Genomic DNA, 57,671 nt, shown 5'->3' with positions numbered 1-57,671 from the left:
GCCAATACGAGGCCAGCGGCACAAGGCTGCCGTTGGTGAACGGCGACACGGAAACCGCGAAAGCACTGTCGGGACACAAGCTTTGGGCACGGTTGTTCCGCTTTTATTAGGGACTAGCCCGGTTCCTAGTTAGTACGTCAGTCCGCTCATCATGGCCCCGCACTCTTGGAGCAACACCCCTGGTCCCTGCTAGCAGGCCCGGCGCTGGGAATTTCTGACGACGCCGCGTCACATGAAGGCCCTAAAGACGCGCCTATCCCACGGTGTCATTTTTTTCTTTCCTCAGGGGAGGTAAACCCAAGACTTGGAGACGCGCCTCGGCGGGTACGAATGGTTTGCTAGTTGGAGTAGCTGATGAAACCGGTTCTGCAAGATGCGGTGGTGAATCCACATCAAAGCCTTATACCTGTGCACGATGCGGAGGTGAATCCGCCACTGGCCTTCCGCTGCGCAAAAAGCGGAAGTGCGGAGAAGGCTTGCATGCGCGCAAGATGCGGGTGCACCCATTACTGCAAAAGGTGAGAGGAGGCGCAGCTAGAAAGTTCACGATGCCTGAAAGTCATCTCTCCCTCGCCTCTAACCGCAAGAGGGAAAGAGAGGGGACTCCCTCAGCCTTGCCTTCATTGAAGTAGACACCATTTTGGACGTGTAGCGGCTAGGCATCACTCCGTACCGGGCCCGCGGGACGCGGGCGGTCCATTCCATGGGGGGCTACCTGTGCAGGAAAAAATCTCGATGGGTAAAGCTGCCGACGATGTTGCCGCATTGCCCGAATGAGAATGATGAGCACCCGGAGTCCTGTGTTGGCAGAATAATCCCATGGATACCCTTCCCGCCCTGCACCCTGCGATTGCGCTCATTGGAATGCGCTCCAACGCTGGCCCTCTGGACAACATTGCGATCGGATTTGACTCAGGAGTGACCGCCCTTTATGGACAAAACGGTGCCGGGAAGACATGGATTCTCAACTCCTTGAGGCATGCCCTGAAAGGGCGCGCGATAGGCCTTACTCAATTGATATGCGACTTCGAACCTGGTTCTGCAGGGTCCGAGTGGGTTCTCAAAGAGCTGGCGGAACTGGCACGTGAAACGCGTTACGAAGCGAAGCCTGAGCATGATCAGAAATGGCTTCGCAGTGCCATCGAGAAGTGGTTTGCTCAAGGCGGCCGGTATTTCAGGCCATCGGATGAGGACGATGGTGGCCTTCCGTCCGCCTTGGTCGACGAACTAATTCCTGCAACCACCTTCGCGCTCGTCCCCACAGGCCATCTTGCCCCGGAGTGGGACGTCTGGTTGTGTCTGCCCCGGGATAGGGAACGCTTCCCAGCTTGGCATCGCCTTATGGATGAAACCATCTCTCTTAGAGAAGAAGCCACGCGTCTGTCTGAAGACTATTGGCGAAAGATCCAGGCAGTGGAGTCCGGGGATATTGAATGTTCCGATGACGAATACGAAGCCATGGAACGTCGTTACGACGAGAAGATCGAACCGCTGTTGTACGACCCCTTATTCGAACCATTGGCTGGTCTGATTTGGGAGTATTCGTATTCGCCGGATCTCAATGCCCTTGATCGCAGGCTATTTCCCATGCTGGCAGACGACCTGCCTATTCCCGTCGTCAAGCTTTTTGAGTCGCGAAGCATCCCACTTGTGCTTGAAGATGACGAGGACGTTGCAGACATAGATGCTGCAACCAGCGAGGCTTTCGCCAAGGTATTCCAGAAGAACCTTGGGGCCGCTGCAGTTTCCCTGGCCATCACCGACAACATGAACCGATGGGTCGCACACATCAATGAGATGGCCAACTCTACTTATGCTGCACTGTTGCAAGATGCACCCCAGCTCTCGCTGGAAGTACGGAAGTTGGGCCGATGGGCTGTCGAAGGTGCACTTCACTGGTATGTCGCGTACGGCGAGTATGAATTCAACAGAGTCCCCCTCGCGGGGCTATCTCGGGCAGAAAGCCGGTGGGCGTATATCGCAATTCGTCGAGCACTAGATTTGTCCGGTTCGGCTACCGTCCTAGTCATTGATGAGCCTGAGGCTGCTCTGCATCGCGTCGCTGAGCGGCATATGGCCCGTGGACTCGGGGGCTTGTCGATGTTCGGCCCACAGGTGGTGGTAGCTACCCATTCTCCAGAAGTTTTGAACGCGGAAGGCGTGTGGTCAACGCATGTCGCGAAGGACAACGGCCGAACTAGAGCGGGTCAAATGCCTCTTTTGGCCCTCGAGACCCTGTCAGAGCTTGGCCTTTCGCCGTCAGACCTACTTGGCCTTTACCGCATCTTCCTTCTTGTAGAGGGAGAGCACGACGAAATTGTGGTTACAAGTCTCTGTCGTGATTTCCTTGATGCCGCTCGCGTGAAAATTGTTCCCCTGCGCGGGGGAAGCAAGCTTCCAAGAACGGTGGACAGCCAAGTGCTCTTCGACCTCAGTGATGCTCATGTCGTGGCTGTTCTCGACAACGTCGTCATCGAAGAAATAAGCGCTGCCTGGACAGAGGCGCAGACGCGCTACCTCTCAGGAAGCGCTGAGGAAGCGATTGACTTTCTGTCACGCGCCTTGAAGACGAACAAGAAAGGGGACGAGACTGACTGGATCATGGGTTGGTTGGGTCGGGCGCTTAAAAAAGGTGTTCACGCCCGTATGAGCCCGTACGGTCTGGCCGCTCGTGACATCATCGAGTACCTCCCAGTCGAGATACTCGTTCCAAGAGCCTGCAAGTCCTGGAACGAGCTTCGACGCGAACACGAAGCTGCGATGTCATCTCTGGACAAAAGCAAGGGCCTGCATGATTTCAAGACCTGGCTCACACGGACCTACGGGGCGGATATATCAGTCGCCAACGTAAGGCGGGCTACTGACTCGATGAAAGAAATCCCTGAGGAATTCCGGAAGCTCGGTTATCACCTTCGCGAAATCAGTGCCCGATCACGTGGGCATTGACGTGGTGTAGTTCCCGTCACCGACAACGACAGCCTTGCTGGCTGGGGCGGCGCTGATTTCGCGGGGACCGACCTCGTTACGATCTGCAGCTGGCATCTACTCCGCTACAGGTGGACGAAACTGCAGGGCGACAACGACTCGGCACCGAAAATCGAACCCGACAAAGCGACTAGCGACTTCTGCGGGAAACGCGCAGACGTTCTTGCCCGGCCCGCGGTTCCAGGACCCGGCCGGCATGCTCCAGCGGGAGGCCTATGCCAATCCCGATGGGGCAGCGCAAGCTCTTGCCCTGCTCGAGCCGATTTGCTATCTGTACCCGTGCTGTCGTGCTCAACAAAGAAATAGGAAGAAGAACCAGCAATAAAGCTGACGTGACCTCACCTGATTGAGACGCAGTAACCCTGTCCGAACCACTCAGGTTTTCTCGAGACACGGCACTCGCCCGTCTCGCAGGACCAGCCCGGCCCTGAGTATATTGACCGCCGCATTCACGTCGGCGTCGTCCCGGTGCCCGCACAAAAGGCAAAGGAAGTCCTTGCCGTTTCGGTTGGCCGCCTCCCGGTGTCCGCATTCACTGCAGGCCTGGGACGTGTAGGCGGGGCTAACCAGGATGAGTTCCCGCCCGGCGCTTTCAGCCTTGGCGCTTATCATGCCCAGAAGTATTCCCCATCCTGCATCGAGTATGGACCGGTTGAGTCCGGTCTTTGCGCTCCCTCCGTTGGGTTCGTAGCCCCCGGCGCCGGCGAGCCGGGGTCGGGGTGCCGCACGACGGGTCATGCCGGCGACTAAGAGTTCCTCGGCGACGATGACGTCATAGTCTGCTACCAGCTGGTGCGCCACCTTGTGGAGGTAGTCGTGCCGCTGGTTACGGACCTTCCGGTGCACCGCCGCGACACGGCCCTGGGCCTTGCGGTTGCGGTTGGATCCCCGCTTCGTGCGCCCTACAGCCTGCTGGGCGGCAGCAAGCTTTTCGAGAGAGGCCTTGCCATAGGCCGGGTTACCGATCCGTCCCCCCAGGGAGGTATAGGCCAGTCCGTTGGAGCCTGTGGCGAGGTCGAGTCCGACCACGGCGCCGGTCTTCGGCAACGGGGCCGGCAGGTCCTGTTGGACGGCCAGTACGACGGACCAGTGCTTTCCCTCGCGTTTTACGGAAACTGTTTTGACCCGGCCGATGACCGCGCGGTGCTGCTTGACCCTGACGTGGCCGATGCCTTGGAAGTAGACCCTGGCCTGCGTCAGATGCGGCACCGAATTCCATTTGGTGCCGTCACCATTGCGGTGCACCACCGTACTGAAGCGGCCAGCCCTCTTCCAGCGCGGGTAGCCCGGCGTCTGGCCTGCCCCTACCCGCCGAAAGAACGCTTGGAATGCCCGGTCGAGCCGCCGGAGGGTCGCCATCTCGCTGGTAAAGGACCAGCGGGCGTAGTCCGGGTCGTTCGCCCGGATATCGGTGAGTTGGGCGGTCTGTCCGTAGTACTTAATTCCGATCCGAGCTCGCTTCCACGCTTCTCTTCGCTCCTGCAAAGCGGCGTTGTAGAGAAACCGATGATCGTCCAGCATCGTCCGGAGCAGGTCTTCCTGCTTCGATGTCGGATACAAGCGGAACTTGTACGACCGGATCATGGCATCCAGGGGTGAAGTCCCATAGTCCGCACCGCCAGTCTCTGTCGTGACGCACCTTGAAAGTGCATGTACCACTAGTAGAGCAGACAAACAGAACATTGTCAGTTGGCATTAAGTCATGCCCACCCGCCCACACCAGTCCTCCAAGGAGCAAACGCTACGGTGGGCGGAACGCCGGGCCCTCGTCGGAGCAAGAATTCGCGAGCTTCGGCTTCAGGAGGGACTGTCTCAGGAGTCCCTGGCTCTGGAATCCGGCCTAAGCCGCAACATGATTATTGGTATTGAGTGGGGAAGAAAGAGCGTCGCCTACGAGCGACTGTGGGATATCGCCGACGTACTCGAAGTTCCAGTGACCGAGCTACTCCTTCCGGCGGAAGCGTCAGCAAAGAACACGCCATACCGGGGCGGCCGACAGCGTATGGGGCAGTAGCCCTGCGATAAACGGCTATTCCAGCCGGTACCTCACCTCACAACTGAGTCCGACGCGGTCGCCTGGCTTCTGGAGGACGCGCAGCGCTGATGTAGTTGCGCTTTCTTCGGGACGTTGGTCATCGTAAGTAGGCTGTTCCAGTGATCGACGAACAACAACAGCACCGCTTCCTGACGCCTACCCAGGCAGCGGACGAGCTGAACGTGAAGCCAAACCAGATTCACGCGCTAATCAAGGCTGGCGAGCTGCGTGCCCTCCAGATCGGAGGTCGCGGCATGTGGCGTATCGGACGGCAGGACCTTGAGGACTTCATCGCCGATGCCTACCGCCGCACCGCCGAACGCATAGCAGCCGGCGAGATCAACGACGACGGAAACGGAAACGCTGTTGAGGGAGACTAGCCATTACCCGGCAATGTTGAAGGCCGGCGGCCACTTCATGGAATGCGCCGGTCTTCTCGAGTAGTACCAGTGATCCAACGGGCGCACCGCCCTGTCATGCTCTGGGCGCACATTGGCCGTCGCGTGAAGGGCTGGACACGATGCAACGTCGAGCTGCCGGCGTCTCGTCAATGGGATCCGCTAAGTGTCTGGAGGGCCGGCCTCTTTGGTCTCGTAGATCATCGCCCTGCAGCCAATCTACGCATTTATCCGACGTGAAATGGGGACTGAAGGCGGAGTCACAAAATTATGTGGAAAAAACGGCTAAGCGCATCGCGACCACGCCCCCATGCGGCTCCGCAATCTTCCGTACCAACGAAAATCAGCAGAAGACTTACACCAGCCAGTAGGCCACATCCACACAAAATCGAAAATGGCAGCAGCTACCCACCAACTTCGGGTCTCAGTGATCCTCACCTATCAAATGGTGAGCATCACGAAGAAGACTTATCATCCGTCAAAAAGCCCGGCACCAGATATTCAACTGGAATAATCAAAGCTTGCAAATGCCCGGCAGCGTCGTGCGACACCCAACCGAGTTCTCCAAAAGGCGTATGTTTCCCACCCAAGACCCAGGCGTCTCTAAGTCTCTCCAGACTTATTTTTTCATCAATTGAGCTATCTTTTGTACCAAAATATACGCGGTATAGTCCGTCATGTACAGAAAAGTCAGGAAAAATACGGTCACGCATACCCGCGGGAAGGTTGCAAATTGTCACCTGAAGGATATGTTCATCTTTATCAAAGTAGATCCGAGCGGCGCGCTTGTTCCCTCGAGAGAGTTCGGCCACAGTCGTAATGGTTATATCCGCTCCCTTAGGAACAAGAGTTACCGTTACATTATTACCGTCTTCGTTATCGAGATCTATGCGTGAAATTGGAACATCGGCTAGCTCTGTCGGGTTGTTATCAACCCCAAGGGTTCCACTATGATCCAGGACAGAGGCACTGCGACCAATATTTGGACCGGAAAAAAAGGCGTCCACCACGCCTCGCTTCAGGCGTACCAACCTTCCCGTCTCATAGAGAACCCACGCATTTCCACCTCTGTCTAGGAAATACAGACGTACAAGCGCAAGCTCGTTGTTAGTTAGAGAACGAGAAAGGGGAAAATCTATGCTTCGCTCGGGGCCGATAGTAGGCACGGTGAAAAGCTGTGCGTTGAGGTCCCAGTTGATGTCCTCCGGGTTTTTTTGGTCAGGCTGTGCCACAAGCGCCGCAACTTTCTCAATTCGATCAAGCGATGAGTTCCGTACTCTCATCACGTAACCACCGCGAGGGCGTGCGTCAATCCATGCGGTAACTTTCAACGCTTGCTCTCGTCTCTTTTCCGCACGTCGTCGGAAATAAATAAGGAGCGCTGACGCGGCGCTCACCAGACCGCTTATGAACCACGGCAATATGTCACCCAAAGTGCCAGGTTGATCCCACCGAAGCACCCAGTCCACAAGCTGCTGGAACCAATCGGCCATCTTGAGCCCTCAAATATCTGTAAGCCGGTACGAGCTCCGTCATATGTTATCGGCGATCGTAGAGCAGCCGAAGCTACAAAGACAAGCATTTCTATGGTCCGACTCCTAGGCGGTTGCCCACCTACGGGCTAGCACATTCAGCCGAACGATCCAACGTCACATTAGAGCCTAAGGGGGAGGCCGTCGACCATACGCTGTTGGGTACATCGCGGCTTCCGCAGCACTGAAGCGGCAATGCAAGCAATGCAATTCCCCTCCAAAAACGACCGTTTCTGACTGGTCAGCGGCCAGCCTCCGAAAATGTCTGTGACTGTTGGCGCTAAATGTCGGGCTTTTTGCGGCGCTAAATGTCGCCCTGCTGGTCGGCAAGCGCTCGTGACCGCCTGTAGAACGTCGCTCGGGACATACCGAGATCCCGGGCAACCTGCGCCGCGGGCTCGCCACCTTTGACCAAGCGAACAGCGCTTCTGATCTGACTATCAGTGACCCTGCGGGGTCGGCCGCCAAGTCCTTGCCAGCTTCTCTTCGCTTGATTATGGAATGAGTGACGCGTTCGCGCTTGATCTCGTGTTCCATTTGCGCGAGGGCGGCCATGATTGTGAACAACATAGCGCCCATCGGTGTTGCTGTGTCGACGTCGCCTCCGCCCAGGTTCAGGACGCGCAGGCCGGCGCCTCTGCTGCGGAGGTCGTCGGCGAAGGCAATCATGTTTTGAGTGGATCGCCCGAGCCGGTCCAAAGTCGTGATGACGAGGGTGTTACCCTCCACGAGCGCGTCGAGTGCTCGATCGAATTGCACAGCTCGCGGTCCTGCACGAAACATCGACAGGGCTAGATGGGCCGGTCACACTTTGATTGTGGAAGTTATAGATTTTTGGATGGCCGCAGTATTTCACTGGGTTGATGCTTTGGACTCGCCAATGGCTCCTTTCGTGCAAGACGTAGTGCTGATATACGTGATAATTTGGGGCTTGAGTCTGCTCCTCATTTTCATCCAGATCCCGGTCGCCGGCTTCGTCGATGACTTGGTTGAGTCACTCATTCCCCGACTCGCGCGGAAGTTTCCGTTCGAGCACGCTTATGGGAGTAGGCAGATGGCCACAAGGGTCCTGATGGCTCCTTGGGGATTCTCATTGGCTGTTTCTATACACGCGGCTCAGCAGCGTTTCAATAGGATTTGGACCACCTTCCTCGTTCGGTTTGGACGGCTGCCCGTGTCCGCATGGTCCCTTTTCGTGGCGCTCGTTGCAGTATCTATAGCCCACCTATCCAAAACGATTCCCGACTCAGCCGGGCTCTTGGCGGCTGCGTTCACGGCCCTCGGTAGTCCTACACAAGTAGCGATTACAGGCCTCGCAGGGCTTACGGTCAGCCTTGTACCCTGGGTGATTCTCTTGTTCTTGGTACTTTCGCCCACTGGGCGACGAGCTGCCTTTCGTAACAACACTCAGCTCGTTACCGAGGCGACTCGAGCGCTTTCGAAGCTAGCTTCAGCACTGGTTGTCTTAGCTGATACGGCTTACAAAAACCGCCGCGACCTTACCAACGGTAGGGACCTCCGCATCATGGATGCGATACGTGCGGCATCGAATGGCCGAATTTTCTGGCGTGACGGGTTACAGCCTAAACTGCGCGATAGGTCCTTGTATTCACGAAGCAATTTTCTCAATTCTTGTCAAGAGGCCGCCCGAGAAACAAGAAACGAAGAACTGGCCTCATCTTTATCGAAGGCCGCTGGTGCTTTAGACAGAATTATGGAGTCCATTGAGGAAGACGGACTTGGAGTAATCTGTGCAAAAGTGTGTGACACCGTTTCTGTAGGCACTCTTCCCGCCCTGGGTGGTTACGGTGATTGGAACTTCAGGCCGGGGTCCCCAGCCCCTTCACTTCGGCTCACAGCAATCATGGATGCCCAGAATCACGTCACTGCGATTATGACAAGGCTCGAGTCTGACGTTGCACGCGCCCTAGAGTCAGAATCGGATGAAGACGTGATGGAAACGGTAGAGCGCATCATCAAAGCCAGTGGCAGTGAGATGGATCGGTGCGTCCTTCAGCACCGCCTTGTGGAGAGCGAGTTGTGGGCTATGGGGCAGTTTCTCCATCGCCACGTCCTGGGGGGGCGCATAGATCAAATAAAGAAGTGACGGTCTCCAGTCAGGTTCTCGCGGAACTTGACGTAGCCTGCGCAACCTCCGAAGGACGAGGAACCCTTTACGTTGTGGGTTCTTCGTTTCTGGGATGCCTGTAGAGCTGCTATCTCCGGAAGAGACAGGTACGTATAGTCATCGGTCTCGCGTAGCTTTAGCAGCCGTTCGCGCATGCCTGTGCCGGCGGCAAGCCAGAGTGCGTCCCGCTCGCCAAGCAGGTATTGCAACTCGATCCAACGGATCTTGACGAACCGGGTTTTGGGCCGTTGCTTAGCCGCTTACCGCAGCCTCATCAACCAGTAGGGTTCAGTAGATTCAATTTCAAGCTCGACCATGCCACAAGCGTAGATTGGGGCGGCGGAGATTGACCGGCGCCCGGAAAACCTTGAGGAAAAAATGCGGTCTTCCTTGCTGTTAGCCCGGGGGCCCATTGACGCTCGGGTACTCTTGTGAACACATCTGCAGTATTCAGGGGGCGGAATGTATTCGATGACACCAAATAGGGTGCGCGCAACTGATGTTTTCGGCGTCAGCCGCGAACTACCAATGAACTACGTCACGCGGCCAGCCGTTGACGATGAGTTTGTCGCGAGCTTAACGCGCGACAAGCACGTCATCGTCTACGGGAGCTCTAAGCAGGGCAAGACGAGTCTTCGAAAGTACCATCTCAAGCCGCACGAGTATCAAGTTGTGACGTGCTCAAACAAGCAGAATCTCGCCCAGCTACACACTGCAATTCTAAAACAGGCGGGGTTTCAAATTGAGATGAGCCGCACTCGCACAGAGACTGGAAATGCCAAAATCACGGCCAAGGCGACTGTGAAGGCAACCCTCTTCGGAAAAGGTGTCGAAGGAGGCGTGGAAGCCTCAGGGGACAAGGGCCGCTCCAATAGCGTGGCCTCGAAGCCGCTGGAGCTGGACCCATCCGATGTGAATGAAGTCATTGACGCTTTGGGGAGCGTGGGTTTCGACAAGTGGATCGTGCTCGAGGACTTCCACTATCTTCCGGAGGCGACGCAACGAGATTTCGCCATCGCACTGAAGGCATTCCATGAAAACTCGTCTTTGGTTTTCATCATTGTGGGTGTCTGGCTGCAGCAGAATCGACTGGTGCAGTTCAACGGAGACCTGGCGGGTCGGGTGGCGACGGTCAACGCAGATGCCTGGACGCGTGAAGAACTTCAAGAAGCAATCGAGAGAGGAGAGCAGCACCTAAATGTTCGATTCGCCGACTCGTTTGTGTCGGCTCTACTCGACGGCAGCCACGACAGTATTCACGTCGTGCAGGAGAGTTGTCTCCACGCGTGTGAAGCAATCGGCGTCAACCTGCGCACGGAAGGTACGCCTCCCCTAATTCAAGGCGATGCGCAGCAGATTCTCCGAGGTGTCGTCGACGCTCAATCGGGTAGGTACAGCGAATTTCTTTCAAATTTCGCTGGAGGGTTCGGCGAAACAGAATTTGAGATGTACAAATGGCTGTTGCTGCCCGTAATTATGGCAACGCCGAATCAACTGGAGCGTGGTCTGTCTTACCGCTGGCTTCGTAAGCGTATTGGCCGCCACCACCCGCGAAAGCCAGTGAACGCAGGAAGCGTCTCGCAGGCACTCAAGAGTGTCGCTTCACTGCAGGTGAAGCATGGCATCACACCCTTGGTCCTTGACTATGACTCGGCGCTGAAGAAGCTGAACGTAGTTGACCGTTCCTTCCTGATCTGGCTTAGGCAACAGGACAAAGAAGAACTCCTTGAAGGAATCGAACTATCTGCCGCCATAATCGACGAGTGGGAGCAGGCAGAGTCCGAAGAAGAGGAGTGACCACCAGCCGCTGCGACCCTCTCCACCGAGACACCTGCGCCGTTGTCACCCCCAAGCGTCCGGTGAGGAAATCCCTCGGGAGCTGGAGGGTGGACAAATAGCGCTGTGAAAAGGCCGCCATCTATCGCTGCCAGTCACAGAAAAATGTCGGAAAAGTACTCTTATCGTTGGTCAAACTGGTTCTCGAAATGAAACCTAGTCAAAACCTGAAGTGGAGGCTATTTGACGTGTCTGGCAACGTGATTGGTTACGCGAGGGGTTAGCACTCGAGGACAATCTTTGGATTCTCAAGTTGACGCGCTTGTAGTTGCAGGGGCCATGCGCGTCTTTCAGGAGTACGCATCCGGCGCCACGCAGGCGAGGACGCGTTGGAAGGAATGCCTGGACTACCTGCAGCCGGGGAATGTTCTGACAGTTGCTGACCTGAGCAGACTCGGCCGCAGCCCTGCAGACTAGGCTGACATTGTGACGGTGCTGGGACAGCGGGGGATAGGGTTCCGTTCCATAGCCGAACCTTGGCTGGATACCACGAGCGCGCACGGCAAGCTGATCTTTGACCTGTTCGCATCCCTAGCTGAGTACGAACGGTCCCGGCTGTCTGAACGGACGAAGGCCGGCCTTGCGGCGGCGAAAGCACGTGGCCGGCTCGGCGGCCGCCCTCGAACCATGACCCCGTCCAAACAGAGGCCGCCCGGCAGCTGCGCAGCCAGGGAAAGACCTTGAAGGAGACAGCCCAGATACTCAGCGTCAGCGTTTCCTCACCGACTCGGGCTCTTACGCAATGACGTCTGAGAAGTCGCATCTGCGGCCGCATAGCGGACCTCGATTTTTGGCACAGCTTCTGGGACGCGCAGATTACGGAAGCCGGCATATGAGGGGGTATTCGGCGTCTTGCTAGCTCATGAGGCGTGCCAGGGCTACTGCTTTGTCGGCCCGACGTTCGAGCAGACTGTCGGCTTATGCCGTTGCAGGGAAGGTGCTATTCGGTCCTAAAGTGGTTGTCGGACGCTCTTGTATTGTCCTAGCAGTTGATCTACAGTGTTCTATACGTCGCTAGGCAGTGGTAGAAAAACTACTAGAACCATGAAAGATGGACGATCATGAACGAGTACACCGCGGATGACCTCAGCCGAGCACTTGCCGCTGCTGCCAAAGCGTTCCTCAATACGATTCGCGGCGACGAGGAAGAGGACTTCAACTCGGTGACCCGAACCGAGGACGTTACATGGGCACCCGCGGCAGCCGAGCCGATCTTGTTTGACCCTCTGACCGACCCGCTCCCGATGAAGGCCACACCCGACCGAGAGGCGGACCAGAAGTTTCAGGACATGTGCTCGCTGGTCTTTATCGGCAGCATTGGTCGGTACTACGCCGAGACGGGCGAGGGCGCCGGCGCCGAAGAAATCCGCCGCTTCGCCCTAAAGGCTGGATACAGGAACGGTCGTGCCGTGAACGGTTGGAGTTCACGACCCGGCAGCATCCGTGCGGTGGAAGTGATAGACGGAAAGCGATATATAAATCAGACCGCCGCGAACTGGCTTCTCAAGCTGGAACGCGCGCTCGGCGTCAAGGTCAAGGGCGACACCCGTTGGGTCGAGGTCGACGATAAAGGGGAAGTGTCCTTTTCGTAGTTCCCGACCGCGTACAGCCCGGGCTTCTGCCGCAGGGCCTCTCGTCACCCTTAGGGAGGCCCGTGCAGCGGTTCCAGCTGATCGCCGGACTGGGCCGACACTTCTGATGTCCCGCTGGGGGACACCCCTGGAAAGTATTGGGGAGCCCCGTTAATCGACGCCTATCGGGCAGATTGAGGGGGCAGCGGGGTCTCGGAGAAGAGGCTAGCTCCCTCCCGCAGTCCGTGGATGAATCCGGCAACGGCTGCTCGTTCCCGGACAGGCATTGCCTCTACCGATGAGAGAATCCAAGCCACGTCTGGCGACATGGCCTCGCCATTGGGTCGTATGGTCGCATCGGCGGAAATGGGTCGCGTCACGGGTTCAGGGCAGGCGAAGGAAGTCAGCAGTTCTTCGCCCCCTCCCATATCGCCCTCCTTTGGAACCGACCGCAGTTCGATCTGGAGTGCCGCCGGCCACGGATCCACAGGGTCGCGGAGGCCCATCTGGACTTTATAGCCAATCTGCCAGGCGTCGCCCAGTAAGCGCCTTAGGATTTTGCAGATCTCTTCTGAAAACACAAAGGACTCCAGCGGAGGGACATACCTGTCATCGTCAAGAGCCGCTCCCTCCCCATCCCACTCTTTAGCCCACTCTGCAGCTTGTTGCTGTTCAATTTGCGTCTGAGGACTTGCCTGAAGCTCTTGCCACCATCGGCGAACCGGAGGCCCCTCGGCCCTATCCTCCTCAATCATCCCCAGCAAGGCCCACCAGAGTTCGAGCAGGGCATCGGCATCGAGTTCTAGCGCATCTGCGTAACCGCGAACCGCCGCCTCGGTCTTGGGTGGACGGTTCCCGCTCTCGGCCATGGAGACAGCAGCGACGGACAGCTTGGGATTGAAAGAGGCGGCGACATCGGCTTGGTTCTTCGGCAAACGTTTTCGGGCAGCCTGCAACACGCTACCGAAGGCTACTGCCGAACTAGTCCCAGACTTCACTTCACAAAACTCCTGTAAATCGTGTATCTTCGATTTCACAACACAAATAGTCTGTGTAATTTACCACGGAGCGGCCTCTCGATTTTCCGAGTCCCCACGCTTCCATAAGAGAAAGAGAATGACAATGAAGCGAGACTCCCTAGATGACATCGTTACAGCCGCCGAAGTTCTGGCAGATAAAACCGAGCAGATGGCTGCTGCGGCGGACCGCATGAAGGTGGCCGTGAACTCAATTGTTGGTAACGCCAAGACCATCTACGGCGTCGTGACCCCGCTCCTTGGCTTTTTCAAGTCGAAGTAGCACGTTGGGGCGGCGGGCAGTGAAGGTGTCACTACCAAAGGAATTGCAACAACCCGCTGTACTTCACTTCAATGGAAACTGCGGCTGCCACATCGGTCGTGTGTGGGATTCTCCGTCCAGCCTGGTTTTAGGTTTCGGAGCTCAAGGCCTGATCTTCCAGTTGCTGGAAGGTGCGCCCATCCGCGGTCTTCCAAGTGATCCGTCCATTGATGTTGCCGCCAACGACGATGGCGCCAGCCGTGCTGGGGCTGCTGAACAGGTGATCTCTGACAAAGACATACTCCTCACCGCGAACCTCAGCAACGCCCTGTTCAACCAAAGCCACACGACGGCGGGCCAACGAGGCTGAGAGGGAGGGGCGGGCTATTGCTTTACCGACAGAGCCGGCGAGGACGAGCACACCTTCTGTGGTCGGCCTGGCACGGGCGTCAGTGCCGCCTTCCCTAAAGAACAAGGTTTCAGCAGCACCTCCTTCACCGGGAGTACCAGCAAGACTGATCTCGCGCACAGGCTCCAGGAGAGGGTATCCCAGAGTGGTCAGGAGAACGGAAATGGTTTCCAGATACTCCCGGCAATCGGATTCGAGTGGCGGCGGCGTATGCGGGTTCGATGCCCCGTTGCCGTTGTGCAGCTCGTACCGCCCCGTTTGAGTGGCAGCCTGGATAGCCTGCCACTCCATGTATCCCGTGTGCGTATTCGTCCAGCGTTTGTCAACGAGACGGCAACCAGGGCACGGTCCCAGAAGTCCTTCTTGTCCGAGTGCTGCTTTAGCCTGACACCAACGCTGCCGGTCTGCCCGGTATAGCAGGATGGCAGCTCTGACGACGATGATCCGAACAGGAAGTAGACAGCCACCTGTTTGGATTCCGGCATATCCCGGAAGTCCCTCAACAGCGGCCGTGGTACCTCGAAAACCCTCACCGTACGCGTGGTGATCTCGGCAATCCGGATGCCGGCTGGATCACCCTGGGGAAGGTAAATCTGGATGGTCTGGGGCAGCGGCGATCTCGGAGACATGCTTGAATGCTAATAAGCGCAGGGGAAGAAATGACATGTGGCGCGGCGCCAGACCATGGAATCCTTCGCTTGCGGTCCTTCCCGCCGAGCACGCGCCGGTGTGACATAAAGCGATCCTGTAGAAGTCAGGGAGCAGACAACGCTTTTGTCATGGCCGCTGAGAACATATGCCATACCCTTCTGCGCAAGGGCGGCCAGTAAGGCTGTCCGGTGATGGCGAACAGGGAGAGTCATTTGGCAGAACTAGCTTGGTACGAATCGCTGCGGGCGACATGGCGTCCGGAACACGTGCGACTTTTGCTCATCGGGGAGTCAGCGCCGGAAGCCGGCGAAGGGGAGCCGAGATTCTTTTACGCTCCGACTCTGTCGGCTCACGACAACCTCTTTTGTGGTGTCGTCCACGCGCTCTACGATGAAAAGGACCTTGAACCCGGAACTGAAAAAGAGCCTTGGCTGGAAAGACTTCGTGACGATGGAGTCTTCGTAATCGATCTTGTCCCGCACCCAATCAACAAAAGTAATAGGAGCCTGAGGAGACGGATGTGGAGACAGTATGCCGATAGTTGCGTGGCCGAAGCACTGGACCTCCGCCCGGACGGGGTCGTCGTTTGCCTGTCCGGCATTTTCAAAGTCTTAGAGAACCCACTCCGGCAGGCAAATCTTCCGCTGCTGCATTCACAACCAATTCCATTTCCTGTTCGTTGGTGGCGTCAGCAGTTTGTTGCAGCAGTAAGGACTGCAGTAGGCGATATCACCAAGGCAAAGTAGATCTGATTAGGGAAACCAGCAGACGGCAGCGTCCTTATGGGTGCAGACAGTCACCTGGAGTAGATCAGGGCTTCCGCCGGGGAAGTCTTCACTACGGCGGTTCTCCTCCAGGATGCGCTAATAGGTCGTGAACTGGGGGGGGCGTCTTCAGGAACAGGGACGTTCAGACTTATGCGTGCTGGTTGCACATATGCAATATTGAGGCATGGGAAAGACCACGGCATACTTGGTCGTCCTGGCCGAGCGTGAAGCCATTCTCTGGGTACTCCAAAATGAGCTAATGGCGTTTCCAGCTAGGCCTCGGCGTGAGGTATCGGCATTGCAGCCAGGGGACGAGCTCGTCCTGCTTACGACTCGAGGCGCGTATCACAATCCGACTAGGGACCGGACCAGGGTCATTGGTACCGCAATAGTTCATAGCAAAGTCGCCCCGTTTGAACCCGAAGTGGAAATTGTGGGACGTACATTCGCCAGCGGCTGCCAGATCAGGTTGGAGACTTTGGCGCCTTACTCGGCCGGCCCCGAAATAGGACCACTTGCTCCTCAGATTCAGGCACTGCACGGAGAAAAGAACTGGGGATGGCTGCTCCGCAAGCCGCTTGTGCTTCTCGATGAATCAGACGTCGCCCTCCTGAAGCACGAGCTGCAGAGTCACCTGCGTGAATTGAACGAGTCTTTACTGACCTACCGCAACAGCATCAAGGCGCCGACCTAGAGCACGCTGGCCGGCACGAGTGAGGTGCTACAGCGGCCTCTGGAAGTGGAAAGTTTCGATGTTGGCTGTGGGAACGCCTCCTTTTCAAAAAGTGGGACGGTCGACCCTACAGTGAGTGAGGCGGGCCGTGGAGGAAGAGAGGCGCGGTAGCCTTTGCGCATAAAGGCATTAGGGAGGACCGCAAAGTTGAGGAATACCGTGGATGAGATCTGCCAGGCTTTGGCAACTCGCTTCCCTGACGGGGCACCGGCTGACGGGCTTGTGCGTTCGCAAGGTTTTGATTACCTCCCTCGTCATTGGACGGATAGATGGCCGAACCATCTCCCGATCCCTAAAACCCTTGGCGGTTCGAAGAGACGGCATGTCAGCCGTTCAGAACTCTTCGCTATGGCGAGGGAAGTCTCATCTGCCGAGTCGGTCCTGAATCTGTATGTAGCCGTATGTGCATGGGGAACAGGGACAAAAGCGCAAAGGGTGGCAAGGGTTATAAAGCCACTCCATGAGTATGGTGCTCTCGATGCCTTGCAACGTTCGTTCTACTCAGCTCGATCAAGTGACCCTGTTGCTGCCTACCGCCGTCTGAATGTGATTAACGAGGATCGCATTATGGGCTTTGGGCCTGCTTTCTTCACAAAGTGGCTCTACTTCGCAGCCTACGACGACCCGGAACGGCGTCAGGGAAGCGCTCCGCTTATCCTCGATGCCCGAGTGGCCAATGCCCTTGGTTGGCCGCCCACTAGCGGTCGTTGGCCCTCGAGCGCGTATGCAGAGTATCTGCGGACCGCTGCGAAGATCAACGCTCTGTGGTGCCCGTCCAGCTCCCAGCATGTCATCGAGTACGCGCTCTTCAAGATCGGCGGTCGATGAGACTACTTCCAGAATCCCACGCCTGATCTCTCAAAGAACCTTTTATACGTACCCTGTCCTAGCGTCTGGAACCCGATAGATCGATAGTTACTTATGCCGGGATTGACAAGTATGGAATGGTATGCACATAGTTGAACGTCCCGGCGCTGCTAACTAAGAATCGAACGTTCGGAGTAAAAGATGCTTCACATTACCGTCACCGCAAAGAAGCCTGTGGACCCTCAAAAAGATGGTCTAGGTCGCCCGTACGTGGGTTATGAGCCCAGTATGACCCAGGACGAAATGTACGAGGCAAACCACGGTGAATGGTCGATCGGAATCCGAGGACAAAAGGAGCGGTACGCGCTGTTCGCCTTCGGCCGGACCGTCATTCAGGCAGTCGAAATCGACTCCCTGGAGCGCACAACCTTCTATAGCGGGAATCCTGACGAGAAGCGCGACGACCGCTACACGATCCACGGCAAGATCCTCAGCAAGGGGCACCCCGTCTTTGATAGGTATGTCGGCAATCCAAGCCCCGTGAGCGCAGCCCGGAACCCAGTCCGCTACTTCGATGACCCGGACTTCGACGGCGAAGCCGGCCGCCCATGCCGGTGCGGATGTGGCGAGATGACGACACGAGGTGACTTCATGCCCGGCCACGACCAGAAGGCGATTCACGAACGCATTTCCCGAATCGGTACCGTCGCGGAATTTTTGGACTGGATGGACGTAGTGAGGCCAGCTACTCTTCACTCGTAGACCCGGGTGTTTCCGCGCTGTCTTGCTGATGAAGGAGTGGTCTATGCGCATCGTTGGACTCGTATGCGCCGGTAAAGTCAGAGGCAAAATGTCAATATTTTCAGAAGTTGGGGAACCTTGAGTAAGTCGTTGCTGGAACAGCTGCCCGGCATTGTGGCAGAAGGTAAGCGGAGAGCCGCACAGATCCTGGAAGGACTGGAGGGACGGAACCGCGTTACTCTGCAGTCTCGAGAACTTGTTGTCCCGAGCAAGGACGTAACTGAAGCAGATCTCTTCAAGCACTTGGACGGAAACCACGGTTTGGGAAGGGTGAATCGCCTCATCTACGGTGACAACCTTCTGGCCATGGCCGCTCTGCTCGCAGGCGACCAGGACAATCCTTCGCTGCGTGGCAAGCTCGACTTGATATACATAGATCCGCCGTTTGACTCCAAGGCGGACTACCGGACGAGAATCACCTTGCCCGGCAAGACCATCGACACTCGCCCGACGGTCATGGAACAGTTCGCCTATTCAGACACCTGGTCTGATGGCACGGCGTCGTACTTGGCCATGATCACTCCACGGCTCGTTTTGATGCGTGAACTACTTACTGACAAGGGCTCCATCTACGTGCACTTGGACTGGCACGTGGCGTCATACGTCAAGATCATTCTCGACGAGTTGTTCGGCAAGGAGAACTTCGTAAACGATATCTCGTGGAAGCGATCCCATGCCCACGGGGACTCCGGACAAGGCGCTTCTCACTTTGGACGCGTGACTGAGAGCATCCTGTTTTACGGAAAAAGTGCAGACAGGTACTGGTCGCCACCATACGAGGCCTACACCAACGAAATCCTTGCTCGCGACTACAAGCATGTGGATCCATCAAACGGTGAACGTTATCGATTGATGCCCGTTGACGGACCCGGCGGGGCAGCCAAAGGAAACCCCTACTATGAGTTTCTTGGCGTAAAAGGATATTGGCGCTATGCGCAGAGCACTATGCAGGCGCTGTACGACCAGGGTGAAATCGTGCTTTCCTCAACCGGAAAGTCACTAAGCCGAAAGAGATATTTACGGGACGCCAAAGGTACCCCGGTGACAGATTTCTGGGGAGACATTAATCGGATTAGTCCCACTTCGGGAGAGCGTCTGAACTATCCCACCCAGAAACCTGAGAAGCTACTCGAAAGGATCATCGAAACGTCATGCCCTCCGGGTGGGATCGTTGCTGATTTCTTTGCCGGTTCGGGAACAACGGCTTCTGTCGCTGAACGAACCGGTCGAAACTGGGTCGCTTCGGACCTCGGAAAGCCATCGGCGATGATCATGCGTAAGCGGCTGATCGATCAAAATGCCAAGCCTTTCCTCTTCCAAGCCATCGGAGATTATCAGGTCGAACAGGCTAAGTCCGTGCTGGGGCGGAAGTACCGAGTTGGAGAATTGGCCCAAGTCATACTGCGGCTGTTTGGCGCTGTTCCTTTGCCCCCTGAAATCAGCCAGGGCGGAGCATTGGGCAGGATCCCCGATGAGAAAGCATTGGTAATAGCCACGAGTCCCAACGCCGTTGTAACGGGCTCAACCCTCAAACGGGCACAACAAGCCCGGCTGACAGTCATGGGTGGATTCGACAAGGTGTATGTGCTCGGTTGGAACTTCGCTGACTCAATTGGCCAAGACATACAGGCTCTCAATGACGACCGACTTGAGGTCCGTGTTATTCCGCCAGACCTCCTAGACCGTCTCAAGAAGAAAGGCTCTGTAGAAAAGCTGGTGGACGAAGTTCGATTTTCTACCATGCAGTACATCAATGCTGCGGTTACCAACAGGACGCAGAAGGGTGAGTCAGAGAGATTGACGGTCGAGCTCCAGAACTACGTTCTCCTTTCGCCGGATGCAATCAATCTCGATGACAAGAGCCGCAGCCAGCTCCTGGAGGTCATGAATGCGGAGCCCTTGGCGCTGCTAGAATACTGGGCCGTCGACCCGGACTATGACGGCCAGATTTTCCGTTCCTACTGGCAGGACTATCGGGAAAACACTGACAACGATGGTGACCATCTGCGAGTGACAACAACGGCACATATAGACCTAAACGTTAAGCCAACAGCCCGCAGGGTATGCGTCAGAGCCGTTGACGTCTTTGGTTATGAGTCTGAAGTCATCATCGAGAACGTTGAGGTTACGAAGTGAGCGCTAATGGTGAATTGTTCCCCTTGGCGAAAGCCCTCAGTCAAATCATTGACGACCAGATACCCGACATTGTCAAAGGCCAAGATACGGCACTCATGGAGGAAGTTACGCCCGTAACTGCCGAGCTTCTGAAGTATTGGTTCCAGGATGACTTCGTGCAACTGAGAACCATGAATTTCCATGCCGGGCAACGAGCTGCGATCCTGCACGTCATTTACGCGCACGAGGTACTTAAAGCAACCACTTTGGAGAGCTTGTACCGCAAGCTCGCTCCAGATGCCCTTCTGAACGGTGACACCTTGGGGGAGGTGACCCGGAGCCAAAATCAGCATCCAAAATACGCAGCGAAGATGGCCACAGGCACGGGCAAGACCTGGGTCCTCAATGCGCTGATGATCTGGCAGCACCTGAACGAACGGGAATACTCGAATGACAGCCGGTTCAGTTCGAACTTCTTGATGGTCGCGCCAGGACTCATTGTCTACGACCGGCTGCTGGACTCGTTCCTTGGCAAAGAACGAGAAGGGATTCGCGATTTTGAAACCTCGGATATCTTCCGAAACCAGGATGTCTTTATTCCTGACAACTATCGCGACCAAGTGTTCAGCTTCGTCCAGTCCTCTGTCGTAACCAAGGAAAACATCGGCAAAAAAGTCACTGGCAGTGGCCTGATCGCCATCACGAACTGGCACCTCCTGGCGGGGGTCGAAGATCCTGAGTTCGTACCGGAGACGCAAGCGCCCGGTGCTGACATCGATGCCAAAGCCGCTGTCGAGAGTTTCGTACCTCTAAGCCCTGGGACCAGTGCCGCAAACTCTCTCAACACATTGGACCGGAACTATGTCCGCGGAGGCCCTCTCGACTGGCTGAGGGACCTTCCTTCACTTGTCGTTTTCAACGACGAAGCACATCACATCCACTCTATTCGCAAGGGACAACAAGTTGACGAAGTCGAGTGGCAGAAGAGCCTGACAGAGATCGCCTCAACGAAGAGTGACCGCTTCGTGCAGGTCGACTTTTCTGCGACACCCTTCAATGAAACTGGCTCTGGAGCAAGGAAAGGCCGGCGCTACTTTCCACACATCATCGTCGACTTCGACCTTAAGGAAGCGATGAAGTCAGGGCTCGTTAAGGCGCTAGCGCTGGACAAGCGTAAGGAAGTAGCCTCGCTTCCACTCGACTTCAACGCTGAGCGTGACGACAAAGGCAAAGCAACGGGCCTATCTCAGGGACAGCGAATCATGATCCGGGCAGGGCTGACGAAACTCGCCATGCTGGAACAAAGCTTCCACCATGTTGACCCTTCAAAGCACCCAAAACTCATGATCATTTGCGAAGACACGTCTGTCACGGGCTTTGTGGAGGAGTTCCTCGATTCCGAAGGGATGGCCCATGACGATGTGCTGACGGTGGACTCCAACCGCAAGGGCGAGATGTCGAAGGCGGACTGGGAGAAGACCCGCGAAAGGTTGTTCGACGTCGATCGCCATCAGCACCCTAAAGTCATCGTAAGCGTACTTATGCTCCGCGAAGGTTTCGACGTAAACAACATTGCCGTCATCGTGCCGTTGCGCTCCAGCAAGGCACAAATACTCCTCGAACAGACCATTGGCCGCGGTTTGCGCTTGATGTGGCGCGGGGATGAGCAAATTGACGAAATGAAACGCGAGACGCGTAGGCGTATCGCTAACAAGCTTGAACCCGATAATTACTTTGATGTGCTCTTCATCGTGGAGCACCCGGCCTTTTCCGACTTCTATGACGAGCTCATGAGCGAGGGCCTGGCTGGCGAGATTGGGGGTGCCGACGGAGCTACCGCACCAACGGGCGACCTGGAAATCGTTGAGTTGAGGGAGGGGTACGAAGCCTTTGATTTCCACGTTCCGATGATGGTCCGAGACCGCGAAGAGGCCCTCAAGAGCCCCACGCTTGATCCCTACCGACTCCCCGTATCGCGCTTTCCATTTGCCGACGCCAAGTCCTTTGTAGGAAAGGGAGACCGCTTCGTTTCAGTGGATGCGCAGACCAAGACGCAATTCGGCGACTACCGCGTAGACGGTGGGGTTATGACCGCTACCGGTTACAACGACTACCTCTCGCGTCTTACGGTGCGGATTACGGAAGCCCTAGGCGGTGCTCGCTCAGAGATGACAACTAGCGCCAAAAAGTACAACTCACTGGCAGAGTACCCCTTCCTTCAATCCTTCCGACCTGAGATCTTGGGTTGGATCGATACGTACATTCGTAACCGCTTCTTTGGCCAAGTAATAAACCCCCTGGAGGACGAGAACTGGCGTGTCCTCCTGACTGATGCCGTCACCAATGAGCTCGCAGGGTACATGGCAAGTGCCTTGGTCAAATCCCTAAGCCAAGAGACGGTGAAGGTGGCTGAAGTCAACTACAGGAGCCTTTCGGAGGTACCAGCGCTTAGCGTCCGCTCCACTTCTTGCGTCGAAGTAGCGAAGTGCATCTACCCCAAGCTACCCGTCCCCACCCATGGCGGCGGCCTGGAACGAAAGTTCCTTGAATGGGCGAACAACGACACGTATACAGAAGCGCTTTGCAAGATCAGTGAATACAAGCACACCTTCCTCCAGCGGCCTTACCTGAAAGCCGATGGGATGCCGGCACGATACTCACCAGACTTCCTGGTGAGAACAGCTGAGATGGTCTACATAGTTGAAACCAAAGCTGATTCAGCTCTCTCAGACATCAACGTCCACCGAAAGCAGGCTGCTGCCATTGCGTGGTGCGAACAGATTAATGAGCTGGAGCCATCTCAGCGCAATCACCGCCGGTGGGCATACGTTCTTCTTGGACAGCAGGCCGTAGAAACGTCGATCGCCGGCAACGAGCGAGCCTCGGATCTCCTCGACCGTACACGTCTTCGCTCTAAGGAAGAAGAAGAAGCGCAGCAGCAGATTTGGTGAGTAGCGGACGTGCGCGGACGAGGGAATTTTGTTCTTCGTCCGCGGCACGTTCGTTGGCCAGAAACTGCGCCAGCTCCTCATCTGTTGGTTCTCTGCTGGCGGCAGGCACAATAGCGGGAGTCGCGGGTAGAAAGTCATTGATGGATAGCTGACCGTCAAGTGGATGGGCGACATGGCCTTTGTCATCGTGTTAGTCTGTCATGCCGCAACTATGCACATTCTTGGGCCCTTCATATCGGGGCGGTGCCAAATAGTGACGGCTATCGAATAGCGCGGATCACTATGGCTTTAGAACCTTCAGAAAGCTGAGCTTCAGCAGCTGCTCTGGCTTTTTCGTACGTCGCACCTTTGGATTCGATGTAGCTGAGCTGGCTGTCATGACCTCTACGGTCAGGGTTACTTTTACGCGCATATCCTAGGCAACTGCTCTGGCTGAGGTGCTTTCCAGCGCTGCCGGCAGCGTTGGCCGGTGTTTCTCTTTGCACCGGTCTAGCGGACGTGCCCCGCCCAGGCCCAGGGCCGGCAAGGCAGCCCTGAAGGCGACCATGCGCTGCTGCAGCGCCTCAAAGTCCAGCCGGTCCCGGTTCCAGATGACGGCTTCGCCGTCCAGGACTACGCCGGGAGGCACCTGCTCTGCGAGAGCTTCGGCCAGACCAGGCAGGACCTTCATAGGTTTTTGTGCTGCCTTGACCAAAGCGTCACGTGATCACTGGCAATATAAGCGCTGACCCGGCCCACTTCGGTTCATATCGGCTGCCGCCAGACAATGCGGCCTCAGTAGGCATCGAATCAACGGCCTTAGCCAGGGCCAGCGACTCGGGCGGATGCAGGGCCGGGGGCACGTCCCTCTGTCATAGCGCCACGCTACAGCCGCCAGCCCTGCCGGGCTTAGGCGGCGGCCGCCGCGATGTCCGTGATGGCTGCGAGCAGCCACTGCTCCGACAGTGGGTCGCGGCGCAGCTCGAACGTGCGCAGCGCAGAGGTTGAGGTCAGTCGGACTTGGAGTTGCCAGTGTTCGATGCTGACCAGGTCACCGCAGCCAACCGGGGCCCGCCTGTTGGTGTTCCACCAGTCGGCGCGGGTAAACCAGCGCACCGGCTCGGCGGCCACGGCCCAGATCTGGCCGTCATATCTGACGGCCAGGGGAATGCCTTTAGCCGTGAACCGGACCTGCACGGGGACATCCAGGGGATTATCACTTGCTGTTCTTGCCACGCGTCCGCTCTCCCAAATTCCTGTTCATCATTTCCTCCCGGCGGGTGACCGCCGACTCCACACCCAGGTCCGGTACGTGACCGGCCCGTCCTTCCACGTCACTTCGGCTGCCTTCGCTGTCCAGGCAAACACTTCGCCGTCCACCAGCTCCGCGCAGTTCGGGAACCGGACCCACGCCTTTACCGGGATGCCCGGGTACCCGTTCTTGACCGGAAAGTGCTCGAAGTCGAGCTCTTCCACGGTTAGCCCGAATGGGCCGGCCCGCCGTGCGTACTGCGCCTGCAGCGCGACCTGAAAACTCTCGGAGGACATACCGCAACTTTAGAACATATGTTCGAATTGACACACCAAAGAACGGCGGCCACGGTGCTGGCCGCCGGCTCTCATCATCGGGGAGAGGTACGACACCCAGGCCGGGGTTATACCCAGTGGGGACAGCTTTGAGCTATGCGGAGGGCTCCCCCTGCCCGCCAATGGGCATACCCCGGGGCAAGAGCCCTGGTCTCCTCTGCGCTGCACCCAGGAGATGGTCCTTCGCTGCGCTTCGGCCTGTAAATGCTTGTTTTCCCTTACACCTGGCTGGGTTGTTCTTCGTACAAGGCCGCTGATCGTAGCCGTCCGGGGGCCCGACCCATCAATCCAGGGCTCCCTTATTCCGCGGGATTCTCCGGGGTTGACGGCCCACCCTCGACCGGCTGCGTCAGCGGGGGCCTCGCACGGCGGGGCAGGAAGGAGGTGGCTACATGAGCATCGACGAAGCGATCAGGCTCGCGACAGCGGTCATCGCTCTGCTCTACACGCGGAACGCACTCTTAAGGAGCAAACGCTCCCGAGCGACAACTCGGAAGCGTAAGCGTAAAGCAAGGAAGTAGGTGTAGCTACGAACCTGGTGGTAGTGACCGCGAAGGTTGCGGCCACCGGCTCCTTCCCAGACTAAGTCCTACTCAACGATAACGAAACCCTCATGGAACCACTGACCATCATCAACTTCGTGCTCTCCCTGGCAGCGCTCGGCGCTTCCATCACCGCCTACCGCGCCACCTCGAAGACCCGAAAGGACCAGGAAACCTAACCCACATGCCGGCCGGGGCGGCTTGGCCGAACTGGTCAGGCCCGCACCAGGCGCCCGCGACGCCCTAGGTTGGGAGGATCGGGCGTCTGCGGCCGCCACGGTGACCACGGCCCTGCCGCCAGCCCGGCACCAGCCGGTTCAGCTTGTCCTCCTTTGCCGGGTCCATCCTGCCGGCGCGGTAGTCGATCCGTTGCTGGTGCAGCCAGACCCCCAGGGTGCGTTCGTCCCGGTCGTCCGTCTTCTGGTGGCGGGGCCACTCGCCACCGGCGGCGCGGATCCGCTGAAGCTCCTCCAGCCGCTGCTGCCAGCGCTGCGCATCCTGGGCTTTACGCATCGAGGGCGCATCCCAGCCTGGAATGACCGCCAGCGCGTCCCGGTACACGGGGGAGAGAGTCCCATCGGAGGATTGCCGGCGACGGTTCGCCAGCCATGATCCCAACGCCCGCCCCCTGGCCGTCTTCCCGTGCCCGACAGGCAGGCGCCCCTGGGCCTCGTAAAAGGCCAGGACGGCGGCAAGGTTCCGCAACCCGGCCTCTGAGGTCCGCGGTGCCGGCTCCGCCAGCGTGGCTTTGTGCTCGTCCCGGATATCCGGGTCCTGCTTCGCTGCGAGCTGCAGGTGGTACCGGACCGTCGTTTCCGCGACCCTGGCCCAGGCCGCGATCTTCGATGTCGGCGTCCCCTGCCGGTACAGCTGGACGAATTCGGGGTCGGGAGCTGTGCGCTTCGCATCCGTCATCGCGTTGCCTAATCTCCCCTCGTACACCTGCAACCGGCCCCAAGCCTAAAGGAAGTATCGCTCCGCCGACAGCGCAGCGCTGTCTTCCCCATTGGGGGTTTTGGCGCACTTCGCTGCCATTGGGACGTCTGGTAGCTCCGCCGGGGTTATTGGGATCAGCAGGCCTGACCTGCGCGAGCTGCTTCTATACGGCTGGGAGGCTGGGAAACCACCGGCTATGCCAAAGGACCCTTTGAGGGTTTAGGGGGCTTGGGAGGCCAGTCTAGGTGACGAAAAAGTGACGAAAGCGTCGATGATCGAGCGACATCTGAGGGAGTGCATAGGAATCGTGGGATGTCAATTAACCAGCGAAAAACCCCTAGAACCCTTGAGTCCTAGGGGTTTATCCCGAGCTTCCTATCAGAATCGAACTGATGACCTTTTCATTACGAGTGAAACGCTCTACCGACTGAGCTAAGGAAGCACCGCACGAATCTCCGGCAAAACCGGGCGCTTCATGCAAGAGTCAACTGTAATAGAGTCCCGGCGCCCGGGTCAAAATGGGCGCCCGGGACAGGGTGAGGCCTTCAGCACACCGTGTTGTCGGCGGGAACCTGGCCGCTTACCAGATAGCGGTCCACGGCGTCCTCGATGCAGCTGTTGGACCGGCCATAGGCGGTGTGGCCTTCGCCTTCCCACGTGAGGAGTGCAGCGTTGCCCAGCTGCTTGCGCAGCGATGACGCCCATTCCACCGGGGTGGCAGGGTCGCCGGTGGTGCCGATGACAACGATGGGGGAGCCGCCGTCGTATTCCACCGGCGACGGCGTGCGCACGCTCTCATACGGCCAGTCCACGCAGTTCGTGCCTCCGTATGCAAAGAAGTACCCGAAGGTGGGTGAGTCCTGCATCAGGCGCTGCTGCTCCGCACGCATGGCGGCTGTATCGGACTCCATGGGGTAGTCAAGGCAGTTAATGGCATTGAAGGCGAAGGTGGAATTGGACGTATACGTCCCGTTGGAAGAGCGGTCGGCCCCCAGGTCTGCGAGCCGCAGCATGAGGCTGACGTCTCCCGTCATTGCCGCTTCCAGGGCCTGGGTGAGGGCGGGCCAGCTTTGGTCGTTGTACAACGGCGTGATCAGGCCGCTGACGAACATGGTGGCATTCACCACCCGCCCGTCCTTGGCGGTCCGCGGCGTTTGCTGGACCGCGGCGATCAGGTCGCGGATCTGCTGGACGCCGGAATCCACGTCCCCGCTCAGGGGGCAGCCGTCCTGGCCCTGGCAGCTGGCAACATAGGCGCGGATTGCCTTCTCGAACGCACGGGCCTGCCCGCTGGTCAGCTCTTCGTTGCTGATGGAGGGGTCCAGTGCTCCGTCCAGCACCATTCTTCCCACGTTGTCAGGAAACAGGGAAGCGTAGGTTGAGCCCAGGAACGTGCCGTAGGAGTAGCCAAGATAGTTGAGTTTCGGATCATTGACCACGGCCCGAAGAATGTCCACGTCCTTTGCGGAACTGACCGTATCGATGTTCCCCAGCACCGGACCCGTCTGCTCCTCGCACTGGGCCGCAGTCGCCTTGTTGTCCGCCAGGACCTCGGCAAGTCCGGCATCGGTTTCGAGGTCGTAGATCTTGGCCCTCGCGGCATCCCGTTCGGCGTCGGTCATGCACGTGACGGGGGCTGAGCGTTTCACGCCCCGGGGGTCAAAGCCCACAAGGTCGTAGGAGTCCCGCACGGCCTGGGAAAAATGCGTCCCGGCCGCATCCTTGACGAAGTCATAGCCAGACGCGCCTGGACCGCCAGGGTTGACCAGGAGGCTGCCGGTCTTCTTTCCCGTGCTTGGAGCCCGCAGCGCGGCAATCTGGATTGTCTCGCCGTCGGGGTTGCCGTAGTCCATGGGCACAGTCACGTTGGCGCACTGGAACTCGTTCTCGCACCGCTCCCAGACGACCTCCTGGGAGTAGAACTCCTCGAGCCCTTCCGGTGCAGACGCCACGATCGACGGGTCCGCCTTGGCGGTGGCCGCCTCCTGGCTGCGGTCTTCACCATTCAGGAGGCTGCAGGACGCCAGGACCATGGCCAGGACCATGGCCCCGAGGGCGCGGACGCCGGCCGCCGCGAATCGCGGGCGTACTGGCAGGGGGCGGGCAGTCATCGGTCTCCTTGAAGGGCTAGATCAGGCTGGCTGCCATGGACTCAATGGTCAACAGCGGTGCAACGTTGGTGGTGGTGATGCGTTCGCGGGCTTTGTTGATGGCGTCCATCCGGGCGAGCGTTGATTCCGGCGTGGAGCGGTTGGCGAACTCCTCCAAATCACTCCTGAGCTCAACGTTCACGAGCTCCACGGCATTCCCGAGCTGGATGATCAGCACATCCCGATAGAAGGACAGGAGATCCGTCAGCGTCCGGTCCAGCGAGTCCGTGATGGACCGTTTGGCCCGCCGTTTCTGGTCGTCCTCCAGCTGCTTTACCTGGCTGCGCATGGCCGGAGGAAGCGTCCCGGAGTCCGGTGCGCCCAGTGTTGCCAGCAGCGCGGCCTTCTCCGCGGCGTCCCGTTCCTCATTGGAACTGTTGGCCTCTGCGGTGGCGATCTTGACCAGCTTGTCTGCCATCATCACTGCCGCGGTGACGCCCCGCAGGCCGAGCGGAAACCGGACAGTTTCCAGCCGGCGTTCCCTGGCGGCGGGGTCGCGCGCCAGCCGGCGGGCGATCCCAACATGGCTCTGCGCCGCCCGGGCCGCACGCTCAGCGAGCGCCGGATCCACGCCGTCGCGCTTCACCAGCAGGGCAGCGACGTCAGCGGCAGGCGGCAGCCGCAAAGCCACGCTGCGGCAGCGCGAGCGGATGGTCACCAGGACGTCCGCCGGGGACGGGGCGCAGAGCATCCACACGGTCCGGGGAGTGGGTTCCTCGATGGCTTTGAGGAGGACATTCGTGGTGCGCTCGGCCATCCGGTCCGCATCCTCCACCACGATGATGCGCCACCGGCCTGTCGAGGGCCTGTTGCCGGCGGTGGCCACCAGCTCCCGGGCTTCGTCAATGGTGATGGTGACCTTCTCGGTCCGGACGAACGTGACATCCGAATGGGTCTCACCCAGGATGGTCAGGCAGGCGGAGCAGCGGCCGCATCCGCGCTGGCTGACGTCGTCCTGGTCGCAGTTCAGTGCCGCGGCAAAGGCCTTCGCCGCGTTCGAACGCCCGGAGCCCGGCGGGCCGGTAAAAAGCCACGCGTGCGTGAGCCCCTCGCCGCTGGAGGCCTGCCGCAGTTGTTCGACGACGGCGGGTTGCCCTTGCAGGTCGTCCCACACCGTCACGGCCGGCCACCTGCCGACGGCTCATGTCCCGGAAGAATATCTGCCGGGACGCCGTGGTGCGCGGCCAGGAGACTGTCCACTCCTTCGAGGATGCGCTCCGCCAGCCCATCGACCGGGTGGTGGGCGGGCAGCACGAGGTATGACTCCGGACGGCTGCGGGCCAGCTCCAAAAAGGCATCCCGGATACGGGTATGGAAGTCATCAGCTTCAGATTCCAGCCGGTCTTCGGCAGCATCGCCGGCTGTCCGGCGGCGGCGGCCAACGGCGGGCTCGACATCCAGCAGGACGGTGAGGTGGGGCTGCAGGCCGGAGGTGGCCCACTCGTTAAGGGACCGTACGGCGTCCTCGCCCAGTCCGCGTCCTGCCCCCTGGTAGGCCACCGATGAGTCGATGTAACGGTCCGTCAGGACGATCTCGCCGCGTTCCAGGGCGGGCCGGATGACCTGGGCGGCGTGCGCGGCCCGGGAAGCGGCAAAGATGAGCGCTTCCGTGCGGGCATCGATGTGGCCGTGGCCGTGATCAAGTACCAGCGAACGCAGTTTTTCGCCGATGGGAGTTCCGCCCGGCTCACGGGTACGCAGGACGGTGAGGCCCCGGGATTCCAGGGCTTCTGCAAGCCGGGCAGCCTGCGTTGATTTGCCGGCGCCGTCGCCGCCCTCAAACGCGATGAAAAGCCCGGCCCTTTGATTGCTCACCCATCAAGCCTACCGATCCCCGCTGACAAAACCGATCGGGCCTGTGGACGGAGGCCGGTGCCCCTGCGGGTAACAGCTTTCCGGGGGACTGCTGCCGGACAGTACGCTTTCACCATGAGTCTCTCCGAACAGCAGGCCGGCGCGCTGTCAGCCGAAACGGTGGTGGTTGCGGCCGGACGTCCCCCCAGGGAAAGGGACCAGCCGGTCAATCACCCTGTCGTCCTTTCCTCCACATACTTTGGCACCGGAGCCCTCGGGGACGGCGACCGCGGGTACGGCCGGTATTCCAACCCCACCTGGGATCCCTTCGAGGAGGCGCTCGGCCAGCTTGAAGGTTCCAAGCTGCCGGGGCTGCTCTACTCGTCGGGGCTTGCGGCGGTCAGCTCGGCCCTTTCCCTGATCCCCCCAGGGGGAGTGCTGGTCATGCCAATGCACAGCTACTCCGGGTCCTTGGTGATGGCTTCCGAACTGGCGCAGAAGGAATTCGTCGAACTGCGCACCGTGGACATCGCGGATACGGACGCCGTCAAGGCCGCCCTGGCACCGAATGGACCCAACGCCCGTGCTGCTTCCATGCTGTGGCTGGAAAGCCCCACCAACCCCATGCTTGGCATCGCCGATATCGAGGCCCTGACGTCAGCCGCGCACGCTGCCGGCGCCATCGTCGTCACCGACAACACCTTCTCCACGCCCCTTGTCCAGCAGCCCCTGGCCTTGGGGTCCGACGTCGTCCTGCACTCGGTGACCAAGTATCTGGCAGGCCATTCCGACGTCGTCCTGGGCGCCCTGGTGACGTCCAACGCAGACATCCGCTCGGCCCTGCTCCACCACCGGACCATCCACGGCGGGATCGCGGGACCGTTCGAGGCCTGGCTGGCGCTGCGCGGACTGCGGACGCTGGCGCTGCGGATAGAACGCTCCCAGGCCTCTGCCACGGTGCTGGCTGAACGCCTTGGCGCACACCCGGCCATCGAGTCCATCCGGTTCCCTGGCCTGACCGCGGATCCCGGCCATGAACGGGCCAAGGTCCAGATGAAGGGGTTTGGCTCCATCATCTGCGTGCAGGTTGCCCCCGCCGCAGGACTGAGCGGCGCTGACACTGCCGACAAACTCGTCCGCGCGCTGCAGCTGTGGCTTCCCGCGACGTCGCTGGGCGGCGTTGAGTCCCTCATCGAACGCCGACGGCGGCACACCGCCGAGCCGGCGAGCGTTCCGGAGAACCTGGTGCGGCTGAGTGTGGGAATCGAAAACGTGGAGGACCTCTGGTCCGATTTGAAGCGGGCGCTGGACTCGCTGGGCGGCTAGGCTGGGCTTGTGGACGGTGAACTGATTATTCGGCCTGTAGAGCAGGCAGTGTTCTTTATTCTTGCCCTGGTGGCGCTCGGCCTTGAGCTGTGGGCTGTAGCCGACTGCGCCCGGCACCGTGCCAACGCGTTCGAGGCCACGGGCAAAAGGACCAAGACTTTCTGGCTCGCACTGACCGGCGGTGCAGCCCTGATTGGTGTCATCTCGTTCTTCGGCAGCGGAGGCGGCTTTTTCGGCACGCTCGGCCTGTTCGGCCTCGCGGCCGTAGTGGCCGCGTCCGTTTACCTGGCGGACGTGCGGCCGGCAGTCAAGGACGCAGGCCGGGGCGGCAGCCGCAACACCGGCCCCTATGGTCCCTGGTAGCCAGCCGGTGGACTGAACGCGCCTTTCGCAGCACAACCCACCCCGGGTTTCCCAGGGCCGCGAGCCTGCCCGCAGGGACCCCGCTTCCGGCGTCCTCAGGCCAGGGGAGCCACGGCGTCCCACCCCACGGTGAGCTCGCCCAGCCGCCACCGGGCCGGCCCGTCCTGCACCGGCCAGCCCGCGTCCCGCAACGTCCGGCACATGCCCTGCCACCGCTGCCTGTTCCCGAAGGACGCGAGCGGCGCGCACCCCAGCCATGCCCGGTCCATGGCCTGCATCAGGGCGTGGACCGGTTCTCCGGGAACGTTGCGGTGGATCAGGGCCTTGGGCAGTCTTTCGGCAACGTCCGAAGGCAGTTCGAAGCTGCCGAAACGGACTGAGATGCTGAGGGACAGCGGCCGTTCGGCGTCAAGCGCCACCCACGTGACGCGCCGCCCGATCTCATCGCAGGTGCCGTCGATGAACAGGCCGCCAGGGCTCAGGCGGTCCTGAACCAGCCGCCAGATACCGGGAACATCAGCTTCCTCGTACTGCCGCAGGACGTTGAACGCCCGTACCAGGACCGGCCGTCCCGCCACGGGCAGTTCGAAGCCGCCCACGCGGAAGCTCAAGCCGGGCCGTTGCAGGGGGAGGGCGGCGCGGACGCGTTCCGGCTCAATCTCGATTCCAACGACCTGCACATCCTGGCGGACGGCAGCCAGCCGGTCAAAGAGTTCGACGGCGGTGGCGGGCGTCGCGCCATATCCCAGGTCCACCACCAGGGGGTCGGCGGCGTTCCGGAGCCGCCAGGCCTGCGGGCCGGCCAGCCAGCGGTCCACCCGGCGCATCCGGTTGGGATTGGTGGTTCCACGGGTCACGTTGCCCACCGGCCTGCCGGTGCTTTTCCTGCCGGAAATCTGCGGGGCAGTCACCCGTTCAGCCTTTTGCACCACGGCCCCACCTTATCCCCGCAGCCGGAGGTGCCGCGTCCCCGGGGCCGGGCTTGTAACGCTGGGCAGGCGGCGGCGGCGCTCGGCTAGGATGAAAATCATGACTTACAAGCTGATTCTGCTGCGCCACGGCCACAGCGAATGGAACGCCAAGAACCTGTTCACCGGCTGGGTGGACGTAGACCTCAACGACCAGGGCCGCACGGAAGCAGCACGCGGCGGCGAGCTCCTGGTTGAGAACAATGTTCTCCCGGACATCCTCTACACCTCCCTGCTGAAGCGGGCCATCAACACGGCCAACATCGCACTGGACAAGGCCGACCGCGGCTGGATCCCTGTAAAGCGCGACTGGCGCCTGAACGAACGCCACTACGGCGCCCTGCAGGGCAAGGACAAGGCCCAGACCCTCGCAGAGTACGGCGAGGAGCAGTTCATGGAATGGCGCCGCTCCTACGACACCCCGCCGCCCCCGCTGGACGACGACTCCGAGTTCTCCCAGGCGCACGATCCCCGCTATGCGGACCTGGGTGACGCACTCCCGCGCACGGAATGCCTCAAGGACGTCCTGGTCCGCCTGCTGCCGTACTGGGAGTCGGACATCAAGGAGGACCTCAAGGCCGGCAAGACCGTCCTGGTCACGGCCCACGGCAACTCCCTGCGTGCCCTGGTCAAGCACCTGGACGGCATCAGCGACGAAGCCATCGCCGGCCTGAACATCCCCACCGGCATCCCGCTGGTGTACGACCTGGACGAGAACTTCCAGCCCATCAAGCCCGGCGGCACCTACCTTGACCCGGAAGCCGCGGAACAGGCCATCCTGGCGGTAGCGAACCAGGGCAAGAAGTAAAACTTCGCGGTTCTTCGCCGGGTGCTCGGTCGTTCGCCCCGACGTCTCCCTAGCCTCGCAAGCTCGGCCAGGGAATCCCGTCGCCGGGGCCCACCCTTGGACGCACTCCGGCCGAAGAACGCGCTGCGTCAAAAGTGAAACAACGACGGCGGGCTGGTCACCTGGGGTGGCCAGCCCGCCGTCGTTGTTCCCGAAAAACTCCCGAGAATTTTTAGCTGTGTTCTGTCCCGGTGGGCTGCCAGGCACCGGTCACCAGGTAGGTGACCTTCTGGGCCACCGAAACGCCGTGGTCCGCGAAGCGTTCGAAGTAGCGGCTGGCGAGGGCAACATCCACCGTGGTGGCGGGCGATTCCTTCCACTCCGGTGCGGCGATGGCCTTGAAGACGCTGAGGTGGAGGTCGTTGATGGCCGTATTCGCCTTGAGGATATCCCTTGCCACCTCCAGGTCGCGGGTTTCCAGGAGGACAGTCAGCTTGTCGGCGATTTCCTGGTCCAGCTCGGCCATGCGCTTGAAGGTGCCGGTCATGGATTCCGGAATGACGGTGGACGGGTAGCGCAGGCGTGCCAGCTGGGCAATGTGCCGGGCAAGGTCGCCCATCCGCTCGAGGGAGGCGCTCATCCGCAGCGAGCCCACAATCATGCGCAGGTCGCTGGCCACCGGCCCCTGCAGCGCCAGGATGTCGATAGCGCGCTCGTCGAGGCTGTTCTGCAGGAAGTCGATGCGGGCGTCCGCAGCGATGACGTCCTGCGCAAGGTCTACGTCCGCCACTTCAAAGGAGGTGGTGGCCTTGTCCATTGCTTCGCTGACCAGCCGGGAGATCTCCACGAGCTGGTCGCCGACCTGGGTCAGCTCTTCCTGAAAAACCTTACGCACGTGGGCGTCCTTTCCTTGTAACTCCCGCCGGGCCCGGTCCGGGCAGCGGGAATCGCGTCGCCAATCGGCACTCCAACTGGCTACTCTGCCAGCACCGGGTAAACGGCGAGGCCCTTGAAGGTGAACGTTAGTTGAACCGTCGCAGGAGGAGGCCCGGACGCGCCGATCAGCGTCTTCCAGAGCATAAGGTGGAGCTGTGGATCCTATGCTCATCGGCTTGGTGGCCGGCCTTGTCGGCCTGGCGCTCGGCACGTTCGGGGTGCTCGCGTACCGGGTCAGCGAGCGGCAGCGGCAACTGCTGGACGTGGACACTGAAGAGCCGGCCCTGCCGCCGGGCGCTGCCGAGGTGCTGGCCGTCGTCGGCCGCGCCTTCGTGGTGGTTGACGCCGTGGACGGCGTGGTCCGGGCCAGCCCGGCAGCCTACGCCTACGGCCTTGTCCGCGGCCACACTGTGGTCCACAAGGAACTGCTGGACATGACGGCGGGTGTCCGGCGCGACGGCGTCATCCTGGAAAAGCAGCTGGAGCTTCCCCGTGGCCCGCTCGGCCAGGGAACCATCATCGTCCAGGTCCGGGCCGCCATGCTCGGTGAGGAATACATCCTGCTGCTCGCGGATGACCGCACGGAGATCACCAGGACCGAAGAGATCCGGAACGATTTCGTCGCCAACGTTTCCCACGAGCTGAAAACCCCCGTGGGCGCCATCTCGCTGCTCGCCGAAGCCCTGGAGTCCTCGGCGGATGATGAACTTGCCGTTCGGCGCTTCGCCAAACGCATGCATAAGGAGTCAGGCCGGCTGGCCGCACTGGTGCAGGACATCATCGAGCTGTCCAGGCTGCAGGGGGCGAGCGTGGCGCAGCAGGGCAGGCCGGTTGACGTCAACGCCGTCATAGCCGAGGCCGTGGACCGGTCCCAGCTTCCGGCGGAGAGCAAGAACATCCGGATCGTGGTGGGCGGGCGGACAGACGCGAAGGTCTTCGGGGACCAGGACCTGCTGGTCACCGCCCTCCGCAACCTGATCGACAACGCCATCCGCTACTCCCCGGAAAATACCCGGGTGGGGATCGGCGTCCGCAGCAGGGAAGGCCTGGTCTCGATCTCTGTGACGGACCAGGGTGAAGGACTCAGCCCCGAGGACCAGGAACGCGTCTTCGAACGTTTCTACCGGGTGGATTCGGCACGGTCACGCCATACCGGGGGCACCGGCCTGGGCCTGAGCATCGTCAAGCACGTCGCCTCCAACCACGGCGGCGAGGTGACCCTGTGGTCCCAGCCCGGGCAGGGATCCACGTTCACCCTCCGGCTTCCCGAGATGGAAGGCCAGGACGGAGGGGAACAGGCGGATCCTGCCGCTGCCCCCGCCCCTGGCCTCCGGAAAAGCCTGGAAGAGCCACCTGTCACCCAAGGACCCGGCGCCGCCGGCGCAACAGAACGAGGAGCAACAGCTTGAGCAGGATCTTGATTGTCGAGGATGAGGAGTCGTTCAGCGATCCCCTGTCCTATTTGCTGGGCAAGGAAGGGTTTGAGGTGGAGGTCGTGGACAACGGCCTGGACGCCATCACCGAATTCGACCGGAATGGCGCGGACCTGGTGCTGCTGGATCTGCAGCTTCCCGGACTCTCCGGCACGGAAGTGTGCCGCCAGCTCCGGCAGCGGTCCAGCGTCCCGGTGATCATGCTGACGGCCAAGGACGCCGAAATCGACAAAGTGGTGGGCCTGGAACTTGGCGCCGACGACTATGTCACCAAGCCCTATTCCTCCCGCGAACTCGTGGCAAGGGTGAGGGCGGTACTGCGGCGCCAGGGCGAACCGGAGGAACTCGTCTCCTCCACCGTGCAGGCGGGGCCGGTCCGGATGGACATCGAACGCCATGTGGTCAGCGTGGGCGGGGAACAGGTGCTGCTGCCGCTGAAGGAGTTCGAGCTCCTCGAAATGCTGCTGCGCAACTCTGGTCGCGTGCTCACCCGCGGCCAGCTGATCGACCGTGTCTGGGGTTCCGACTACGTGGGGGACACCAAGACCCTGGACGTCCACGTGAAACGGTTGCGCGGAAAGATCGAGCCTGATCCGTCAGCACCGCGGTTTCTGGTCACCGTGCGGGGGCTGGGCTACAAGTTCGAGCCATAAGGCGCCGGCCCTGGCGGCCGGTTGACTTGCCGCAGGACAGGCGACAGTTGACGAATGACATACAAAAGGAGGGTCCGCCAGGCCCCTCCTTTTGTATGCGTGAATGCTGGCGGCCAGCGCGGCTGCCTAGTGGCCGTCGCCCCCGGCGGCTTCTTCGGATTCCGACGGCGACGGGCTGGCTGAGGTGGGTGCCGGAGTGCTCCCGGCCGGCAGGTACTCCTTGTATTCGGGCAGCGTGGTGTCCAGCACGGGAACCTTCACCGTGTTGCTGACGTTGGTGCCGTCTTCGCTGATCTTGACGTCCACGAGCGAGCCCGGGATTCCGCCCGTGGTGCTGAGGATGGCTTCGTCGGAGCTCTCGTTAAGCAGGGTGGAGGAGTTGGCCTTGACGGGAACTTCGGTCTGCGAACCTTCCGCGCCGTTGACCGTGAGGGTCACGTCCTGGGAAGAGGAGTTGTAGACGGCGCCGATCAGGCGGCCCGGCTGGTCCTCGCCCGCGGAGACGATCAGGATGTTCCGGAGCTGGAGCGGGCCGAGGTCGGCGATGATGCCGTCCGACGCCTGGTAACGGGCGGTGGTCTGCTGGGAATTGGTGTACCCGCAGCCCGACGCCAGCAGGCCCACGCCAAGGGCGGCTGCCGTCAGTGCCAGTTTGCCGCGCTGGGCCCGGGTCATCGCAGTGAAACGCACGTCGCGTACTCCTCAAGAGTCTTGAAACATTAATCACGCATAGCCTATCCGCAAAGCAGGCCAAACGCGGATTCGGCGGTGTCACATCACCCTTCCTTCAGGCCCCTTGCATGCACTATTATCCGTGTTCGTCAAGGGGGTGAAGGGGTCCGATTAGGCCTATTTTCCGCGTATTTCTGCGGTTCCCGGCTCTCTTCCCGGCCGGTCATATGCCTGAATCGTGATAAACTGGTCAGCGGGAAAGGGGAAATGTCCACATGGTATTTGAGGTCGGCGAGACAGTAGTTTACCCTCACCACGGTGCTGCGAAGATTGAAGAAATCAAGATGCGCACCATCAAGGGCGAAGAGAAAATGTATCTCAAGCTCAAGGTGGCCCAGGGTGATCTGACCATTGAAGTTCCAGCAGAGAACGTTGACCTTGTTGGGGTTCGGGACGTAGTGGGCAAGGAAGGCCTGGAGCACGTATTCGATGTGCTTCGTGCCGAGTTCACGGAAGAACCCACCAACTGGTCACGTAGGTACAAGGCAAATCTGGAGAAGCTTGCTTCCGGTGACGTCATCAAGGTTGCAGAGGTCGTTCGCGACCTGTGGCGCCGCGATCACGACCGGGGCCTTTCCGCAGGCGAGAAGCGAATGCTGGCCAAGGCCCGGCAGATTCTGATTTCAGAACTGGCGCTGGCTGAGAAGACCGACGAGGAGAAGGCCGCAAGCGTTCTCGACGAGGTCCTGGCTTCCTAAGAATTGAACCCCGGTGTCACCTATGTGGCACTGGGGCTTCTTTTTGCCCAAAAGCCGCACCTTAAGATTCAACCGCAGGTGCTCAGGCGCCCGCGGCCTGCAGGGACGTAGGCTAGTCCGCATGAGCGAAACACCCACCCGCCCGGTCACCGCAGTGATCCTGGTGGCAGCAGGTTCAGGGCAGAGGCTGGGCTACGGCATCCCGAAAGCCGCGGTGCCGCTGGGCGGCGAACCTATCCTGATGCATGCCCTCCGCGGCATTGTGGCCTCCGGAACCGGCAGCCAGGTGTGCATCGCGCTGCCCCCCGGAGAGGACACGCTCCGCCGGCTGTGCGAGGACTTCCGGCAGGAACTGGCCGACGGCGGTCCCCTCCTTTCCATCGTGGACGGCGGCGCCACCCGGGCAGAGTCCGTCCGTGCCGGCCTGGCGGCCCTGATGGACGGCATAGAGGCAGTGCTGGTGCACGACGCCGCCCGTGCCCTCACGCCGGAGTCGGTCTTCCACCGCGTCACTGACGCACTCGCCGCAGGGGCGGCTGCGGTCATTCCTGCCGTGGCGGTGGTGGACACCGTCAAGACGGTCGCGGCCACCACGGGGAAGGACGCCCACCTGGCGCCGGAGGTGGTGACCGGAACAGCGCCCCGCGAGGAACTCCGTGCGGTGCAGACTCCCCAGGGGTTCCACCTCGACACGCTGCTGAAAGCCCACGAGGCGGCGCGGGGCCTGGACCAGAACGAGTCAGCAGCGGTCACCGACGACGCAATGCTCGTGGAAATACTCGGGATCCCCGTCCACGTGGTCAGGGGGTCCACCCAGTCCCTGAAAATCACCACTCCGCTGGACCTTATCCTCGCCGAAGGGCTCCTGGAGGGCCCGCTCGGTGCGCGCTGGGTGGAAGGCTAGCAATGGAACCTGCTGAAATGATCATTCCCCGCACCGGCATTGGCCTGGACGTGCACGCCTACGCCCCCGAAGACCAGCCCTGCCCGCTGTGGCTCGGCGGACTGCTGTGGCCCGGGGAGCGCGGCCTCGCCGGGCACTCGGACGGTGATCCCGTGGCCCATGCGGCTGCGGATGCGCTGTTCTCCGCCGCCGGGCTGGGTGACCTGGGCACGCACTTCGGCACGGACAGGCCAGAGTTCGCCGGCGCCGCGGGAACCACGCTGCTGGCCGAGGCGGCGCGGATTGTCCGCGCTGCCGGGTTCGAGATCGGCAACATTGCTGTCCAGTTCGTCGCCAACCGGCCCAAGTTCGGTCCGCGCCGGGAGGAATCGCAGCAGGTCCTGAGCGACGCCGCCGACGCGCCGGTGAGTGTCACGGCCACCACGAGCGACCACCTGGGATTTACCGGCCGGGGAGAAGGCATCTCCGCGGTGGCCACCGCTTTGGTGTATCCAAGGCCGCACCTTCCCATCAGCTAATCTGGAGCGGTGACCCTGCGCTTCTATGACACCGCCTCCGCCGAAGTCCGGAACTTCGTGCCCCTCGTCGAGGGCAAGGCCAGCCTCTACTACTGCGGGGCCACGGTGCAGGGCATGCCCCACGTGGGCCATATCCGCTCGGCCATCGCATTCGACCAGCTCACCCGCTGGCTGACCTACCGCGGCTTCCGGGTAACGGTGGTCCGGAATGTCACAGACATCGACGACAAGATCCTGGCCAAGTCCGCAGAATCCTTCGAACCCGGCTTCGACTCCGGACCGGACGCGGTCCGCGAGGAAGAGTGGTGGGCGCTGGCCTACCGTTACGAACAGGAATTCCTCAAGGCCTACGACACCCTGGGTGTCTCCCGGCCCACCTACGAGCCGCGCGCCACCGGCCACATCCCCGAGATGCACGCCCTCATCAGCCAGCTGATCGACCGCGGCCACGCCTACCCCGCCCCGGATGGCTCCGGAGACGTGTACTTCGATGTGCGTTCCTGGAGCAAGTACGGTGCCCTGACCCGGCAGAACATTGACGATATGCAGGCAGCGCCGGACGTCGAGGCCCAATTCAGCAACAGGAAAAAAGACCCACGCGACTTCGCCTTGTGGAAGGGTTCCAAAGAGGGAGAGCCGACGACGGCGAGCTGGGCCTCCCCGTGGGGCGCCGGCCGTCCGGGCTGGCACCTGGAATGCTCCGCAATGGTCACCAAATACCTTGGCACCGAGTTCGATATCCACGGCGGCGGCCTTGACCTTCGCTTCCCGCACCACGAGAACGAAATGGCCCAGTCCCAGGCCGCAGGCCACCCGTTCGCCAGCTTCTGGATGCACAACGGCATGGTGACTTACGAGGGCGAAAAGATGTCGAAGTCCATCGGCAACACCATCAGCCCGGCCGAGATGCTCGAACTCGCATCGCCGCGGGTGGTCCGCTACTACCTGGGGCAGGCGCACTACCGCTCCGTCCTGGACTACCGTCCCACTTCCCTGCAGGAGGCCGCGGCCGCCGTCGAACGCATTGATGGGTTCATTGCCAAAGCCACTACACGCTTTGGATCCGGCGCCGGCTTCGTCGAGGGCAACACCGGCACCGCCGCCGGGGCGCTGCAGGCGTTCTCCGAGGCCATGGACGATGACCTCAACGTCCCCCGGGCCCTGGCTGCACTGCATGAGACCGTGCGCGCCGGCAACACGGCCCTTGCCGAAGGCTCCGACCAGGACGGCCGTGATGCCCTGGCAGCGGTCATGACCATGACCGAAGTCCTTGGGCTCGACGCCGTCCAGCAGCCCCTCGAGGGCGGAGGCAAGGAACACGCCGCCTTGGGTGTTCTCGTTGAAGCGCAGCTCGCCGCCCGCGCCGAAGCCCGGGCCACCAAGGACTGGGCCGCCTCGGACGCCATCCGGGACACCCTGGCCGCCGCCGGCGTGGTGGTGGAAGACGGGCCGGACGGTCCCACCTGGAGCCTGAAGCGGGACTGACCGGGCCGCCGCCAGCAGGCACCTGGCTCCGGAGCGGGCGATTTTTCCTGCTTCAGTAGACTGGTAGGCAGACTCAGTCAACACAATCAAGGGTGGAACACAATGGCCAACAATGGTCGCCGATCGGTTAAAGCGAAGAAGGGCCCAACCATCGGGACCGGTGGCCACGGCCGCAAGGCCCTGGAAGGCAAGGGCCCCACGCCCAAGGCGGAGGACCGCCCGTACCACAAAGCGCACAAGGCCAAGCAGCTCTCGGAACGCTCCGCAGCCAAGCGCAACCCGGGCGCCCGCAGCGCCGGGGCAGCCCGGTCCGGTCCCAAGGGCCGCGCCACCGAGGAAGTCGTCACCGGCCGCAACTCGGTAGTGGAAGCCCTGCGCGCCGGCATCCCGGCCAAGGCACTGCACGTCGCCATCCGCATCGAAATGGACGACCGCGTCAAGGAATCGCTGAAGCTCGCGGCCGAGCGCGGCATCCCGCTGCTGGAAACAGGCAAACCTGAACTGGACCGGATGACCGATGATGCCGTGCACCAGGGCCTGGTGCTGCAGATTCCGCCGTATGACTACCAGGACGCCTACGAATTGGCTGAAGACACAGTCGATAAATGGAAGAAGGGCCACATCTCCAATGCGCCGCTCTTCGTGGCGCTGGACGGCATCACCGACCCCCGCAACCTCGGCGCCATCATCCGCTCGGTATCCGCCTTCAGCGGCCACGGCGTCATCGTCCCCGAACGCCGCTCCGTGGGAGTGACCGCCTCGGCCTGGAAGACCAGTGCCGGCGCCGCAGTCCGCGTACCAGTAGCCCGGGCATCGAACCTCAACAACGCCCTGAAGCAGTTCAAGAACATGGGGATCTTCGTCCTGGGCCTGGACGGCGACGGCGACGTTTCCCTGCCCGACCTGACGCTTGCTACGGAACCCGTGTGCATCGTGGTGGGCTCGGAAGGCAAGGGCCTCAGCAGGCTGGTCCGCGAGAACTGCGACCAGATCGTGTCCATTCCCATTGATTCCGCCATGGAATCGCTGAACGCCTCCATGGCGGTGGGCATCTCGCTTTACGAAGTCTCCCGGCAGCGGGCAGCCAAGTAGGAGGGGGCGGGAGCTTCCCGCTGCAAAAACCCTCCCCTGAGCAGTACCCGGCGCAGCCAAGGCGTCCGGGCAGGACACGTGCCGCTGGCGGCTAATATTTAGGTGATGGTCATGCCGCTCTTCGACACTGCTTCCACCATGGACGCCTCCACGGCCGTTCCGCTCGGTGTGAGTGTTCCGCGCGCCGATTCGGGAGGTTCACGCCACCGGGCGGGCGGGCGTGCCAACGTGGCCTGCTACGCGCCGGGCGTCTCCAGCCTGGACATCGCATACATCGCCCCTGGCGGGGAGTGGAAGCTCCAGTCGCTCCCCAACGTCACCCATGGCGTCCACCACGGGATCGTTGAGGACCTGCCGTACGGATCCCGCTATGGGTTCCGCGCGGCGTCCAGCGAGCAGTCCCTGCCCTTCGCCGTGCCCACGGCGGACGTTGATGACGACGGCGGCCAGCCGCTGCTGCTTGATCCGTACGGCAGGGCGGTGGACCAGCGCGATGGCTTCCTGACCAGCGTGCGCATGTCGGGGGACTTTGACTGGGGAACAGACGAACGCCTCCGGCTGCCGTGGCGCAACACGATCATCTACGAAGCACACGTCCGCGGACAAAGCATGCTCCACCCGGATGTTCCGGAGGAGCTCCGCGGCACTTACGCCGGCATGGCCCACCCTGCCATCATCGAGCACCTCACCAGCCTGGGAATCACGTCGGTGCAACTGCTGCCGGTGCACTTCCACCTGGATGAACCCCACCTGCAGGACCTGGGACTGACAAATTACTGGGGCTACAACACGGCGGCTTTTTTCGCCCTGCACCCCGGCTACGCCACCCGTGCAGCCCAGGAGGCCGGCCCGCAGGCCGTCCAGGACGAGTTCAAGGGAATGGTCAAACTCCTCCACGCCGCCGGGCTGGAGGTCATCCTCGACGTCGTCTACAACCACACGGCCGAGGGCGGCCCCGACGGCCAGACCATCAGCTTCCGCGGGCTGGGGGAGCAGGCGTACTACCGGACGGACGGCCACGGAAAGTACGTGGACACCACGGGCTGCGGAAACAGCCTGAACTTCGGTGAACCCCGCGTGGTCCAGATGGTGCTGGACTCCCTTCGGTACTGGGTGGACGAGTTCCACATCGACGGCTTCCGATTCGACCTCGCGGTGACGCTGTGCCGGAATGCTGCCAACGACTTCGACCCCCGGCACCCGTTCCTCGTCGCCATTGCCGCGGACCCTGTCCTTTCGGACGTCAAACTGATTGCCGAGCCCTGGGATGTGGGCTACGGCGGCTGGCAGACCGGAAGGTTCCCGGGCGGCTGGGTTGACTGGAACGACCACTTCCGTGACGCGCTGCGGTCGTTCTGGCTGGCTGACCGGGCTGCCCTGGACTCCGGGGGCCACGGCGGGTCCCTGGCCAAACTCGCGGACGGGCTGTCCGGTTCCGCTGCCTTGTTCCAGGCCTCCGGCCGTTCCCGCCTGGCATCAGTCAACTTCATCACCTCCCACGACGGCTTCACGCTTAATGACCTCGTCTCGTTCGACCGCAAGCACAATGAGGACAACGGCGAAGAGAACAGGGACGGGCACGGAGACAACCGCAGCTACAACCATGGCGTCGAAGGCCCCACCGAGGACGGCGTGATCCTGGCCAGGAGGGCCCAGTCCCGCCGCAACCTCATGGCATCGCTGCTCATCTCCCTGGGCGTGCCCATGATCACTGCCGGCGATGAGCTGGCGCGGACCCAGCAGGGAAACAACAACGCCTATTGCCAGGACAACCCCATCGCCTGGCTGGACTGGACCCGCACTCCGGAATCGCACGAAATGCTCCGCAGCACCAAGCGGTACATCCGCCTGCGCAAGGAGTTCCTGGCCGCGCAGCCCCACGACTTCCCGGTCCGGGACGAGCAATCGTACCTCCACTGGTTCGACCAGGACGGCCACCCCATGTCCATGGAACGCTGGAACGATCCCCACCACCGCGTGGTTCAGCTCCTGCTTGGATCCGATAACGGCGAGCTCGCCGGCCTCATGGTGGTGAACGGCAGCAACTCCGACGTCCGGATTACCTTGCCCCGCGTCACAGCGAAAGGCACCCACCCGCAGATGTTCGAGCTCCGCCTGACCACCTCGCCGCTCCACGAGCTGCGCCAGGGCGGCCGGGTGGCGTCAGGGGAGAAGGACCTCGTCGAAGCCCATTCCATCAGCATTTACCGCACCTAGCGCGGTATCGACTTAAGCCACGGGACCACAAGAATGCGCAACCGCTCCATCCTGCCCTTGCTGCTGGCCGGCCTGGCGGTACTGGCCCTGCTTGCTTTCGGCGGCACAGGTTTCCTGGGCCAGCTGACAGAAGGCGCGACGCCGGAGGCCACCTCCAGTTCCGTGCCGGCGCCCGGTGCCGCTTCCGGAGAGCCGGCGGCGCCACAAACCCCAGCCCCGCCCGCGGCCGCGCCGGAGAATCTTTCCGGGCTGCCGGAGATTCGGGAATCTGCGCTTCCGGCCGAGGGCCGCAGGGTGCTTAACCTGATTCGTGCCGGCGGACCGTACCGCTACAACCAGGATGACCAGACGTTCGGCAACTTCGAACGCATCCTGCCGCGGCAGGACAGGGGCTACTACCGCGAATACACCGTGCCAACGCCTGGCGAGTCGGACAGGGGAGCACGCCGCATCGTGGCCGGGGCCGGTGGCGACAAGTACTACACCGACGACCACTACGAGTCCTTTAAGTTCATCGCGGAAGGCAGCTGAGCAAAACCATGAAGATCTACTCCGGAGACACCTGGACCCTGGAGGAGCTGCAGGAACAGGTGGCCGACGCCGGCCGCCGCAGCCTGGTGGTCCCCGCTGCGGACAGCAGGAAGGCTGTCCTGGAAGCCTTTGGCGAGGTCCTGGACTTTCCGGAGCACTACGGGGTGAACCTAGATGCGCTGAACGATTCGCTGCACGACTTTGCGGACAGCATCACGGACAACGGCAATCCTCCCGTCACTGTGCTGTGGCTGGTGGCTGCTCCCTTCCGCAGCGACAGGTCGTTCGGGATCATGTGCGAAATCCTCCAGGACGCCGAGCGCTACGCCGGGAAAGACCTGGCCGTTACCGCCATCCTGCTCTAGCCAGCCTTCGGGGTCCTACCCGCCGCGCTCTTCATGCGAGACATAGGTGCCAAGCAGCTCCGTTGCCCGGCTGCCGTCGTCCTCTGCCGCCAGGCCTTTGCGCATGTTCTCCGCCTTCTCCCTGCCGGCGGGGAACGGCGGCAGGAGCGGGACCTCTGGGTCTGTGAGTACTTCAATAACCACGGGGCGGTCTGCCGCGAAGGACTGGTCCCAGGCGTCGCCAATCAGCTCCGGATCTTCCACCCGGATGCCTTTAAGGCCCAGCAGGTCGGCGTAGCCGGCAAACGGAAAGTCGGGAAGCTCCTGGCTTGCTGCGAACCGTGGTTCGCCCTCCGACTCCCGCTGCTCCCACGTCACCTCCGTGAGCTCCCGGTTGTTGAACACACAGACCACGAACCGGGGATCCGTCCACTGCCGCCACCGGTGGGCCACTGTAATAAGTTCGGCGATGCCCGCCATCTGCATGGCGCCGTCGCCAGCTAAGGCTACGACCGGACGGTCGGGGTGGGCGAGTTTTGCCGCAATGCCGTAGGGGAGGGAACACCCCATGCTGGCCAAGGTCCCGGAGAGGTGCGCCGGGACGCCCGGCGGAAGCACCAGCTGGCGGGCGTACCAATAAACGCAACTGCCGACGTCGACACTCAACAAGGCATCACCGGGCAGCCGTCCGGTCAGCTCGCGGACCACCCGTTCAGGGTTCACGGGTACGGCCGGCACGGCGGCCCGTTCCTCAGCCAAGGCCCGCCAGCGGGCAACTTCCTGCTCCACGTCCGTTTGCCACTGCCCTCTGGGACGCGGGCGCAGCCGCGGCATCAGGGCACGGAGCGCGGGCGCTGCATCACCCGCCAGGCCAACCTCAACCGGGTACCGGTTGCCGATCTTCCGCTCGTCAATGTCGACCTGGACGGCGCGCGCTGCCCCGGGCGGCGGATAAAACTCCGTCCAGGGATCGTTGGAGCCAACAATGACCAGCGCGTCGCAGTTGCCGAGCAGGTAAGCGCTGGCTGTGGTCCCCAGGTGACCCATGGTGCCCGCGGCGAAGGCAAGGGTCTCGTCCACATAGGGCTTGCCCAGCAGGCTGGTGGCAATTCCGGCGCCCAGCATTTCCGCCAGCGCCACAACCTCGTCCACAGCGTGCCGGGCTCCCTGTCCCACCAGCAGCGCGACGCGGTGCGAGGAGTTCAGCAGTGCTGCCGCAGCCTCCAGGTCCTTGTCCCGGGGAGTCTTGGCAGAGGTGCTCCACGACGGTGCGGTGACCACAATGCCGTGCTCCTGGTCCAGTTCCGGCGCCGGGGCGGACTGGATGTCATGCGGAACAATGACCACGCACGGCGAGGAGGTCGCCTTGGCGGTGCGGAAGGCCCGGTCCAGGACCATCGGCAGCTGTTCCGGAACGTTGACCTGCTGGACGAACTGTGCAGCCACGTCCTTGAACAGGGACATCAGATCGATTTCCTGCATGTAGGCCGAGCCCAGCACCGTGCGGCTCTGCTGCCCGACGATAGCCACCACCGGAACGCCGTCGAGCTTGGCGTCGTAGAGCCCGTTCAGCAGGTGCACGGCACCAGGTCCCTGGGTGGAGGTAACCACCCCCACCCCGCCGGTGTACTTGGCGTGGCCTACTGCCATGAAGGCAGCGGTTTCCTCGTGCCTTGCCTGCACGAACTCAACGCGTCCTTCGGCCCTCCGCAGGGCCCCCATGAAACCGTTGATCCCGTCGCCGCTGTAGCCGAAAACCCGGGTGACCCCCCAAGTTCCGAGGCGTTCCACAATGACATCGGCCACCGTGCCTTCGGTCATAAGGTCCTCCCGGGTGGTCAGGAACTGGGCGTAGGCGCTGGCTGTTGTCTAGGCGTTGACGATCAGTCCCAGTTCGGCTTTGGAGGCGAGGGCGTCGTGCCGCGGCAGGACCCGGACGGTGTAGCCGAACGGTCCCGAGCGGTCGATCACCAGGGATCCGCTGAACAAGTGGCGCCCGCTGCCCAGGTCCTCCTGCATCTTCAGTTCCATGACCGTGATATCCGTCAGGCTGTCGCTCTCTTCTGCCCGGCCGTAGGCCACTTCAACGGAGACGTCCTCGGGGGTGAGATTGTGCAGCGCCACATAGGCGTTGACCTGGAGGATGTCCCCGATCTGGGGATCCTCGGACACCCCAACAGAGTCCACGTGCTCCACATGCACCAGCGGCCAGGCCAAACGCACCTTCGCCGTCCAGGCCGCCAGGGTACGGGCCTGCGAGTAGGAGTTGGCGGAGGCGCTCCGCCCCGCCTCCGCCGCCGGGCGGTAGAGGATGTTCACATAGTCGCGCAGCATGCGTTCCGCGGAAACTGCCGGTCCAAGATGCGAGAGGGTGTGCTTGATCATGGAGACCCAGTGCGTGGGCACCTTCTCCGCCTCCGACGTCGAGGGCCCTGCAGCGCCCGCGCCCGCGGACACCGTGCTGCCGTAGAAGCGCGGGGCAACCTGCGTTTCCAGCAGCTCGTACAGCGCGGCTGCCTCGATGTCGTCCCGTTCCTCCGGGGATGCACCGTTGTTGGCGGTGGGAATCGCCCAGCCGTTCTCGCCGTCGTACATCTCATCCCACCAGCCGTCCAGGACGGACAGGTTCAGCGAGCCGTTGAGCGCCGCCTTCATGCCGGAGGTGCCGCATGCTTCCAGGGGCCGCAGCGGGTTGTTCAGCCAGACGTCACAGCCGGGGAACAGCGTGCGGGCCATGGCAATGTCGTAGTTCGGCAGGAAGGCGATCCTGTGCCGGACCGCAGGATCGTCCGTGAAGCGGACCAGGTCCTGGATCATCTTCTTTCCGGCGTCGTCTGCGGGGTGGGACTTGCCCGCGATGACCAGCTGGATGGGATGTTCCTTGTGCAGCAGCAGCGCCTTCAACCGTTCCGGCTCGCGCAGCATCAGGGTGAGGCGCTTGTACGTGGGCACGCGCCGGGCAAAACCGATGGTCAGGATGTCCGGGTCCAGGACCTTGTCCGTCCAGCCCAGCTCGGCATCTGCCGCGCCGCGTTTCTTCCAGGCAGCGCGGAGGCGGAGGCGGACATCGTCAACCAGCGCCGACCGCATCTCACGCCGGAGTGCCCACACGTCCGCGTCGCTGACGTTGTAGGCGAGGTCCCAGCGGCCGTTGGCTTCGGCCTCGCTGCCGAACTGGTCCCGAGCCAGCTTGGAGATGCGGCTGTCCACCCAGGTGGGCACGTGCACCCCGTTCGTCACCGACGTGATGGGCACCTCGGAGTGGTCGAAGCCGGGCCACAGTGCGGAGAACATGCCGCGGGAGACTTCGCCGTGCAGTTTGGCCACGCCGTTGGCGCGCTGGGCCAGGCGAAGGCCCATCACGGCCATATTGAAGACCGAGGGGTTGCCGTCAGCATAGTTTTCGCGCCCCAGTTCCAGGATGCGGTCAACCGGCACGTCCGGTGCCAGGCCGGCCTGGAAGAAGTGGTGGATCTGGGCGATCTCGAACCTGTCGATGCCGGCAGGAACCGGCGTATGCGTGGTGAAAACGGTGGAAGCCCGCCCGGCGGCAAGGGCTTCGTCAAAGGTCAGCGCCTGCTCCCCGGCCATGAGTTCCTGGATGCGTTCGATGCCCAGGAAGCCGGCGTGCCCCTCATTGGTGTGGAAAACTTCCGGAGCGGCAGTGCCGGTGAGCTGCTGGAAGGCGCGCAGCGCCTTGACCCCGCCCATGCCGAGCAGCAGCTCCTGCTGCAGCCGGTGGTCGCCGCCGCCGCCGTAGAGGCGGTCGGTGATGCTGCGGGCGGCGTCGTCGTTTCCGGGGACATTGGAGTCCAGGAGCAGCAGGGGAACGCGTCCGACGTCGGCGCGCCAGATGTGTGCCAGCAGGCGCCTGCCGTTGGGGAGGGGGAGTGCGATCTGCAGGGGGCGGCCGATGCCGTCCGCGGAAGGCTCACGCAGCAGTGTGAGCGGCAGGCCGTCCGGGTCCAGGACCGGGTAGGTCTCCTGCTGCCACGCGTCCCGGGACAGCGACTGCTTGAAGTAGCCCGCCTGGTACAGCAGGCCCACACCGATCAGCGGCACGCCCAGGTCCGAGGCTGCCTTAAGGTGGTCGCCGGCCAGGATCCCCAGTCCGCCGGAGTACTGCGGCAGCACCTCGGTGATGCCAAACTCCGGGGAGAAGTACGCGATCGACGCAGGCGCATCGGGACCCAGGCCCTGGTACCAGCGCGGTTCCTCAAGATATCGGTCCAGGTCCTGCTCGGCTGCCCTTACCCGCTCCACGACCGCGCGGTCAGCAGCGAGCTGCTGGAATTCCTCGCGGCTCACCATCCCCAGGAAGCCCACCGGATCCTGGCCGCTTTCCTTCCAGAGGCGGGGGTTCAAACCCTCGAAAAGTTCCCGCGTGGGGCGGTGCCAGGACCAGCGCAGGTTGCTTGCCAGGCGGGCCAGCGGACGGATCGGCTCGGGGAGGACTGTACGGACGGTAAATCTGCGGATTGCCTTCACCTGCGTCACACTAACCGACAACATGCGCGGCCGGAACCAGCTTCGGGTCTCTTTTGGGTAAATGACAGATGGCGCAGAGGAAATGACGACTGACGCGCCGAATTTAGTGCGCAGCCTTAGCATTCCTGCACATTTCTCGCTAACGTCGAGCTTGTGACGACTACATCAGGAACCAGTGCCGCATCAATGAAAATGTCGAAGGGCCTCATCACTGACGGGCTGCGGTTCGGACGATTTCCGATCACCGCCGTGCAGCCGGTCGTGGAAGATGGCAAGTTCCCTGCCAAGGCCCTGCCGGGCGAAGGAATCGTGGTGGGAGCCACCGCCTTCCGCGAGGGCCATGACCAGCTGGGCGTCAGCGCCGTGCTCTTCGACCCCGAAGGCAACGAACGCCAGCGCGTCAGGCTCGCACCACCGCGCGGGGAACGGGGCATGGGAACGGACCGCTGGGAAGGCGTGCTCACGCCGTCGGACACCGGTGACTGGTCCTTCGCGATCGAAGCCTGGCACGACCGCTACGGCACCTGGCACCATAATGCCGAGGTGAAGGTGGACGCCGGGATCGATGTTGAGCTCATGCTTGCCGAAGGGTCCGCGCTGCTTGCCGAAGCATCCGGCGACGACTCCCGGAACGAAGCGGACAGGGAAGCCCTGGGCCGGGCCGCCGGCACGCTTGCTGATGCGTCGCTGACCACCGAGGAACGCCTGGGCGCCGGGTTCAGCGCGGAGGTGGCGGACATTGTCGCCCGCCAGCCCATCCGGGAACTGGTGACCGTGTCCCGGCGGTTCCCCCTGCTGGTTGAACGTGACCTCGCCGGGCGCGGTGCCTGGTACGAGTTCTTTCCCCGCTCCGAAGGCGCCGTCAAGGACCACACCACGGGCGCCTGGACCTCCGGCAACTTCCGCACCGCTGCCCAACGGCTTGATGCCGTGGCGGCTATGGGCTTTGACGTCATCTACATGCCGCCCATCCATCCGATCGGCGTGCAGCACCGCAAGGGTCCCAACAACACGCTGATCGCAGGCCCGAACGATCCCGGGTCACCCTGGGCCATCGGGGCAGCGGAAGGCGGCCACGACGCCATCCACCCCGACCTTGGCACGTTCGATGACTTTGATGCCTTCGTGGCGCGGGCCAACGGGCTGGGCCTGGAAGTGGCCCTGGACCTTGCGCTCCAGGCCGCCCCGGACCACCCCTGGGTGCAGTCGCACCCCGAGTGGTTCACCACCCGCGTGGACGGCTCCATCGCCTATGCGGAAAATCCCCCGAAGAAGTACCAGGACATTTATCCGCTGAATTTCGATAATGATCCTGAGGGCCTCTCAAACGAAATTCTTCGGATTGTGCTGCTGTGGGTAAGCCACGGCGTAAAGATTTTCCGGGTGGATAACCCGCATACCAAGCCCGTGTGGTTCTGGGAATGGCTAATTGCGCAGGTCAACAAAAAGGTTCCCGGGGTGGTGTTCCTGGCCGAGGCCTTCACCCGGCCGGCCATGATGCACGCCCTTGGCCGGGCAGGGTTCCAGCAGTCCTACACCTACTTCACCTGGCGTAACACCAAGAAGGAAATCGAGGCGTACTTTACGGAAGTAAGCCACGAGTCCCCGGCGTTCTTCCGCCCCAACTTCTTCGTCAACACTCCGGACATCCTCACGGAATACCTGCAGTTCGGCGGGCCTGCGGCCTTCAAGATCAGGGCCGCGCTGGCGGCGACGGCCAGCCCGTTGTGGGGCGTCTACGCCGGCTACGAACTGTACGAGCACGTGGCCCGGCCCGGCGCTGAAGAGTACATCGACAACGAAAAGTTCGAGTACAAGGCACGTGACTGGGACGCCGCCGCCCAGTCCGGCCGGACCCTTGCCCCGTACATCACCAGACTCAACCAGATCCGCCATGCCCACCCGGCGCTGCAGGACCTCCAGAACCTGACGGTCCACCACAGCACCGACAACGCCACGGTGGTCTACTCCAAGCACAAGACCCTTCCGGACGGGTCCAAGGACACCCTCATCATCGTGGTGAATGTTGATCCGCATGGAACCAGGGAATGCACCGTCTCGCTTGACCTGCCCGCGCTGGAACTCGACCCCCAGGACCTGACCCACAATGGGGGCTTCCACGTGGACGACCTCATTTCCGGGGAGAGCTGGGAATGGGGCGAGTACAACTACGTCCGCCTCGACCCGCATGTCGAGCCCGCACATATCCTGCGCGTGAGGAGAATGCATCAGTGAATTTCAACCCGCAGGGTTCGGGCCAGCATTTCACCCCAAAGAGCACGTTTGAGTTAAATGCCCCGGGCCTGCAGCATGATCCGCTGTGGTACCGGAAGGCGGTGTTCTACGAGGTGCTTGTGAGGGCCTTCGCGGATGCGAACGGCGACGGCTCCGGTGACTTCTCCGGACTCATCGACAGGCTTGACTACCTCCAGTGGCTGGGTGTGGACTGCCTGTGGCTGCCGCCGTTCTTCCAGTCACCCCTGCGGGACGGCGGCTACGACATCTCGGACTACAACTCGGTCCTGGACGAGTTCGGCACGATCAGCGACTTCAAACGCCTCGTGGCGGAGGCCCATGCGAGGGGCGTGCGGGTGATCATCGACCTGCCCCTCAACCACACCTCAGACCAGCACCCCTGGTTCCAGGAGTCGCGCAAGGACCCGGACGGCCCCTACGGGGACTTCTACGTCTGGAGCGACACGGACGAGAAGTACCAGGACGCACGCATCATCTTCGTGGACACCGAGGAATCCAACTGGACCTTCGACCCCATCCGCCGCCAGTTCTTCTGGCACCGGTTCTTCAGCCACCAGCCGGACCTGAACTTCGAGAACCCCAAGGTAATTGGGGCACTGTTCGATGTGGTCCGGTTCTGGCTTGACCAGGGCATCGACGGGTTCCGTGCAGACGCCATCCCCTACCTGTATGAGGAGGAAGGGACCAACTGCGAGAACCTTCCGGCCACGCACGAGTTCCTCCGCAGGCTCCGCACCATGGTGGACGAAAGCTATCCCGGCCGGGTCATTATTGCCGAAGCCAACCAGCCACCTAATGAAGTGGTGGAGTACTTCGGGACAGAGGAAGAGCCCGAATGCCACATGGCCTTCCACTTCCCGATCATGCCGCGCCTGTACTACGCACTGCGTGACCAGAAGGCCGCCCCCATTATCGAAACCATGCACGACACCCCGGAAATCCCGGACGGGGCACAGTGGGGCACCTTCCTGCGGAACCATGACGAGCTGACGCTGGAAATGGTCACGGCCGATGAACGCGCCGCCATGCTGGGCTGGTACGCCCCGGACCCGCGCATGCGGGCCAATATCGGAATCCGGCGCAGGCTCGCGCCCCTGCTGGACAACTCCCGCGCCGAAATCGAACTGATCAACGCGCTCCTGCTTTCGCTGCCAGGCAGCCCGTTCCTCTACTACGGGGATGAGATCGGGATGGGCGACAACATCTGGCTTGAAGACCGCGACGCCGTGCGCACGCCCATGCAGTGGAACCCGGACCGGAACGCCGGCTTCTCCAACGCGGATCCGGGCAAGCTCTACCTGCCTCCCATCCAGTCCCTGGTCTACAACTACGCCATGGCCAACGTGGAGGCAGAGGCCGCCCATTCAGGGTCGCTGCTCCGCTGGACAAGGCAGATCCTGAGTGTCCGCAAGAACCACCCGGCGTTCGGCCTGGGCGCCTTCAAACACGTTGAGGCGGACCATGACGCCGTACTGGCGTATCTCCGCGAGCTGCCCAAGGACAATTCAGCCGGCGTCGACGGGGAGACCATCCTCTGCGCGTTCAACCTCTCGCAGCATCCGGTGGCGGCCCAGTTGCGGGTCCCGCAGTTCGCCGGGCGCGGGTTGCGCGACGTCTTCGGCGGCCAGCCGTTCCCCGGCATCGGTGAGGACGGAAACCTCACCCTGACCCTCGGCAGCCACGACTTCTTCTGGCTGCGGATCCGTTCAGCAGCCTCCAACCCATCGTCGCCGTACACGCAGGCGATGCCGATTCTGTCGATCGAGAACTGATATGAACCAGCCCATACTGACCCCCGCCCTCACCTCCCTGCTCCAGGAATGGCTGCCACGGCAGCGCTGGTTCCCGGTCAAGACGCCCGACTTCGAGATGTCCCAGGCCGGCAGCCTTGGGCTGGAGGATCCGTCCGGCCACGCCGGCTTGGCCGTATTCCTCCTGCGCGTCACCACGCAAACGCCCGACGGCGGCACCCGGACCGCCGTCGTCCAGGTCCCCTTGAGCTTCCGGCACGCGCCGGCAGCCGGAATGGAGCGGGCGCTGGTTGGCCAGGCCGCCGGGATGGACCCGTCCAGGACCTGGGTTTACGACGCCGTCCACGACCCCGACTTCGTGGGCAGCTGGCTGGAACTCATCCGGCACGAGGAAAAGGCGCCCAACGGCACTGCAGCAGGCTTCCGCGTCCCTGGGGAGTTCCGGCTCCCCACTGCCCGCGGAGTTGTGAAGGTGCTGTCCGGCGAGCAGTCCAACAGTTCAGTCATTGTGGACGACGGCGACTCCGCCGCGATCGTGAAATTCTTCCGCGTGCTCTCGGAGGGGACGAATCCCGAGGTTGAGGTGGGTGCCGCCCTCACGGCTGCAGGTACTTCCGAAGTTCCGGCCACCCTTGGCTGGGTGCGCGGCGAGTGGCTCGGCCATGGCCTGCTCGCGTCCACAACGGCCAAGGGGCCCCGGTACGTCCAGGGCGTGCTGGCGGTAGCGCACGAGTTCCTCGCAGGCGGCCGCGATGCATGGCGCCTTGCTGTCGATGCCGCCCGCTCGGGCACCGACTTCACGGCAGAAGCACATGCCCTGGGTGCAGCCACGGCCACCGTGCACCAGCGTCTGGCCCAGGCGCTGGGGCAGGCCGCCGAGCCGCAACCCGGGCAGGTCATTGCGCCCGCAGTAGCCCAGCGGGTCCGCCAGGCGTGGGCAGAGGCCGGTGCCGCCGTCGGACCTTACGACGACGCCTTGGACGCGCTCCTGGGCCGTCTTGACCATGCGCCCGCCGGTGCGCTGCAGCGCATCCATGGGGACCTCCACCTGGGGCAGATACTCCAGGTTCCCGGCCATTCGGGAACCGAGGCACGGTGGGTGATCCTCGATTTCGAGGGTGAACCGCTGCGGCCCGTCGCCGAGCGGAACGTCCCTGATGTTCCCCTGCGGGACGTCGTCGGCATGCTGCGGTCCTTCGATTACGCGGCCGGCGCGGCCCAGCGCGAACAGGAGGGCGCGCAGGTGCCTGCAGGCTGGGTTGACGACTGCGCGGAGGCCTTCCTGGCCGGGTACGCGGGGGTCACTCCCGGAACGGTGGACAGGGAGTCGCCGCTCTTTGTGGCATTGTGGCTGGACAAGGCACTGTACGAAGTAGTTTATGAAATGCGTAACAGGCCCGACTGGCTGGCGATCCCCGTGAACGCCTCCAGGCGGCTCCTGGGCAGCAATGGCGCCGGCGGCAACGCCGGGGCAGCATCGGAAGGTAACGAAATGACAGGCTCAGCACAAACTGACCGGCCGGGGGTGCCGCTGAAGGTCGACGAAGGCACCCTTGGCAGGATCGCCAACGGTGAACACCACGCCCCCCACTCTGTGTTGGGCGCGCACCTTGACGATTACGGCCACGTCACTATCCGTACGGTGAAGCACCTTGCGGAAGCAATCTCCGTCCTCACGCCGGCAGGCGAGGTCCCCATGGAGCATGAGGCACACGGCGTGTGGGTTGCCGTCCTCGAGCCGCTGCAGCAGGGACACGTACCCGACTACAGGCTCTCCGTCACCTACCCGGGCGCGGATCCGGTCACCGTGGACGATCCCTACCGCTACCTGCCCACCGTGGGCGAAGTGGACCTGCACCTCATCGGTGAGGGCCGCCATGAAAAACTGTGGGAAGTCCTCGGCGCCCACGTCCAGCACTACAAGTCCGCGATGGGGGATGTGGACGGTGTCTCCTTTGCAGTCTGGGCGCCCAACGCACAGGCTGTCCGGGTCAAGGGCGATTTCAACGCCTGGGACGGCCGGGAAAACTCCCTGCGCTCGCTGGGTTCCTCGGGAGTGTGGGAAATCTTCGTCCCGGGCGTTGTAGCAGGGGCGTGCTACAAATTCGAAATCCGGACCAAGGCCGGCCACTGGGTGGAGAAGGCCGACCCCCTGGCCTTCGGAACCGAGGTGCCGCCCCTGACTGCGTCCAGGGTCGTGGAGCCTTCCTACGCCTTCAAAGACCAGGAGTGGATGGAGGCCCGCGCCCAGCGGGACCCACACAACTCGGCAATGAGCGTCTACGAGGTTCACCTCGGTTCATGGCGCCTGGGCCTGGGGTACCGGGAACTGGCCAAAGAACTCGTGGAGTACGTTAAGTGGCTCGGATTCACCCATGTGGAGTTCATGCCCGTGGCCGAGCATCCGTTCGGCGGATCATGGGGTTACCAGGTCACCTCCTACTTTGCACCCACTTCACGATTCGGCCACCCCGACGAGTTCCGCTACCTGGTGGACACCCTGCACCAGGCAGGCATCGGCGTGCTGCTTGACTGGGTTCCTGCCCACTTCCCCAAGGACGCTTGGGCGCTTGCCCAGTTCGACGGCGAACCCCTTTACGAGCACGCGGATCCCAACCTGGGCGAACACCCGGACTGGGGCACGCTGATCTTCGACTTCGGACGCACTGAAGTCCGGAACTTCCTGGTGGCCAACGCCCTGTACTGGCTGGACGAGTTCCACATTGACGGCCTGCGCGTGGACGCGGTGGCTTCAATGCTGTACCTGGACTACTCCAGGGAGGAGGGGCAGTGGCAGCCCAACCGCTTCGGCGGCCGGGAAAACCTCGAAGCCATCTCCTTCCTCCAGGAAGTCAACGCCACGGTGTACAAGACGCACCCCGGCGCTGTCATGATCGCCGAGGAATCCACGGCATTCCCCGGTGTGACCGCGCCGACCAGCCACGGCGGGCTGGGTTTCGGCCTCAAATGGAACATGGGCTGGATGCACGACTCCCTCAAGTACGTCGCGGAGGAGCCGATCAACCGCAAATGGCACCACGGAACAGTCACCTTCTCGTTGGTGTACGCCTTCACGGAAAACTTCCTGCTGCCCATCAGCCACGATGAGGTAGTCCACGGCAAGGGATCCATGTTGCGGAAGATGCCCGGAGACCGCTGGCAGCAGCTGGCGAACCTGCGTGCCTTTTTTGCCTACCAGTGGGCGCACCCGGGCAAGCAGCTCATCTTCATGGGCACGGAATTCGGCCAGGAAGCGGAATGGTCCGAACAGCACGGGCTCGACTGGTGGCTTGCCGACATCCCCGCGCACAAGGGACTGCAGCTGCTGACCAAGGACCTCAACGAGCTGTACGCATCCACCCCTGCGCTGTACACCCGCGATAACGAGCCCGGCGGCTTCCAGTGGATCAACGGGGGAGACGCCGACCGGAACGTCCTGTCCTTTATCCGCTGGGACAAGGAGAACAACCCGCTGGTCTGCGCCATCAACTTCTCGGGAGCACCGCACGTCGGGTACACCCTTGGTGTACCCGAAGCCGGGGCCTGGACGGAAGTGCTGAACACAGACGCAACGACCTATGGCGGATCCGGTGTCCTCAACTCCGGTCAGCTGACGGCCACGGACAAGGGGCAGGACGGACAGCCGGCAACCCTCAGCGTCACGTTGCCTCCGCTGGGCGCCGCCTACTTCAAGCCTGGAGCTCCGGCCGCAGGCTGACACCGGCTCGACGGAAAAGCCCGGAATCCCCGTGGTTCCGGGCTTTTTCATGTCCTGTTGCCGGCGTGCAGGGGAGGGTCCGCTGCCCGGTTGGCCTTCTGGAAAGAGTGGTGGTAGAGTTTATTTCCGCGCTGCTCCACGGAGTCAGACGGAAAAACCGACACTCAAGCCCCTGGCTAAAGAGAGTCGCGGACGCCGGTTTGACAAGTGAGAAGACAGCCGGTAAGTTTGAGAAGTTGCTCCGGAGCGATCCACGGTGTTTTTTGCTGGTGGTGGTGCCGGGTGTGTCTGTTGTTTGAGAACTCAATAGTGTGCCAAGTTTGTTGATACCAATTGTTTTAGTGATTGGTTGAATTGACCGGATCGTCCGCCCCTGTGGGTGGTCTGGTTTTTACAGCTGGTTTCAAATTTTGTGCAGCCTTTTTGTCCCGTTTTCCCGGGGCTGGGGGTTGTGTCTGTTTTACTTCAACGGAGAGTTTGATCCTG

General features: G+C 61.8%; 44 protein-coding genes, 1 tRNA gene and 3 pseudogenes. 30 read left to right on the top strand and 18 right to left on the bottom strand.

Annotated elements, in window-relative coordinates; all coding sequences use genetic code 11:
• Positions 1–819: 819 nt before the first annotated feature.
• Positions 820–2,946, top strand: a complete 2,127-nt coding sequence (locus NFU08_RS06860) for an AAA family ATPase (RefSeq protein WP_251421701.1) — start codon at positions 820–822, stop codon at positions 2,944–2,946.
• Between the two features lie 414 nt (positions 2,947–3,360).
• Here the strand turns inward: NFU08_RS06860 and NFU08_RS06855 are convergent, their stop codons facing one another.
• Complete coding sequence (locus tag NFU08_RS06855) at positions 3,361–4,569, bottom strand: transposase (RefSeq protein ID WP_251421698.1); 1,209 nt, start codon at positions 4,567–4,569, stop codon at positions 3,361–3,363.
• Positions 4,570–4,687: 118 nt separating this feature from the next.
• Here NFU08_RS06855 and NFU08_RS20990 point away from each other — a divergent pair, with 118 nt between their 5' ends.
• Both NFU08_RS20990 and NFU08_RS06850 read left to right on the top strand, forming a co-directional pair.
• Complete coding sequence (locus NFU08_RS20990) at positions 4,688–4,999, top strand: helix-turn-helix domain-containing protein (RefSeq protein ID WP_397425353.1); 312 nt, start codon at positions 4,688–4,690, stop codon at positions 4,997–4,999.
• 140 nt (positions 5,000–5,139) lie between these two features.
• A complete protein-coding gene (locus tag NFU08_RS06850) occupies positions 5,140–5,400 on the top strand; it encodes a helix-turn-helix domain-containing protein (RefSeq protein ID WP_251421695.1) in 261 nt (86 codons plus the stop codon).
• 473 nt (positions 5,401–5,873) lie between these two features.
• Here NFU08_RS06850 and NFU08_RS06845 read toward each other — a convergent pair whose 3' ends face one another.
• Complete coding sequence (locus NFU08_RS06845; RefSeq protein WP_251421692.1) at positions 5,874–6,911, bottom strand: hypothetical protein; 1,038 nt, start codon at positions 6,909–6,911, stop codon at positions 5,874–5,876.
• Between the two features lie 343 nt (positions 6,912–7,254).
• Positions 7,255–7,706, bottom strand: a pseudogene (locus NFU08_RS06840) (recombinase family protein); the annotation flags it as partial.
• Between the two features lie 61 nt (positions 7,707–7,767).
• Here NFU08_RS06840 and NFU08_RS06835 point away from each other — a divergent pair.
• The 4 genes and pseudogenes from NFU08_RS06835 (at position 7,768) to NFU08_RS06820 (ending at position 12,506) form a co-directional block, all read left to right on the top strand.
• The gene (locus tag NFU08_RS06835; protein WP_251421689.1) at positions 7,768–9,057 is read left to right on the top strand and encodes a hypothetical protein; all 1,290 of its coding nucleotides are present in this window, start codon (positions 7,768–7,770) and stop codon (positions 9,055–9,057) included.
• A gap of 483 nt (positions 9,058–9,540) precedes the next feature.
• Positions 9,541–10,875 (top strand): hypothetical protein, encoded by a 1,335-nt coding sequence (locus NFU08_RS06830; protein WP_251421686.1) that lies wholly within the window; start codon positions 9,541–9,543, stop codon positions 10,873–10,875.
• Between the two features lie 318 nt (positions 10,876–11,193).
• Positions 11,194–11,598: pseudogene (locus NFU08_RS06825) on the top strand (recombinase family protein).
• A gap of 377 nt (positions 11,599–11,975) precedes the next feature.
• Positions 11,976–12,506, top strand: coding sequence for a hypothetical protein (locus NFU08_RS06820; protein ID WP_251421684.1), 531 nt, complete (start codon positions 11,976–11,978; stop codon positions 12,504–12,506).
• Positions 12,507–12,667: 161 nt separating this feature from the next.
• On the opposite strand, the gene NFU08_RS06815 is transcribed toward NFU08_RS06820, so the two are convergent.
• A complete protein-coding gene (locus NFU08_RS06815; RefSeq protein ID WP_251421681.1) occupies positions 12,668–13,522 on the bottom strand; it encodes a helix-turn-helix transcriptional regulator in 855 nt (284 codons plus the stop codon).
• Positions 13,523–13,601: 79 nt separating this feature from the next.
• Between NFU08_RS06815 and NFU08_RS06810 the strand changes: the two genes are divergently transcribed.
• A complete protein-coding gene (locus NFU08_RS06810; RefSeq protein WP_251421679.1) occupies positions 13,602–13,784 on the top strand; it encodes a hypothetical protein in 183 nt (60 codons plus the stop codon).
• A gap of 127 nt (positions 13,785–13,911) precedes the next feature.
• Here the strand turns inward: NFU08_RS06810 and NFU08_RS06805 are convergent, their stop codons facing one another.
• Positions 13,912–14,463, bottom strand: a complete 552-nt coding sequence (locus NFU08_RS06805; protein ID WP_251421676.1) for a DUF4357 domain-containing protein — start codon at positions 14,461–14,463, stop codon at positions 13,912–13,914.
• A 572-nt stretch (positions 14,464–15,035) separates the two neighbouring features.
• Here NFU08_RS06805 and NFU08_RS06800 point away from each other — a divergent pair.
• The 6 genes from NFU08_RS06800 to NFU08_RS06780 all read left to right on the top strand — a co-directional run bounded on the left by NFU08_RS06800 (position 15,036) and on the right by NFU08_RS06780 (position 22,997).
• Positions 15,036–15,569, top strand: coding sequence for a hypothetical protein (locus NFU08_RS06800; protein WP_251421673.1), 534 nt, complete (start codon positions 15,036–15,038; stop codon positions 15,567–15,569).
• Positions 15,570–15,774: 205 nt separating this feature from the next.
• Positions 15,775–16,284 (top strand): hypothetical protein, encoded by a 510-nt coding sequence (locus NFU08_RS06795; RefSeq protein WP_251421669.1) that lies wholly within the window; start codon positions 15,775–15,777, stop codon positions 16,282–16,284.
• A 198-nt stretch (positions 16,285–16,482) separates the two neighbouring features.
• Positions 16,483–17,151, top strand: coding sequence for a hypothetical protein (locus tag NFU08_RS20985; RefSeq protein WP_397425348.1), 669 nt, complete (start codon positions 16,483–16,485; stop codon positions 17,149–17,151).
• A 267-nt stretch (positions 17,152–17,418) separates the two neighbouring features.
• Complete coding sequence (locus NFU08_RS06790) at positions 17,419–17,892, top strand: hypothetical protein (RefSeq protein ID WP_251421666.1); 474 nt, start codon at positions 17,419–17,421, stop codon at positions 17,890–17,892.
• Positions 17,893–18,009: 117 nt separating this feature from the next.
• Positions 18,010–20,067 carry a site-specific DNA-methyltransferase gene (locus NFU08_RS06785; protein WP_251421663.1) on the top strand — a complete coding sequence of 686 codons (2,058 nt, stop codon included), beginning with the start codon at positions 18,010–18,012 and terminating at the stop codon, positions 20,065–20,067.
• Complete coding sequence (locus NFU08_RS06780) at positions 20,064–22,997, top strand: DEAD/DEAH box helicase family protein (protein ID WP_251421661.1); 2,934 nt, start codon at positions 20,064–20,066, stop codon at positions 22,995–22,997. The genes NFU08_RS06785 and NFU08_RS06780 overlap by 4 nt, the downstream gene beginning before the upstream one ends.
• Positions 22,998–23,412: 415 nt before the next feature.
• On the opposite strand, the gene NFU08_RS06775 is transcribed toward NFU08_RS06780, so the two are convergent.
• The 8 genes and pseudogenes from NFU08_RS06775 to tmk form a co-directional block, all read right to left on the bottom strand.
• Positions 23,413–23,667 (bottom strand): hypothetical protein, encoded by a 255-nt coding sequence (locus NFU08_RS06775; protein ID WP_251421658.1) that lies wholly within the window; start codon positions 23,665–23,667, stop codon positions 23,413–23,415.
• Between the two features lie 218 nt (positions 23,668–23,885).
• The gene (locus NFU08_RS06770; RefSeq protein ID WP_251421654.1) at positions 23,886–24,212 is read right to left on the bottom strand and encodes a hypothetical protein; all 327 of its coding nucleotides are present in this window, start codon (positions 24,210–24,212) and stop codon (positions 23,886–23,888) included.
• Positions 24,193–24,524: pseudogene (locus tag NFU08_RS06765) on the bottom strand (hypothetical protein). Before NFU08_RS06765 ends, NFU08_RS06770 begins: the two are co-directional and overlap by 20 nt.
• Positions 24,525–25,348: 824 nt before the next feature.
• Positions 25,349–26,020: a helicase associated domain-containing protein gene (locus NFU08_RS06760; protein WP_251421652.1), complete on the bottom strand. Its 672-nt coding sequence runs from the start codon at positions 26,018–26,020 to the stop codon at positions 25,349–25,351.
• Between the two features lie 390 nt (positions 26,021–26,410).
• Positions 26,411–26,483 (bottom strand) — tRNA-Thr (locus NFU08_RS06755).
• A 103-nt stretch (positions 26,484–26,586) separates the two neighbouring features.
• Complete coding sequence (locus NFU08_RS06750) at positions 26,587–28,152, bottom strand: alpha/beta hydrolase (protein ID WP_251421649.1); 1,566 nt, start codon at positions 28,150–28,152, stop codon at positions 26,587–26,589.
• A 16-nt stretch (positions 28,153–28,168) separates the two neighbouring features.
• A complete protein-coding gene (locus NFU08_RS06745; RefSeq protein WP_174178648.1) occupies positions 28,169–29,311 on the bottom strand; it encodes a DNA polymerase III subunit delta' in 1,143 nt (380 codons plus the stop codon).
• On the bottom strand, positions 29,308–30,006 hold the full coding sequence (gene tmk / locus NFU08_RS06740; protein WP_174178646.1) for a dTMP kinase: 699 nt from the start codon (positions 30,004–30,006) through the stop codon (positions 29,308–29,310). Before tmk ends, NFU08_RS06745 begins: the two co-directional genes overlap by 4 nt.
• Before the next feature lie 114 nt (positions 30,007–30,120).
• Between tmk and NFU08_RS06735 the strand changes: the two genes are divergently transcribed.
• Both NFU08_RS06735 and NFU08_RS06730 read left to right on the top strand, forming a co-directional pair.
• Positions 30,121–31,311 carry a PLP-dependent aspartate aminotransferase family protein gene (locus NFU08_RS06735; protein WP_174178644.1) on the top strand — a complete coding sequence of 397 codons (1,191 nt, stop codon included), beginning with the start codon at positions 30,121–30,123 and terminating at the stop codon, positions 31,309–31,311.
• A gap of 9 nt (positions 31,312–31,320) precedes the next feature.
• Complete coding sequence (locus NFU08_RS06730; RefSeq protein ID WP_174178642.1) at positions 31,321–31,674, top strand: DUF2516 family protein; 354 nt, start codon at positions 31,321–31,323, stop codon at positions 31,672–31,674.
• A gap of 95 nt (positions 31,675–31,769) precedes the next feature.
• On the opposite strand, the gene NFU08_RS06725 is transcribed toward NFU08_RS06730, so the two are convergent.
• Positions 31,770–32,606 (bottom strand): class I SAM-dependent methyltransferase, encoded by an 837-nt coding sequence (locus tag NFU08_RS06725; protein WP_397425342.1) that lies wholly within the window; start codon positions 32,604–32,606, stop codon positions 31,770–31,772.
• A 97-nt stretch (positions 32,607–32,703) separates the two neighbouring features.
• On the opposite strand from NFU08_RS06725, the gene NFU08_RS06720 reads away from it, so the two are divergent.
• Complete coding sequence (locus NFU08_RS06720; RefSeq protein WP_251421643.1) at positions 32,704–33,450, top strand: phosphoglyceromutase; 747 nt, start codon at positions 32,704–32,706, stop codon at positions 33,448–33,450.
• A 211-nt stretch (positions 33,451–33,661) separates the two neighbouring features.
• Here NFU08_RS06720 and phoU read toward each other — a convergent pair whose 3' ends face one another.
• Positions 33,662–34,324 (bottom strand): phosphate signaling complex protein PhoU, encoded by a 663-nt coding sequence (gene phoU / locus NFU08_RS06715; RefSeq protein ID WP_104189080.1) that lies wholly within the window; start codon positions 34,322–34,324, stop codon positions 33,662–33,664.
• Positions 34,325–34,529: 205 nt separating this feature from the next.
• Here phoU and NFU08_RS06710 point away from each other — a divergent pair, with 205 nt between their 5' ends.
• Complete coding sequence (locus tag NFU08_RS06710; protein ID WP_174178762.1) at positions 34,530–35,774, top strand: cell wall metabolism sensor histidine kinase WalK; 1,245 nt, start codon at positions 34,530–34,532, stop codon at positions 35,772–35,774.
• Complete coding sequence (locus tag NFU08_RS06705) at positions 35,771–36,451, top strand: response regulator transcription factor (protein ID WP_066273817.1); 681 nt, start codon at positions 35,771–35,773, stop codon at positions 36,449–36,451. The genes NFU08_RS06710 and NFU08_RS06705 overlap by 4 nt, the downstream gene beginning before the upstream one ends.
• 126 nt (positions 36,452–36,577) lie before the next feature.
• Here NFU08_RS06705 and NFU08_RS06700 read toward each other — a convergent pair whose 3' ends face one another.
• Positions 36,578–37,141, bottom strand: coding sequence for a hypothetical protein (locus tag NFU08_RS06700; protein ID WP_374724860.1), 564 nt, complete (start codon positions 37,139–37,141; stop codon positions 36,578–36,580).
• A gap of 257 nt (positions 37,142–37,398) precedes the next feature.
• On the opposite strand from NFU08_RS06700, the gene NFU08_RS06695 reads away from it, so the two are divergent.
• The 8 genes from NFU08_RS06695 (at position 37,399) to NFU08_RS06660 (ending at position 44,993) form a co-directional block, all read left to right on the top strand.
• A complete protein-coding gene (locus NFU08_RS06695; RefSeq protein WP_011690592.1) occupies positions 37,399–37,881 on the top strand; it encodes a CarD family transcriptional regulator in 483 nt (160 codons plus the stop codon).
• Positions 37,882–38,002: 121 nt separating this feature from the next.
• Positions 38,003–38,785: a 2-C-methyl-D-erythritol 4-phosphate cytidylyltransferase gene (ispD, locus tag NFU08_RS06690; protein WP_251421640.1), complete on the top strand. Its 783-nt coding sequence runs from the start codon at positions 38,003–38,005 to the stop codon at positions 38,783–38,785.
• A gap of 2 nt (positions 38,786–38,787) precedes the next feature.
• Positions 38,788–39,303, top strand: a complete 516-nt coding sequence (ispF, locus tag NFU08_RS06685; RefSeq protein ID WP_238340877.1) for a 2-C-methyl-D-erythritol 2,4-cyclodiphosphate synthase — start codon at positions 38,788–38,790, stop codon at positions 39,301–39,303.
• A 9-nt stretch (positions 39,304–39,312) separates the two neighbouring features.
• Positions 39,313–40,788: a cysteine--tRNA ligase gene (gene cysS / locus NFU08_RS06680; protein WP_251421637.1), complete on the top strand. Its 1,476-nt coding sequence runs from the start codon at positions 39,313–39,315 to the stop codon at positions 40,786–40,788.
• Positions 40,789–40,890: 102 nt separating this feature from the next.
• Complete coding sequence (rlmB, locus tag NFU08_RS06675; protein ID WP_066273821.1) at positions 40,891–41,880, top strand: 23S rRNA (guanosine(2251)-2'-O)-methyltransferase RlmB; 990 nt, start codon at positions 40,891–40,893, stop codon at positions 41,878–41,880.
• Between the two features lie 105 nt (positions 41,881–41,985).
• Positions 41,986–44,097: a glycogen debranching protein GlgX gene (glgX, locus tag NFU08_RS06670; protein WP_251421634.1), complete on the top strand. Its 2,112-nt coding sequence runs from the start codon at positions 41,986–41,988 to the stop codon at positions 44,095–44,097.
• Positions 44,098–44,130: 33 nt separating this feature from the next.
• Positions 44,131–44,628, top strand: coding sequence for a ribonuclease domain-containing protein (locus NFU08_RS06665; protein ID WP_251421631.1), 498 nt, complete (start codon positions 44,131–44,133; stop codon positions 44,626–44,628).
• Between the two features lie 8 nt (positions 44,629–44,636).
• Positions 44,637–44,993 (top strand): barstar family protein, encoded by a 357-nt coding sequence (locus NFU08_RS06660; RefSeq protein ID WP_174178628.1) that lies wholly within the window; start codon positions 44,637–44,639, stop codon positions 44,991–44,993.
• A 15-nt stretch (positions 44,994–45,008) separates the two neighbouring features.
• Here NFU08_RS06660 and NFU08_RS06655 read toward each other — a convergent pair whose 3' ends face one another.
• Positions 45,009–46,793: a thiamine pyrophosphate-requiring protein gene (locus NFU08_RS06655; protein WP_251421628.1), complete on the bottom strand. Its 1,785-nt coding sequence runs from the start codon at positions 46,791–46,793 to the stop codon at positions 45,009–45,011.
• Between the two features lie 48 nt (positions 46,794–46,841).
• A complete protein-coding gene (glgP, locus tag NFU08_RS06650; protein ID WP_174178624.1) occupies positions 46,842–49,460 on the bottom strand; it encodes an alpha-glucan family phosphorylase in 2,619 nt (872 codons plus the stop codon).
• A 192-nt stretch (positions 49,461–49,652) separates the two neighbouring features.
• On the opposite strand from glgP, the gene NFU08_RS06645 reads away from it, so the two are divergent.
• Genes NFU08_RS06645 through NFU08_RS06635 form a run of 3 tightly spaced genes read left to right on the top strand, consistent with a single transcriptional unit; the run spans position 49,653 to position 57,185 of the window.
• The gene (locus NFU08_RS06645) at positions 49,653–51,695 is read left to right on the top strand and encodes an alpha-1,4-glucan--maltose-1-phosphate maltosyltransferase (RefSeq protein ID WP_251421945.1); all 2,043 of its coding nucleotides are present in this window, start codon (positions 49,653–49,655) and stop codon (positions 51,693–51,695) included.
• The gene (treS, locus tag NFU08_RS06640; RefSeq protein ID WP_174178622.1) at positions 51,692–53,488 is read left to right on the top strand and encodes a maltose alpha-D-glucosyltransferase; all 1,797 of its coding nucleotides are present in this window, start codon (positions 51,692–51,694) and stop codon (positions 53,486–53,488) included. The genes NFU08_RS06645 and treS overlap by 4 nt, the downstream gene beginning before the upstream one ends.
• Before the next feature lies 1 nt (position 53,489).
• A complete protein-coding gene (locus NFU08_RS06635; protein ID WP_251421625.1) occupies positions 53,490–57,185 on the top strand; it encodes a 1,4-alpha-glucan branching enzyme in 3,696 nt (1,231 codons plus the stop codon).
• Positions 57,186–57,671 lie beyond the last annotated feature (486 nt).

Origin of the sequence: Pseudarthrobacter sp. NCCP-2145 (assembly GCF_023708005.1) — a bacterium.
GTDB lineage: Bacteria > Actinomycetota > Actinomycetes > Actinomycetales > Micrococcaceae > Arthrobacter > Arthrobacter oxydans.
Note: the sequence above shows the minus strand (reverse complement) of the source record. Positions and strands in the feature narration are given on the sequence as shown.

Bases quoted from the DNA above. Each gene is read 5' to 3' on its own strand.
- NFU08_RS06860 (WP_251421701.1), top strand. From the start codon at position 820: ATGGATACCCTTCCCGCCCTGCACCCTGCGATTGCGCTCATTGGAATG.
- NFU08_RS06855 (WP_251421698.1), bottom strand. From the start codon at position 4,569: ATGATCCGGTCGTACAAGTTCCGCTTGTATCCGACATCGAAGCAGGAA.
- NFU08_RS20990 (WP_397425353.1), top strand. From the start codon at position 4,688: ATGCCCACCCGCCCACACCAGTCCTCCAAGGAGCAAACGCTACGGTGG.
- NFU08_RS06845 (WP_251421692.1), bottom strand. From the start codon at position 6,911: ATGGCCGATTGGTTCCAGCAGCTTGTGGACTGGGTGCTTCGGTGGGAT.
- NFU08_RS06830 (WP_251421686.1), top strand. From the start codon at position 9,541: ATGTATTCGATGACACCAAATAGGGTGCGCGCAACTGATGTTTTCGGC.
- NFU08_RS06820 (WP_251421684.1), top strand. From the start codon at position 11,976: ATGAACGAGTACACCGCGGATGACCTCAGCCGAGCACTTGCCGCTGCT.
- NFU08_RS06810 (WP_251421679.1), top strand. From the start codon at position 13,602: ATGACAATGAAGCGAGACTCCCTAGATGACATCGTTACAGCCGCCGAA.
- NFU08_RS06805 (WP_251421676.1), bottom strand. From the start codon at position 14,463: ATGGAGTGGCAGGCTATCCAGGCTGCCACTCAAACGGGGCGGTACGAG.
- NFU08_RS06795 (WP_251421669.1), top strand. From the start codon at position 15,775: ATGGGAAAGACCACGGCATACTTGGTCGTCCTGGCCGAGCGTGAAGCC.
- NFU08_RS06790 (WP_251421666.1), top strand. From the start codon at position 17,419: ATGACCCAGGACGAAATGTACGAGGCAAACCACGGTGAATGGTCGATC.
- NFU08_RS06775 (WP_251421658.1), bottom strand. From the start codon at position 23,667: ATGAAGGTCCTGCCTGGTCTGGCCGAAGCTCTCGCAGAGCAGGTGCCT.
- NFU08_RS06760 (WP_251421652.1), bottom strand. From the start codon at position 26,020: ATGACGGATGCGAAGCGCACAGCTCCCGACCCCGAATTCGTCCAGCTG.
- NFU08_RS06750 (WP_251421649.1), bottom strand. From the start codon at position 28,152: ATGACTGCCCGCCCCCTGCCAGTACGCCCGCGATTCGCGGCGGCCGGC.
- NFU08_RS06735 (WP_174178644.1), top strand. From the start codon at position 30,121: ATGAGTCTCTCCGAACAGCAGGCCGGCGCGCTGTCAGCCGAAACGGTG.
- NFU08_RS06720 (WP_251421643.1), top strand. From the start codon at position 32,704: ATGACTTACAAGCTGATTCTGCTGCGCCACGGCCACAGCGAATGGAAC.
- NFU08_RS06710 (WP_174178762.1), top strand. From the start codon at position 34,530: ATGCTCATCGGCTTGGTGGCCGGCCTTGTCGGCCTGGCGCTCGGCACG.
- NFU08_RS06695 (WP_011690592.1), top strand. From the start codon at position 37,399: ATGGTATTTGAGGTCGGCGAGACAGTAGTTTACCCTCACCACGGTGCT.
- ispD (WP_251421640.1), top strand. From the start codon at position 38,003: ATGAGCGAAACACCCACCCGCCCGGTCACCGCAGTGATCCTGGTGGCA.
- ispF (WP_238340877.1), top strand. From the start codon at position 38,788: ATGGAACCTGCTGAAATGATCATTCCCCGCACCGGCATTGGCCTGGAC.
- rlmB (WP_066273821.1), top strand. From the start codon at position 40,891: ATGGCCAACAATGGTCGCCGATCGGTTAAAGCGAAGAAGGGCCCAACC.
- glgX (WP_251421634.1), top strand. From the start codon at position 41,986: ATGGTCATGCCGCTCTTCGACACTGCTTCCACCATGGACGCCTCCACG.
- NFU08_RS06665 (WP_251421631.1), top strand. From the start codon at position 44,131: ATGCGCAACCGCTCCATCCTGCCCTTGCTGCTGGCCGGCCTGGCGGTA.
- NFU08_RS06660 (WP_174178628.1), top strand. From the start codon at position 44,637: ATGAAGATCTACTCCGGAGACACCTGGACCCTGGAGGAGCTGCAGGAA.
- NFU08_RS06655 (WP_251421628.1), bottom strand. From the start codon at position 46,793: ATGACCGAAGGCACGGTGGCCGATGTCATTGTGGAACGCCTCGGAACT.
- NFU08_RS06645 (WP_251421945.1), top strand. From the start codon at position 49,653: ATGTCGAAGGGCCTCATCACTGACGGGCTGCGGTTCGGACGATTTCCG.
- NFU08_RS06635 (WP_251421625.1), top strand. From the start codon at position 53,490: ATGAACCAGCCCATACTGACCCCCGCCCTCACCTCCCTGCTCCAGGAA.